Source organism: Marinoscillum pacificum, assembly GCF_024714495.1.
Lineage (GTDB): Bacteria > Bacteroidota > Bacteroidia > Cytophagales > Cyclobacteriaceae > Marinoscillum > Marinoscillum pacificum.
This window is the reverse complement of the sequence record NZ_JAMZMJ010000022.1, coordinates 1-57,671: the sequence shown is the minus strand read 5'-3', so window position 1 is coordinate 57,671 and position 57,671 is coordinate 1. Positions and strand designations below refer to the sequence as shown.

The following is a 57,671-nucleotide window of genomic DNA, read 5'->3' as shown; positions in this document are numbered from 1 at the left end:
GGTGCTACAGGCCCAACCTGGATGGCGGATGTGGCCATTGGCAATACCGGGTTTTGGGTGCACTATGAAGGATCATATGCCTTTTTATGGGGCGGTCAGCCAGAGCCAGATTCTCTGGATGTAAAACCTGATATTCTCAATCAAACCTTTGAGGTTCGTTGGAGGCAACTCTTTGTTACTGCGGAGATCGTCTATGGTATGAATGACTGGGGCAATCGTATCAAACGTCAGCAATTCGGATTTGGAATTTCTATTTAAAAATCGGTTTAAATGAAAAAGATCAAAATAGTGTTTGGAATAGCAGTGGTACTACTGCTAAACTCTTGTGTAGAAGAGAAGGATATGACTCCTGACTGTGGTAAATGGGAGGTGGAAATCAATAATCCAGAGGCTACAGTTGTGATAGAGGATGGAGTTTTGGTGATTGACGTTCCTAATCCTAAAACTGCCAAAGATGTCCGGATAATACAACGCCAAAGTTCCGAATACATTGGTTCTGAAGTTGGAGTTTATCTGTCAGGAGGAATAACTGAAGCAGTTCCAGTAGATGAATATTCACATGATTACCATGTCAAGTATTCATTTGCATACGTATCGGACCCAGAAAATCCATTCATTACCCGTATCAATGGTGGATATGGAAATCTAGGGTATTTCTATGGCGAAAAAGTCTATGAAAGTTTTCAGAGTGGCTCCAATTACATTTTCGGTGAGGCTGATGAAGTCGTTTTTGATACCAGAAGTCCCAATCCTATTAAGTCTGAAACGCCAATATCTGCATCTCCTAAGCTATTTTATATAGATGTGGGTGTGAACCCTGCAAGAAATAACGGACGACCTACAGCGAGTATTCATGTTGAAATTGATTGGATTAAGTTTTACGGTAGTATCCTCACTCAATTTGATGAAACACAATTCACCGAAAAGGATAAGCAGCGATTTGGCTTCAAATGGGATGATTTTGATTGCAACTCTTTAATTAATTGATCATGAGAAAATTAATAGTACTCATAGGACTAGCCGGGCTAATGGCTGGTGTCGCTTGTGAAGAAATACCAGAGCCTATTGATCCCTGTGATGATAACAGGTGGGCAACTTCAATAAGGAATGGTGAACCAATTTGCCTTGGGCAAGTAGAGGTTACCTATTTCCATGCTAATAGTTCGGCTGCCAAGATCATTATGTCAGCTAGAAATGAAGGGCCAACTATGGCACCAGAAATATATGTCGAGTTTTCTATTCCGGTAGAAGGGATTGCACTAAATACAGCATATCCGGTACTTGAAGGAAAGATATACGACGCTGATGATATCACTGAAGGGAGCTTAACACTACTCGTTTTTGACCCACCATCTCAAGGTAAAGAAGGGTGCATCGCTGGAACTTTTACACTTACTGCACAGACTGGTGGTATCACCCCTTTTAATTATACCGATGGCAAGTTTGTCTATTTCAAAGGGGCAGGTACCGAATCATCATCCTTATCTCCAGGTTGCAATCCATTTAACTAATCAAATCATGAAGAATTTACGATCAACACTCGCGCTTTTATTTCTGGTATGGTTTTCAGGCTGTGGGCTGCTAGATGATAGTGATGCGGACTGCCCGATAACAGCTGAACCTCTGGAGGACGAGGATTATACGCTCAACCAGAATGTAGCCTATCATAACAACTCAGGAGGTGATGTGTATTATACCGTCGGAGAGTGTTTTGGTGGTTCGGCAGAATATGTGTGGGATTATTCGGGTGAGATCTACGAAATGGTCGGAAACAAAAGCTTTGAATTACTAACCAGCGGTACCATGTGTGTAGAGCTGGAGTCTGGAGGAAGTAGAACAGAGCGGCTTTGCAAAGACATTACTGTACACCGTAAGCATGTTTGGGCCAGGCATTATGTAGATTTTCCTGGAGGCAAAACCAAACAAAGCGTGTCCATGACCATCAATGGAGATGTTTACAGTGGTTTTGGCAATTTCAACAACTGGTACCGATTAGATACAGTTTCCTTCCGCTGGCAGGAGATGGCTAACATCCCTAATCTGGTAGACTTTAATGCATTTGCCGGTTTTGCTATTGAAGGGAAAGGCTATTTGGTAGGCAATAACTCCATTCTTTATGAATATGATCCTGCGACCAATTCCTGGGCTAACAAAGGTCAGCTGCCGCAATTGGTATCTACCATACTCAACTTGGGAGGTGTTGGTCGAGAAAATTACAATTACCCTGTTCTTGGCGTTTCAGAAGGGGGTAAAGGCTATTTCGGGATAGGTAATATGTATCACCTCTACGAATACGCTCCCGAAACCAATGAATGGAAACAGTTGACAGATCGGCCAGAGCGAGGCGAGATAGGAGATCACTCGTTTGCCTACAAGGGTAAAATCTACGCAGGTAAATATGAGTATGATATCGCTACGGATACCTGGAAAAAAGGCGGTGATAACTTTTCTGTGGATGTGGGGTTTTCTCCTGGGTTCGTTCCTTTCAATGGAGTGATGTATGGAGGACTGGCAGGGAAAACGGTCCAGTTTGATGGGGAAAAGGTAACAGAAGTGGACATGGAAGGAGCTACTCAACTGATCATTGCACCAACGGGTCTCTATGGAAATGGCGCTGTTACTGGTGATATCATTGTGTTTCCACGATTGATGGGAGTGCTGGGATATGATGAGAATAGCTGGATGTACTATTTAGATAAATAAGGATAATGAAGAATTTGAGGCAATTATTAGCAATCGTGATTTTGGGTGCTGCTGCCTGGTCGTGTGAAAAAGAGCCCGAATGCGGAGAAGATTTTAATGGGAAACTGGGTGAAACCTGTGCAAGAGTTTCATCTCCACGCAGTGAGTCAGATGGTGAGACGTATGAAGAAATTTTTATAGACTTTCGTGTAGCAGGCGGAGTGGGGACTCTTTTAATACAGGACTTAGATGGTTTGATTGAGAAGGGAACGTATACTGAAGAAGATGGCGCTTACTATAAAGATGTATCTCCTTATGTTATAGAAGTTAACATTACCCGTCTGGATAGAAATGAAGATGGAGGTAAAATATGGGGTAACTTTCACGTGAGGGGGCAATATCAAGGAACAGCTTATGAGCTTACGGGAAGTTTTAATGATGTGATCTTTTATAATTAGTGAATGAAAAGGAGTAAACTGTGTGTCTTATATTAGATTTATTATTTCAGAATCACTTTGCTCATCATCAATAAGTTTCTTTCGAAATTTTTTGATAGTGTTCGCACCATCGACAATAAAATTATTTAAAGCCTTCTTCATTAATTCTATCTGCTCCATTCCTCGTTCGCCACTGTAGAAGTTCTTCTCATCTTCCTTTGATACTTTAAAAACATCATCACCTTCACCAAAAAATGCATAGGCAAGTTCTTCCTCAAAAATACTTAAATGAACTGCCGGATGATTTTTATACGTATCTAATAATATGTGAAATGACAACATCAACTTCCCATAATATTCATGAATGACTCCACTTGATGGATTGCTGATGCCTTGTAATTCTAATAGAAACCGTTCCACTGTGGGAATCGATACGTATTGGCAGATATTATTGTAATCCATCTCAACGAGTAATAAAAAAAAGTGTTCTCGTCTCAAAAGAGTTGTTGGATTCGATTGGATTTCCCTGTTAAGCTTATCGTAAAGTTTCTTTTTATTGTCTGGGCCTAACTTTGTTATATATAATGATGCGAAATATTCTTGCAATGATCGGTGAGGAAATGTGTAGTCTAAACCTTCTTTGTTTAGAATTCCTATGGCAACTTGCAAATCATCAATTAATCTTTCGTTGTTAAAGTCAATATTAGATTTTTTGGATTTAATAATTTCTAATTTATCCGTCAGATAATTACTAGAAAAAACAAACTTCTCTTCGAAGAAAGATAAAAATGAAAAGAGTTGAAGAATTTCTTCAAATTGATCTTTTGCCAGCCCAGAAAGCCGTTCTCTAACAAATGCCAATTTGGATATGCTATCGTGAATAGAGAATAATGTATCAAATACCTGATCATAGAACTCGCTTCTTTTTTGTGGGATATCAGAAAATGACTGAAAAGTCAGGATGAACATGGATAAAAGAAGAGGATTGCTTAGAAATGACCTATAAGATCTATTTTCAGATTTGTTTATCGACTTAATTATCTTTTCAGCCAATTCTATTTCTTCAATCGGTATTTGCTTCTTAACAAAAGCAGCTATTTCATTTTCATCTAGATCACAGACTTCAAAGTTTGAAAAAAGAGGTAATAGGTCAATGCTAGTATATGGTCGGGAAGTTATTACATATTTGTTGTTAGGAAATTTCTGAACAAAGGAATCAATATCCTTTGTTGTTTTGGCCTTGATGTTTGAGTTCAGTTCATCGTAACCATCAAGAAAGAATGCAAAGCTATCTGATGATAAAAGTCGATCAATTATCCTTTCACTAAAACCGATCTTATGAAAGTGGAATATTTGATCATAAATGTATTCAGATATTGAACCATCAAACTCGTTTAAATACCGGAGTTCAATTTTAATAGGTATTTTGAATTGTTCTTTGAAGCAATTAGTGTATAGGTACTTTATGATTGTACTTTTTCCACTTCCGGCATTTCCAATTAATGTTATGCAATTCCATTTATTTAAAAGTTTCTTAGTCGAACTGGTCGAAATGCGTTTTTCGGGATGCGTTTGTTCTGCGAACTTTTTGATAAACAGAGGCTGGTAAAACTCCGTCAGACATTTTGGCTCAGACCGATGAAGTAAGGTTTTTGAGAAATAGTTTCTTTTATATTCTTCAGTCTGATACTCCAATAACCTGTTGGAAAAAGTGTGTTGTAGTTCTTCACCAAGGATTGAAAAAATTTTTTCAAGTGGTTTCTTAAATGTGCTTGTAATTTCCTTTAATTCCATGAGGCAGTCATATAACACACAATATCGTAACAACATGACCGATCATGTTATTTTAAATATGAAATAACCTATGTTCTTTTTATAGAGGGTTGGCCTTTTCATTCCTCCAAAATAACGGAATTTCACATTTTATGCACCTTGAAGAGATAGGTTTTTGGACAGAAATGTATTTACTATTAACGTCTAGTAGCAGATGAAGTATTTATTGCCTACTTAAGGATTAACCAAAATCAGTGGATGAGTGATTGCCAGGCGCAGATAGATAATTTTCCCATGCGGATTAAGTTCTTGACACTCATTTTCAACACACGCTATTTATTGAAAATTTACAAATACTTCTTCAGCTTTTTCTTGAAGTAGATCGCACTTGTTTCCACACTTTTTAGTGCATTCTCAGCAAAATTACCGCCCTGCTCTATGTAGTAATATTCAAGTCCTGACTGCTCAGGATCCGGTAAGATTTTGGTGTAGTCAATACTTCCATTACCCAGTTCGGTGTAGTCTCTTGATGTTTTGTGCATGTCTTTGATGTGCCACATCACCACTCTGCCTGGTTGGGCTGCTACAAGTTCTTTAGGAGTGAAGTTGGCTGAGTGCATCACCCAATACATGTCCATTTGTAGTTTCACCAGATCAGCATCGGTATTTTGAAGAATGATGTCGTATCCGGTTTCTCCACCATAGTCTTCAAACTCATACCCATGATTGTGGTAGGCAAAACCAAGTCCAGCGGCGTTAACCTGTTCACCAATAAGGTTGAGGCGTGCAGCCATTTTTTTGAAGTTTTCGCGAGTTCTTTGCTCAGGGGCGATCCATGGCCAGGTGATATAGCTTAAGTCAAGGTCCTTTGCACCCACTATACACTGGTCTACAAAAGTTTTCAGTTCCTCTATGCTTTTATCTAAATAGGATGAAAACCCGAAATGTCCCGAGGAGGCGGTTAAATTCATGTCAGTCAATAGGCTTTTGAACTCTGTAGATGGAATGCCATAGAAGGTATTCTTTAATGGTTCAAAACCGAAGATTTCAAAGTCTTCATATCCAAGCGCTTTTACATGAGCCAATGTTTGTTGAGGGTTTTTGAGCATGTCCTCATTCACGGTAAACAGTTGCAGTCCCATTTTGTATTTTGAAGCTCTTGCAAAATGTGGCAAGGGTATGAGCAATGCTGAGCTTCCTAAGGCTGTCTTCTTAACAAAGTCACGTCTATTCATCATCAGGGTTTTAGGTGTCAGGCAAATTATAGGATTTAACCTGTTTTATTAGACATCCGACCATCATTTTTTGAAAAATGAAGAAATCAAAAGGTTATGCATTTGTCGATAGAATAGATCCAGTATTATGACAGACTGATTTTGGGAATCCTTGTTTGCAATTAAAATAAAGGCCTTTTAAATAACTTTTGAAAAGGCCTCTTGAAATGAGTTATAACCCAAATTGTCTCAAATGATGGTCGGTGTGTTTATAGACATATTGACCAATTTGTTCCTTGGACATAGGACCAAAGAAGGGGTGAATAAATCCGGAAAAAGAATTGTCAGGAGTTTTCAGATATCGTTTGAGCAATTCCTTCCAATCCTTTTGTAGCGGTGTAATATCTCCTTCACCGACTATCTTAAATTCTGGATGTGTTGGTTGATTTTTCTTTAGTGGACTGTCATCTTTTAAAATACTCTTCAACGCCATTTTGCCAAAAAGTTTACCAATGAATAGTCTGTTGTATGAGTGGTCTCCTAAATACATGTGTTCACTGAGAACACAATGTTTTAGCATTTGATATGCTGACATTTTCCCCCATATCGCAGAGTGATCATTGTTGAGTTTATCAATTCTTTCAGAAAAGACGGAAACCGAGGAAGGGTCAAAAATTGATTTCATAATTTAAATGGTAAGGTGAGTAAAACAACTGCAAGTAAGTTTTGATTAATTCCTTCTTGCTTTGATTACAAAGCTTTCACCTTTTCATTTTTGAATTCTTGCCCTATGACAAGAAAGCTAATTGGATAGCTCTTTTCTGATTCTACTAAGTGAAGTGTCCGTAATGCCGAGATATGTCGCTATGTCTTTGAGAGAAGCGTTTTGGAAAACTTCAGGGTGTAGTTTTAGCATGGTTAGGTATCTTTCTTTGGCAGGCTTTGCAATGAGATCCAGATGTCGTTTTTTCATCATAAAAAAGCTTTTGACTAGCCTGGCTCTTCCTGATTCTCTGAAGTCAGCTATTGAGTGAAACAGTTCTTGAAAGCTGTCGAAACCAATCTTCCAGGCTTTGATCTGTGTGCTGGCTTGATAATATTCAGTAGACGGATTTCTCATAAAAAATGCTGGCCAATCAATAATCAAGTTTCCTTGAGAAAAAAACTCTGTAGTGACTTCATTACCTTCCATATTGATCACAAACGACCTGGCAAAACCAGATTCAATGAAGTAGTAGTGATTGATCACCTGGTCTGGAGTGAATATATATTCTTTCTTGTCGAAGGATACGGATTCAAATGCCGAGAGAATTTTATCCATTTCCACCTGAGAGGTGATGTCAGGATCAAAAAAAGATTTTAAAGATGTCATTATGGCTTTTGGTTGAATAAAGAATGTTTAAAACTGATTATTCAATGAAAATAAGTGATCGGAGTAATCATGCCAAATGGTTCTATCAAATTAAATACTTTCATGAGCTTTATGCAGATAGAATGGAATAGATGAAGCCTGTAATTTCGATTTTACAGGCTTTATATATTCACTGAAAGAATAAAGGAAATCTCCTCTTAACTGCTAATTAGTGCAATCGGTACTATATCCAGCCTCATTGTCTTTGAGCCATCCAGATGATGGTGCTTCGAGATTGTCTACTTGGATACACGTTAAGTCAGGATTACCTTGAAATTCTACTCGCGTAAAATTTTCATTCTTGCCATTGGCCATGTTTACAGAGGTCAGTTGGTTGCTATGTGCCTTGAGGTCTGTAAGAAGCGGAAGCATGGATACGTCCAGTGTTTCTAATTCATTGGTTTCCAAAAGAACTTGTAAGAGCATTGTATTAGCCGACAGGTCTACGGATGTTAGATTATTTCTGAATGCCTGTAGGCTACGGATGTTGGGAAAATATTGGATACCTTCCAGGCTGGCAATCTCCATGTTGGAAATCAGCAAAGATCCTTCATACGCTTCTGCCTCTGAAACTTCTATTACATCATTTCCATTGGTATTGATGGCGGATTCACCGATCAGATAAGATTTGAAGTTTTCATCTGGAATGTTGATTCCTTCAGGGATGTTAGGAGATTCATCCTTGCATGAAAATAGGCTGCTCACTATTATTCCACATAGTCCAAATTCCCGAGCTAATCTGTTCATAGATATTCTTTTTTAGACAAGGATAGAGCTGATCTTCACTTAGAAAAGTTGGTTTTTAGGATTTGAAGGAATTGGTCTAGAATTCGAGTGGAAAAAATGATAATCAGGATTTTGTCAAAACGGGGAATTATTTAATTCATATTTTCATTTACATCAAATAGTCAATAAATATTCAACTTAGAGATATGTCTCAATCATCCAGCCCGATTGCTTATTCCATACTTGAGTTAGCCACTGTTTCACAGGGATCTACAATTAAGGATACATTTGATAATAGCTTAAAATTTGCTCAAAGAGCTGAGCAACTTGGATTTAAACGCTTTTGGTTAGCTGAACATCACAATATGAAAAGTATTGCGAGTTCTGCTACTCCAGTGCTTATCGGCCATATAGCGGGCGGTACAGAGACTATTAGAGTTGGATCTGGCGGTGTAATGCTGCCCAATCATTCACCATTAGTGGTGGCTGAGCAGTTTGGAACCTTAGGTTCACTGTATCCGAATAGAATCGATCTTGGATTAGGAAGAGCTCCTGGGACGGATCAAGTTACCGCTGCTGCCATTCGATCAGATAGAATGGAGTCCGTTTATAAGTTTCCTGATGAGGTGGCCGCTGTGATGAACTATTTCAACGACAATGAAGGTGCAAGAGTTAGAGCAACCGTTGCGGAAGGAGTAGATGTCCCTGTTTACATTTTAGGCTCCAGTACAGATAGTGCTCACGTCGCTGCTCAAATGGGATTGCCATATGCTTTTGCAAGTCATTTTGCGCCTACACATTTATTTGAGGCATTAGAAATTTACCACAGAGAGTTTCAACCCTCACAGTTTTTGGATAAGCCCTATACCATCGCAGGAATCAATGTGATTGCAGCTGAGACTGATGAGGCTGCCAAGCGATTGTCAACTTCTATGATACGCATGATGCTCGGAGTAATGACCAACAACATTGACTATTTGCAGGCTCCTGAAGAGTTTACCAGTGAGTTTGAGGATTTATTGGCCAATCCATCATTTCAGCGAATGACCAAATATGCGTTTATCGGTAGTCAAGAAACGGTTCAAAACCAGACGGCAGATTTCATAGAGCGTACTGCTGTCAATGAAGTAATTATAGGGTCAAATATTTATGATCCATACGCAAGAATTCGTTCAATTGAGATTTTTGCCGAAGCAATGAATTCTATCAACGAAGGCTGTACGGTTTGACGATTTATTACGCTTTGCGCACAAACTCTGATTTTAATGCCATAGATCCAAATCCATCAATTTTACAATCGATGTTGTGATCACCATCTACCAATCGGATACTTTTCACTTTAGTGCCAGCTTTGATTGGTTTCGGAGCTCCTTTTACAGGTAGGTCTTTAACCACAACTACAGCATCACCATCCTGAAGAATGTTTCCGTTGGCGTCTTTTACGACATTTTCTTCTGAAACAGTATCTTCTTCAGTGGTTGTTTCTTCAGGGTTCCATTCGTGGCCACATTCAGGACAAGCTAGTAATATGCCGGTAGGGTATGTATAGGGTGAGCTACATTTTGGGCACGGAGCAAATTCTTCTGACATCACTTTAGGATTAAATGTGCGCGAATATATAAAAATCAGTTGCTGACTTATGTAAATCGCATATGATCTAAATCATTGGAGAATAAAAAAGCATCCGCCAACTGACGGATGCTTTCAGTAATTAATTGAATTATTGTGGGTTATTCTTTAATAAGTTTTACCTGATAGCTGAAGTTTCGTTCCGTATCGTATAGGTTGACAAAGTAGATGCCCGGATCTAGATTTTCAGTGTTTAATTTCAAATCATAGGTTCCGGTCTTTGTTCCTAATGAGCCATTGGAGATTATTTTTCCATCGATAGAAAGCAACTTGAAGTTAAGGCTACTTATTTTTCTATTGACAGTATACCTCAGCTGTGCTGTCTCTTTGACTGGGTTCGGATAAACTTTTATTTCATTCAGGAAAGGAGACGGTGTGCCTAGTACAGGAGAACTTTCTACAAAAATCCCATCCTCTGTAACTGTTGCTAACACCGAGTATCCGGTCACATTGGATCCTTCTAATACAAACTCTACATCAGAATCTTCATCCATAGGAACACCAGGATATTCGATTCTCAATCGATAAGTACCGGCTTCTAGGTTTGTAAATTGGAATTCACCATTGTCATTAGACTCTACATAAGCATAAAGAACAAAGTCACCTTCTTGAGTAGTTCTTCCTTTTGGAACAAAACGTCTGACACTACATGCTGCACGTTTAACCTTTCGACGTGCATCAATACGATTGCCGTTATTGTCTGTTCCATCCTCTTGAAAATTGGTTTCAACTATTCCTGTGATAGATTTTGCTTGTGAAGGAGGTGGAGTAGTAGTAGGAGGTGTAAAGACAATCATTTCTATATTTACTCCAGTTGTCTCCTGTCTCAATTTTAACGTGTCAGCATCTTCGTAATCCTGTTCTTTGATGTAATAGGTTTGAATCGTGTTTTCAAAGACCTCTCTATTTGGCTTAACATTGATAAGGAAATCTCCGAGTATTACATCAGAAAATTCGTAAGTACCAGTGGTCGATAATTCAACGGTGTCTTCCGCTACAAAAGGCCCTGAAGGCGTTAATCTTAATATAATTACATCGCCATCGGTTAGTGGATTGCCTGCCGTAGTTATTGCACCAAACAAATTCGTTTTTGCCCATACATTGAGCGGCTCGCTAATAAGCGTAAGTTCTGGAACTGATGGGTGTGTTGCTGTTAGGATATAGGTTCCCTGGTTGTCAAAATTGATATTCTCAATGAGAAGGTTTCTGTTTACTTGACCCGCCAACTCAACAACATCAGTGTTGATGTTTTGTCCTGGTATTAATTTGCCAAATTTCCATTGATAAACAGTGCCAACTCCAAGATCAGGCACGGAAATTTCAATTGAGCTACCTGCTGCAAGTGTATCACTCTTTGCTTGTCCAATTATTGCTTGTTCGGTGTAAGTGTAATTGGCAATAGCAGCATTAGGCACGAGCTCTTCAAATGTGAGATTGTTATTGCTCACATCCAGATAGGTCATCAACTCAAAAAGACCGAAATTTGGAATTGTATCCAGATTGTTGGAAGAGGCATCAAGATAAATAAGGCTAAAGTTGAACCCTAATGAATCGATAGCATTTGTTCCAAGGTCATTATTGTTAATTATAAGCGTATCCAGTTGATCTAGTTCTTCTAATGCTGGGAATTTTCCAACGAGATTATTTTCAGCTAAATCTAACTTTGAAACTCTTTTGTCAGCATCGATGGTAACTCCAGCCCAGGAGTCAGCTGTTGTTGATAACCATCCATTGGTGTCTGCGTTTGCCCATTCAGGTCCTCCTAAGTTGTTGTAAAGTCTAACTAATGCTGTGGAATCTCCTTTTGTAATCGTATTGGACGGAGTAATAATTGTCGTAGTAATTTCTATACTTGTAAATGAAATTGTTGCATCAAGAACATATTCATCTAGCAGGTTAGCATCAGCTACTTCAAATACCAACTCAGGACTTATTAATCCAGGGTAAGCGAGCTCTGCGCTATAAAAACCGGTGCCAATAGCCCCAAAGTCAATATTGCCTGAAGCATCCGTTTCTTTATAATCATACGGGATATATGTCCCGTTTTCCGTGTCTGATCTTGAAATCACTAACGGAATTGCTTCATTTAAGTCCGCTGATATGGTATTGCTTACAGAGGCACTCAACAAGGCTCCATCTTCGACCGATGGGGGTACGAAAGTGCTAATGATTATAGTAGTTGGATCCAGACTTTCAGCGAAGAATATAGTGTCTGCTAGAGTCCAGCTTGGTTCTCCAGTGGATCCATAAGTAGGTAAGGCATCCGGGTATAATGTTGGGTCAGCTTTAGTCTCCAATATATAAGCTCCATCTGCTACATCTTCAAATGAGAAAGCTCCATCTACTATAGCTACAGTGTCAACAGGTACAAATGGACCAACAGACATTTGATACAATACCACTTGTCCATCAGTTACAGGAGCATCATTGTACAGGATTGATCCGGCAATAGTTGGGATTAAAACTGGTTCGTTTGTTGTGTTAAGTATTAAATGCGAGCCTGCATAGTATTGAAGCGCTATAATATCTAAATCTCCATCTCCATCAATATCTCCATAGTCTGCATCGTATGATGATGTTCCAAGAGTACCAGCTAACGTAAATGCTCCAGCACCATCATTTGCCCAAAATTCATCTTCATACTCTTCACCGCCTAAGATCAGTATATCAACATCACCATCTAGATCAAAGTCAGCTATTTTTCCTCCATAGTATGCAGTTGGGCTAAATGGAAGTACTTCAGATGAAAAAACACCTAAACCATCATTTGTAAGTAAATAGTGAGGTGCTCCACCAGATATGTAGCTATTTAAAGCTATAATATCCAGATCAGAGTCTGCATCAATATCACCAATAATCAATTTGTCAAATTCTCCACCAATTCCATCAAGATAGGTGGTTGGAGTTGAAGCTAAAGTGCCAGCATCATTGGTAATGATCACCACTCCATTAGAGCCTCCTGAAATAATGTCCATATCGCCATCTCCATCAATATCCACTAGCTGCAGTTCATTTTTTATTTCTTGATTGATGAATTGCGTTTGGTTTGTAGTAAATACACCGCCTTCATTGAAATGGGTCATTAAGTAATATGTTCCTTCTAAATATTCAGAAATGGTAACTATATCCAGATCTCCATCCCCATCCAGATCAGCCACTTCTGTTTGAAAGACTTCTCCAGTTAAGGAAATTGGTGTGCCTTCAGTAAATGTGCCGGTACCATCATTGGTCCAAAGAGTTAGATTGGACTGGAAGCCATCAATGTCTCCTAACATCATATCAATGTCACCATCAGAGTCAAAATCACCAACAACCAGGGCATATCCCAACGGGGCGTTGAAATCACGGAATAAGTCTTGTTTAATAGTCAAGTTACCTTTGCCATCGTTTTCGAAAACTGCCGGTGTGCCTGAGATAATAACATCTAGGTCGTCATCATTGTCAATGTCAACAAATTTGTTCCTTAGTCCATAAAAAACGGTTGTGAAGTCATCTCTGAATAATGTGAACGTTTGAGCCGTGTTCTTATACACAACAATGTCAAAATAATTTGAAGCAATAAGATCCAGGTCTGAATCGCCATCTACATCGAAGATGGATAATGCGTCTATTGAGCCTCCATTAGTCGTAATTGGTAGTTGGCTGGGGGTAAATGTGCCTATACCATCATTGTAAAGTGCTGTGAAGGAATCACTCTCTTCAAAGAGCAGGTAGTTCCGATACTCTTCCTTGTATACAATGTCTAAATCTCCATCTTTATCAATGTCAATAAGATGTTCAAGGTATGCTCTTCTTGCAAAATCTGTGGTAACATTGTTTTGTATTAATGTATCGGGAATGTCAAAGATTCCCGTACCTTCGGTATTGTATAGGACAACAACCCCTGAGTTATAATAGGATAAAACTATGTCGTCAGTGCCATTCCCATCTAAGTCTCCAGCATCGCCTTGTTCGAAATAGGCATTGGATATGGCGTCATTCAGGATATAGTTTGCCGGAGCAAATCCACCACTTCCATCATTAGTATAAACCCGGACGAAATAGTCGCTCACTACTATATCAAGGTCACTATCACCGTCAAAATCACCCAATATAAACTCGGTGCTGCTGCCAATAGAAGAGCCTAGCGAAAAGGATCCTGTTCCGTCATTTATCAGGGTGATGACCGAACTTCCATTTTGAGGAGAATATGAGCCGGTAATTATGTCTGAATTTCCGTCTCCATTAATATCTACAATTTCGAAATCGTTGTTAGCTCCAATATCTGCTATTGTCTGTGAAGTACTTGAGAGTAAGCCCGTACCATCATTTAAATAGGTATGAATTTCTAAGGTAGGGGTTCCATAGGAGTCATAAGAGCTGTTAAGAGCTAACAGGTCCAGGTCTCCATCAGCATCTATATCTGTAATTAAAGTGTTGTCAAGGTAATTGCTTGATACATTGCTTATTACAATTCTGTTGTCAAAATTCCCAGCTCCATCATTTTGTAACATGTCAAGAGTGCCTGAATAATTAAAAACTACAAGATCCTCATCTCCATCACCATCCATATCACCATGAAGATATACCCCGTCTTCCATGAGCGGATCCCCAAAGAAATCTTGAGATTCAAAAAGGGCGATTTCGGCCACATTGCTCACTTTAGGAACGTTGGATAAAGGTGTTGATTTTGCGCGAACCTCTCTTCTCCCGAGTATTCCTGTTTTTTTTGAGGTATCTGTATCCTGCCCATTGGCTATTACCGTTACAAACCCTAAAGCAACAGCCATTGCCCAATGCTTAAGCTTAGGAGTTGATTTGAACCCTAACTGTTCCTCGAGGTGTTTAAGTTTTTCAACTAATCGATGTTTTCGTTTGGAACTCTTCTCTTGAAAGGTTCCTGATTTCATTGATTTCAAGAAACGTCCACGAAGTTTTTGGTACGTGCTATGCTGGCGTTCTTTGATAATGTTTTGTAGCTCTGGTTTCATATGCGGCGATTTAGCTTGTTTGGGGTTGAGCTTCTTGCCAGAATACATTCTCTCTGGTAGAAACACTCGTTAGATGTAGTTCCTTATCAAGGTTTAAAAGATTAGGTCTGATGGTGTTAGGAAGAACTTTAACCTCAAATAGTTCATCCACTGTATTTTGGTATTGTATAAAGCCAACCTGTTTTCCAGTGGGAATATAAATAATAGAAATCCCACAGAAAGTTTTTGTTTTAGCAATAGGGGCATCTTTAAATAAGGAAGAGCCTTCTCTTAATTTAGAACTTGCTACAAACAAATAATCTCCAATTCTATCCATGCCTCGCAAGAAACCATTGATTTGGGAAACCTCGTCATATGTACCTGCTTCAGGATTGATTTTTACAACTTTTCCTTCTGCACTAAGAAGTGCATATGTTCCATCTTCGTAGCATCGTGGAGAATGAGGGACAGGTAATTCCGATAATATTATTTCATTGCTTTCAATGTCTATAAGTACACCACCGTTAAGCATGTTTTCTTTCCAGCTAAGTTTAGTGTTTCCAGATCCTAAGGCAGTTACGTATTTAGGAGTACCATTATCTACAGCGATACCATTCAGGTGACATCTATCTTCAGGATAGAGCTCTGTGATGAACTTAGGTTTCCATATCGGTTCAAAGCTAAACTGGTAACTCACTGAAGAAAGGCATGAAAAAGAGGTGTTAACTGTGATCAAACCTTTATTAGTCCAGGCCAGGTCATGGATGTCTAAAACTCCTGTATAAAAGCTGGCTCGCGGAATGAACAAAGAATCATATGTATTGGGGTTGGCTGGATAATTTGGCGCCATTCCAGGAGCATTGGCAGCAATGATCACTTGATCTTTTAATGCAATGGCTATGTTATTGTTTCTAACAGCCATTCCCATTGGTCTTTCGAAGTTCCTTGGTAACTGCACAAGTGAACTATCATCCTTTGGTGAAAAGATTACCACCTTACCAGTTTGGTAAGTGCTTATTGCTAATGAAATGTTCAGGGCTTTTAACAGCTCAGGTACGTTATGACTAAACGTATAGCTAAATGGCGGGGCGGGACTACTCATAGTCAATAAAGATATCAACTTATGAGTGTTTGTTGCAATTTAATTGAATGAAAATACCACTTTAAGGGTATTAAATTTTAATATTTCAAGATGTTGGGACGGTTATTTAACCCTTCCAGGGTTCTCACTTAAGAAGGCATTCCAACTTTTATAGCTAGCCTTAGCCTTACCACCTCCTTGATAATAATGACACATGGCAACACCTAATGCATCTGTAGCATCAAGCATTATATTTTGTTGGTCAGGCATTTTTAATAGGTTTTTCAGCATGGCTGCCACTTGTTCTTTTGATGCATTACCATTGCCGGTTACAGATTGCTTCACCTTTTTTGGAGCATATTCGGTAATTGGTATTTCTCTTGAAAGTGCGGCTGCCATAGCAACCCCTTGAGCACGCCCTAATTTGAGCATTGATTGTACGTTTTTACCAAAAAATGGAGCTTCCAGTGCTACTTCGTCAGGATGGTAATCATCAATCAAGCTAAGTATTCGCTCAAATATTTTCTTGAGCTTTAGTTCATGTCCTGAGTATTTACTTAAGTGGATGACTCCAAATTGAAGCAGACTAACGTTTTGCTTCTTAACTTTGATCAGTCCATATCCCATTACTGTTGTTCCGGGATCAATACCCAATATGATTTTCTCTGATGAAGCAACTGCAGACATTCATGCAAATTAGCGATAACCCTGTGAGATATAAAGAAAAGTTCTTCTGGCTTCTGAAAATAATGGTGACGGTCTCTTGTCTTTGGTTTGTTGGGAGCAAGCTTAGCTCAAGTGAATATCCTCCTTTAAAGTTATTGCTTGATTCTCATATTTTGATTGTTTTAGGAGTGATGCTGTTGCTCATGCCATTGAATTGGTTTTTGGAGATTCAAAAATGGAGATTTTCGGTCGCTAATGAGGAGTTGAGTTTCAAGCAAGGGATGTATGCGGTTTTATCAGGTTTAGCTTTGAATTGGGTCTTCCCATTTACGCTGGGAGATATAGGCGGTAGACTAGCGAATGTCAAAAACTATAAACAGTCAGGCATCGCACTTATGTTAACTCGAGTGATTTCTGTTGGAATCACTTCTGCATATGGAGGATTTGCGTTAATCCAATATTTTGGCTTGTCGGACGTGTATTATTTTTTGATTGCTCTTGGGTTACTTCTTTTGTTAATAGGTGTGCGAAGGATTTATAATAAAAGTCACCTGAAGAATTTTCGACGAGTTGTTGGCCTCACTTTTTTCAGGTATTTCGTTTTCACTATTCAATTCGCCTTAATAATATGGGCTGTAATTCCTGCCTTATCGGTAGAATCAATTTTTGGAGGTGTTGGCTGGGTGTTTTTTTTTAGGAGTATAGTGCCATCCATCTTTGGGAATTTTGGCGTTCGTGAAGCGAGTGCATTGATTTACTTCGAAAGATTTTTAGATGTCCCAACGCTAATACTGGTTCCATGTTTGTTGATTTGGTTGATTAATACCGTGATTCCATCAATTGTTGGAGCGTTTTTCATTTTCAAATTAAAACTTAACATTGCGCAATGATCGTATTTGTTGCGTTTTCTGCTGTATATATTCTTTTTCTGGCCTGGAGTAGATGGTACTGGACAGAGACTGAATTAGTCGAAATTGACTCGCAATTTGTTCGGTTTTCTATCCTTGTGCCAGTTAGAAACGAAGAGATAAAAATTCTTGAGTTATTGGAGTGCATTAAATCTCAGGACTATCCCAGCGATCATTATGAGGTTATAGTCATAGATGATCAGTCAGAGGATAACACATTTAATCTCGTAAAGTCATATATTCAGAACAACTCTCTTGATTGGAAATTGCTATCAGTTAATACAGGCGATAAAGGCGGAAAGAAGAACGCCATAACATTTGGTGTTTCAGAGTCTAAATACGATCATATCATTACAACTGATGGTGATTGTCGGTTTGGTGATAAATGGCTCAGGGCTTATGCTTCTAAATATTCAAATTCTGATGCGGTAATGGTTACTGGGCCTGTAAAAATGGAATCTAGAAACTTGTTCACTAGTTTGCAATCACTAGAATTTAGTTGCCTGATCGGAATAGGTGCCGCTACATTAAAATCAGGTAATCCTACTATGTGTAACGGAGCGAACTTATCCTATAAAAAGTTGATTTTTCAAGAGGTAAGTGGATACCTGGGTAACGAGAATATTCCTTCAGGTGATGATGAATTCTTACTTCAAAAGATCCATCGAAAGTATCCAGATAAAGTATCTTTTTTAAAATCTGCCGAAGCTGTAGCGTTTACAGATGCTAAACAAAGTATTGGAGAGTTGCTAAACCAACGAATTAGATGGAGTAGCAAATGGCGATTCCACAAAAGCATTTTTATCAAGCTGATGGCTTTGCTGGTTTTTCTAAATTATCTGGCCTTGTTCATGGCTGGTATTGAGTCTTTTGCAGGAGGTTATCCAATGGCCTTTCTTGGAGTTGTATTGATACGTTGGATCAGTTTATTGTATTTTTCTCACCCTTTAGCTCAATTTTTTAGAATATCCAACGTTGTCTGGATATCCCTGCTGTTGGAGATTATTTATCCGTTCTTCGTATTTTTCTTAGGAATAGCTTCTATTTTTGGGAAGTATTCATGGAAAGGGAGATACTACTCATGAGCGACGCGGAATTTGATGTGCTAGATCAGTTGTATTTTGTATCGAAATTGGATCAAATCCAGGAAGAAATCGATATACAAACAGACGAATTGATTCTGGTACTAAGTCAACTACATCAGAAGGGATGGATTAAAATTCTTGAAACGGTCGATGACGAAGTTTCAAGAGATAAACTTGACCTTAACAATCACGCAGGCCAGTATTTTTTCCTTGCTACCAAAGAAGGATTGCTTGCACATAATTCTTAAGCACCAATGCCTAATAGTCTCGACATACGTGATCTGGAGCTCAATGCGCTACTGGAAATAACTCAAGCCATTAATAATAATCTGGCAGAGGCTGATCTATATAAGATTTACAGGTTTACGGTATTGGCAGATCTGAAAGTTAAGCAGCTGGCTCTATACGTAAAAGACGATCATTGGGAATGTAAGGTACATTTTGGAACTCAGACTGATTGGTCAGATACTTTCTTGCCTCAGGAATATTGGGAGGCCAGAGATGGTCGATGCATGACGGAGGAGGATGGAGAGTTCTCTGTGTTTGATGAGTTGATTCCAGTACTTCACAAAGACAGATTGCTGGCAATCATATTTGTGGGTGGTCAAGAAAACAAAACCTCTGATTCTACATTCTTAAGAGCGCTTACCAATATTATTATAGTGGCTATTGAGAATAAGAAGCTAGCAAAGCGTCAATTACAGCAAGAAGCCTATCGTAAGGAGCTAGAAATTGCTAAAAGAGTTCAAAACTTCTTGTTCCCAAAGGAACTTCCACAAACACATCGACTTAAAATTGAAGCTGTATACCTGCCTCATCAGGATGTAGGTGGAGATTACTATGATTATTTGACTATAGATAATGATCGTTTCTTGGTTTGTGTTGCCGATGTAAGCGGCAAGGGTGTTCCTGCTGCATTATTGATGTCTAATTTCCAGGCATCGCTTCGTACCTTGGTTCGCAAAACTCAGGACCCTAAAGAGATAGTTAGTGAACTAAATCATGTCATTACAGATAGTGGCAACGCTGAAAACTTCATCACCTTCTTCCTCGGTATTTACGACTTCAATGATAAATCTTTCGAATATGTTAATTGTGGGCATAATCCACTTTATCTGGTGAAGAAAGATGAGATTATTGAATTGAACGATGGAACCACTATCCTCGGGATGTTCGACCCATTGCCATTCTTAAATACAGTAAAGTTGGAAGGTTTGGATGAGTTTATGTTCTTTGGTTACACCGATGGCTTGACTGAAACTTTCAATAAGAAGGATGAGCAATATGGTGAAGAGCGATTAGTTGAGTTTTTTGAAAAAGGTTTGCCTAAAGACATCAATCAGCTTCATACAGAGATTTTCAAGAGTCTTGATAAATTCAGAGAGGATACACCTTATAGAGATGATATTACTATGTTGTCCTGTTTAGTCAAGAACTAAAGCATGCGGACTTATTTCTTCAAGAATCCGTGGTGGCTTGCTAAATTTTATCTTAAGGCTACTTTTTCCATTCCAGGTTCTGAAGGCATTTATTTAACATTCGATGACGGACCTAATGAAATAGTCACTCCTTGGGTTTTAGATCAATTGAAAAAGTATAATGCAAAAGCGACATTCTTTTTAATCGGTAAAATGGCTGAGAAGAATCCTGAGTTGGTAAGCCAAATTATAAGTGAAGGACATTCAATAGGCGGGCACACTCATCATCATACGAGTGGTTGGCAATTGACTAATGAAGCCTATTACAAGGAAATAGAAGAAGGATTATCAGTGATTCCAAAGACAAAACTTTTTCGTCCACCTTATGGTCAAATTAGACTAAATCAGCTCACACAATTAACGAAAAAAGGAATCAAAACAGTAATGTGGTCTCATTTATCAGGTGATTTTGATGAAAAAGTAAACCGAGAGGCATCACTAGAAGTATTGAAGTCTGCTGAAACAGGCTCCATCCTGGTTTTTCATGATAGTCAGAAAGCTTTTGAAAATTTAACATACATATTGCCAAGAGTCTTAGATCATTTCTCAACTTTGCGGCTTCCATTTAAAGCATTACCCCAAGTATGATTTTAGTTGATTCACACGCTCATATATATACCAAAGAGTTCAAGGAAGATATAGATGATGTAATTGAGAGAGCAAAGGAAGTTGGCGTTGAGAAGATTTACATGCCAAATATTGATCATGAATCAATTGAGTCAATGCTGAATCTTGCTCAGAAATATCCAGGTTATTGTATTCCGATGATGGGCCTTCACCCTTGCTCTGTTGAGAAAGATTTTGAAAAGCAGCTTTATGAGGTTGAGGAATATCTCTCAAAAGAACCATTCGCTGCAGTAGGGGAAATGGGAACAGACCTTTATTGGGATAAAACTTTTTATGAGCAGCAAAAGGAGGCTTTTAAGATTCAATGTGAATTAGCGTTGAAACATAAACTACCAATTGTGATCCATTGTCGGGAATCAATAGATGAAACAATTGAATTGGTTAAACCTTTTTCGGAACGAGGACTTACAGGAGTTTTTCACTGCTTTACAGGTTCATTGGATCAGGCAAATCAAATAATTCAGCAAGGATTTAAGTTGGGATTTGGTGGAGTTGCTACATTTAAAAATGGCGGATTAGAGTCTGTAATTGAAAAAGTGTCACTTGAACACATTATGTTAGAGACGGATAGCCCATATTTGGCTCCAACTCCCAACCGTGGAAAACGAAATGAGCCCGCTTATGTAAAACTGGTCTCAGAAAAAATCGCGGCGGTTCTTGATAGAGATGTCGAAGAAATTGGGGAAATTACGAGCCGAAACAGCAAAAACCTGTTCATCAACCCATGAATTACAAAATAGTCAATATACGAACGACGGCAAGTGTAGATCCAGTAGATTCCATACTGATCATTTACACAGGAGGTACGTTTGGAATGGCTTATGACGACTCAGGATCTCTTGCTCCCTTCAACTTTGGACGTGTAATTGATCGCGTTCCGGAGCTTCGAGGACTAGAGTTGAAGCTAACTGTTATTTCTTTTCCTGAGCCTCGAGATTCTTCTAATATCAATTACCAGGACTGGCAGGATATGGCCTATATCATCTATGAGAATTACTCTCAATACGATGGTTTTGTGATACTGCATGGTACGGATACAATGTCATACAGTGCCTCAGCGTTATCATATATGCTGAAGGGATTGAATAAGCCTGTGATATTAACTGGAGCTCAAATTCCAATAGGATCCATCCGGTCAGATGCTCGAGAAAATTTGATCACTGCTTTGGAAATTGCTTCTGCTAAGAATGGAAATGTTCCAATGGTGAATGAAGTGTGTATCTACTTTAACTACTTCTTACTCAGAGGTAATAGATCACAGAAAATTCGAAGCAGTACTTTCGCCGCATTCCAAAGTCAGAACTATCCTTATCTAGCTGAGTCAGGTATTGAAATAGAGTATAGACAAAATTATATGGCCCCTCATGATCCTTCTGCCAAGTTGAAATTGGTGAAGAATTTTGATGACAATGTGGCCATATTGAAGATATTCCCTAGTATAAATAAAGCGACAGTTGAGAGCTTTTTTAAGATCAAGGGATTAAGAGGTGTTATTTTGGAAACATATGGTTCCGGTAACACGATGAACTTTGACTGGTTCCTGAAGATTTTAGAAGGAGCAGTTAAGAAAGGAATCATTATCTATAATGTTAGTCAATGTAGCGGAGGAGAGGTTATACAAGGCCGATACGAGACGAGCAAGAGATTAGATGATATAGGAATTATAAGTGGTGGCGACATCACTACAGAAGCAGCGGTTTCTAAGCTTATGTTTCTTTTGGGAAATGAGAAAAATGAAGCCTCAATCAAAAGAAAATTGGCTATTCCGCTAAATGGCGAAATGGATAACTGAAGTTTAGGCAAATGAAATTAAAATTTGCATAACCTTTTTTTTATTAATTTCTTTGTTGGCTTGTAAAATAGGTCAAGTACCGACACAGAGAGGTGGCCGAGTGGTCGAAGGCGCACGCCTGGAAAGTGTGTATACCCCAAAAGGGTATCGAGGGTTCGAATCCCTTCCTCTCTGCAGAGTTCTTGAATTATTGATATATTTACGAATCTTACATAAAATTTAAACTTAACCGAAGACTACGAGACAGATTATGAAACAGTTATTATCTCTTTTGATGTTGGCAGGTGTTTTCACCTTTTCTTCAGTGAACGCATTCGCACAAGACAGTTCTGATGTAGCATCAGATTCTACTGAAGTGGCTGACAGCACCACTGTGGTTGAAGAGGAACCAGTGGAAACTATAGCTGAAGAAATCTCTGCACCTGAGCCAGAACCAGAAACGGAAGCATCATTCCATCAAATAGTAAAAGAGCAATTCATCGACGGTGGACCAACGTTCATGGGTATTGTATTGCTTTGTTTGATTCTTGGTTTGGCAGTTGCTATCGAAAGAATTATTCACTTAAACTTAGCTACAACAAACGTTAAGAAGTTATTGAGCAATGTAGAGAGCGCTCTTTCTTCAGGTGGTGTTGAAGCTGCTAAAGAAGTTTGCAGAAATACAAGAGGCCCTGTAGCGTCAATCTTCGTACAAGGTATGATGAGAATGTCAGAAGGCATTGAAATGGTTGAGAAGTCAATCATCGCTTACGGATCTGTTGAGATGGGTAAACTAGAAAAAGGAATGGTATGGATTTCCCTTTTCATCTCACTTGCTCCTATGCTTGGTTTCATGGGTACAGTAATTGGTATGATCGACGCATTCGACGCGATCGCTGAAGCGGGTGACGTTTCTCCTTCACTAGTTGCTGGTGGTATTAAGGTTGCACTTTTGACTACTGTAGGTGGTTTGATCGTTGCGGTTATCCTTCAGTTGTTCTACAACTACTTGGTGTCAAAAATTGACTCTCTAGTAAACAGCATGGAAGATGCTTCTATCTCTCTTGTTGACATGCTAGTTAAGCACAACCTTTCTAAATAATTTACCTTTAAACTAACTGACATATGGATATTATAGACGTAGGATTATATGCTAGCTATTTGTTGATCGCTCTTTGTGCGGTTGCGGCTATCGTTATTCCGTTGGCACAATCATTTGGTGACCCTCAATCCTTGGTGAAGTCAGGTATTGGTTTAGGTGTGATTGTGGTTGTTTTCTTGATTAGTTATGCAATGGCTGATAGTGTTACTACAAATAAAGAAGTAACAGAAGGCGCGGCTAAACTATCAGGAGCAGGATTGATCGCGATGTATATATTTTTCTTCATCGCTTTGATAGGAATCGTATACACAGAAATATCTAAACTGCTTAAATAATGCCAAGAAATAAGAATAGACAGCCACCTGAGGTAAGCTCAGGATCAATGGCCGATATTGCGTTCCTTTTGCTTATTTTCTTCTTGGTAACTACCACTATAGCAAATGATAAAGGGATCGCAATGCGACTACCTCCTAAACCGGATCCGAATGAGCCGCCACCAGAAGTAAACAAGAATGATAAGAATATCTTCAAAATTCTTGCTAACTCTGGAGATCAGTTGCTTATTGAGGATGAGCCGTATAGAGCGGGTATGGAACAATTGAAGGAAGATGTTAAGGAATTCGTTTTGAACTTTGGTTCTCCAGGTGATGAAGGAATTCAGATTTACAACAGCTTACCTTCAACCATGAAAGCGAAAATCAATCAATTCGGTAAGAGAAAGGATTCTTCGGACGATCCTACTGAATGTGTGATTTCATTTAAAGCTGCTCGTGGTACTAGTTATGAGTTGTACATTGAAGTATTAGATGCAATCAATGGTGCTTATAACGAGATATACGCTGAAAGAGTAGGGATTAGTGTAGAGGAATGGTTGTCACTTGATAAAGAAGATGACATTCAGAATGACATGTACGAAAGAGCACGTCAGGGTATTCCTCGAGCGATTTCAATTGCAGAACCTGATAAATAATTTGAACAATGTCAAAATTTAAAAAGAGTTCTAATACACAGCAGGAGATACCTACTGCGGCTTTGCCAGATATTATTTTCATGTTGTTGTTCTTCTTCATGGTGACAACAGTAATGAGAGAAACAGATATCCTTGTAAAGCAGCAGCTTCCAAAAGCTACTCAGCTACAAAAGATTGAAAGAAAGTCTTTGGTTAGTTACATCTACATAGGGGAGCCTAAAAATGTTTCCTTATTTGGAGATGAACCAAAAGTTCAAACAAATGATGCATTCGTTGATATCGATGATGTTATTTTGTTTGTAAACCAGGAAAAAGACAAGCTTTCTGAAGCTGAGAGAGATAAGATCACAATGTCTATGAAAGTGGACGTAGGTGTGAAAATGGGTATCGTATCGGACGTTCAGCAAGAGCTTAGAGAAGCAAATGCTTTGAAAGTTTTGTATAGCTCCATTAAAAGAGGAGAAGATTGATATTAATAAATCGATATAAATTAAAAGGCTTGTCATTCGACAAGCCTTTTTTATTGCTTAATTTTTCAATGATTTGGAAGCTTGGTCTATCCATTTTTCTATTTGCTTACTAGAATCTTCAAAGCTTTCTTCAATTTCATTTTCAACCTTTTTTAGATCCTTAGAAGAAGAGCGTTTTACTTTCCGAATTAGACTTTTTAATTTATCTCTTTCGTTATCAATTTGAGCGATAGCCTTTTCTACTTGACGCTTAGCATCTCCAGTCAGGTTCTTAGAGTCTGACTTTAGTGACTCAATCTTCTTTTCTAGTATTTCCTGCTTTTCTTCAAGTTTGTCAGATAATGATCGTTTGCTTTCTTCTTGCTGACAAGCTCCAATAAATGTCAAAATGGCTATAATCAGTAATGATTTAACTGTCTTCATGACTTAACTCCTCTTTTATTAATTCATAGGATGATCCTACGATAAATGAATGTTCATCAGATAATATTATGGGTGTTTTCATTTTAGATGGATCATGTGAAAGTACCCTTATTAGGTCCTCATCAGTATATTGTTCATAAGCTGATACGGACTTTTCTTTATAAAGTTCCTTTATGGGAACATCTAGCTTATTAGCAATATCCACTATTTGCTTAGGCGTTAAGTGGTTTTTATGAATGTCTTTTTCATTGATTTTTACATGATTAACTGATAGAATATATCCTTTGGCAGTCTTATCCTGAATCATGTTGCTGTTGTATATAAATAGATATTCCCTGTTACTAGTATTCATAGTTTTATCATAATTGGTACATATACCTAACAGAGAGCAGAGTTGTATGTTTAGATTAGGCTAGATAGATGGTTTTACAGTTTATGAATTCACGGATTCCAAGGAGTGATAATTCGCGTCCATATCCGCTTTGCTTGATCCCTCCAAAAGGCAGTCTTGGATCAGATTTAACGAAATCGTTGATAAACACGCACCCAGCATCCAGGTATTTAGTAGCAAGCTCTAAACCACGGTCTTTGTTTGAGGTAAATATTGCCCCTCCTAAGCCGTAAGTAGTGCCATTGGCGATATCAAGAGCTTCTTCTTCGTTTTGTGCGGTAATTATTGTGGCTACCGGACCAAAAAGCTCTTCATCGTAAGCCGGCATGCCTGATGATACATTTGTAAGAAGTGTAGCAGGGTAAAAATATCCATCACAGTCAGGAATAATACCTCCGAGTAAGCAGCTGGCTCCTTTATCAATACTGGTTTGTACTTGTTTGTGGAGTTGATCTCTTAAGTCTTCTCTGGCCATAGACCCTAGGGCATAGTCGTCTGTTGCTGGATCCCCGAATTCCTTTTGAGAGAGTAGTGCTAGTATTTTCTCGGTAAATGTGTCACTGTTTTTCTGAGTAACAATAAATCGCTTTGCTGCTATACAGCTTTGTCCGGTGTTGATTAGCCTGCCAGTTACACATTTGTCTGCTGCAAGATCAAGGTCAGCATCATCTAGTATGACATATGGGTCACTTCCTCCAAGTTCTAATACAGTTTTTTTAAGGTATTTCCCAGCAAGACTGGCTACAGATTTTCCGGCATTGGTAGAGCCTGTCAAGGTAACGGCTGCAACATTCTCATGGGCAATTACTCCTTCTATTTCAGGAACATCTGCAATAATGGTAGAAAAAAGATGTTTTGGGAATCCTGCACTTTCAAATAGTTCTTCAATTTTTAATGCGCAAGCCGTACTGTTGGGCGAATGTTTGAGAAGAGCTGCATTGCCTGCCATAAGACCTGGGGCTGCAAAACGAAAAACTTGCCAAAAAGGAAAATTCCACGGCATAATAGCTAAGACGATACCTAAAGGTTGATAGCTAATAAATGACTTAGTTGCTTCAGTTAAAATAGGTTCATCTTTGAGGAATTTTTCGGCATTGTCTGCGTAATATGTACAAACCCAAGCACATTTTTCTATTTCAGCAATGGATTGAGAGAGCGGTTTTCCTACTTCCATTGTAATTAGTTTGCCTAGTTCTTCCTTTTGATTAGCGAGTAGTGAGGAAAGGTTATTCATCAGATGAGCTCTATCTGGAAAGGAAATCTTTTTCCATTCTTTCCAGCTTTGATGACATTGATCTATTGTTTGGTTGATCTCCTCACTGGATTGATAAGAGTATTCTGACAGTTTTTGTCCCGTGGCTGGGTTAATAGTATGGAAGTTGCCCATTATGCACTTGCTTTATGTTCTAAGAATGGGATCCAGTCATCGTTTAGATATTTTGATGAAGCCCTTAAGAACATAACATATGAAGGTCTGATTGGTTTGTTTTTGAGCTTAAGTCCAACCTCTTCAGGTGAATAGTCTCCTTTATGAGAGTTACAGCTTTTACAAGCTGTTACAAGGTTGGTCCAGGAGGATTTACCACCTTTTGATTTTGGGATCAAGTGGTCTAAAGTAAGCTCCTTGTTACTACCGCAATATTGACAGGCATGATTGTCACGCTTGAAGATGTTTTGTCTGGTCAATACAACACCCTTATAAGGTACATGGATGTATTGTTTGATCTTAATAACACTGGGGAAAGGATATGACTGGCTAACTGATCTTAAAGCTTTATTGGCTGTGGCTGAGATGATTTCAGCTTTTTTAAGGTACATAAGCAGAAATGCTCGTTCAGTGGTACAAACTGAAAGAGGTGTGTGATCTGCGTTTAGTACCAGTACGGACATATTAGATGGTCATTCGTTTCAATTCTCGGTCCTGATCTTTTTTCTTAATACTATCTCGCTTGTCAAACAATTTCTTACCGCGAGCAACTGCAATCTCAAGTTTAGCAAAGCCCCGTTTATTGATGTAAATCTTGGTAGGGACTATGGTCAAACCTTTCTCTTCTATTTTACTTTGGATCTTTTCCAGTTCTTTCTTTTTAACCAAAAGTTTTCGCTGACGATCAATTTGATGGCTTTCAAAAGAGCTATTCGTATAAGGAGAGATATTCATGCCTTTAATGAATAGTTCACCTTTTTCTATATAACAGTAAGCTTCAGAGACAGAAGCTTTTCCTTCACGTAAGGACTTGATTTCTGTTCCTTTCAATACAATACCAGCTTCATAAGTACCTATGAACTCATATTCATAGCTTGCTTTACGGTTTCTTATTGAAATGTTGTTAGAAAATCTAGGTTGCTCTTTAGCCATTGTACTTTTTGAATCAAATTAAAAATAATGAAGAAGAATGGAGTTTCGAAGTTTTAAGAGGAAAATGACATTCTTGGTAACGGACTGTCCCTTAGAGAACCCTTTTTTCCTTCTAAAAACTGGTAATATCCAGTAGTAGCAATCATCGCAGCATTATCTGTGCAGTACTCAAATTTTGGAATAAAAACTTCCCATCCATATTTCTTGGCTTCTTCTTGAAGGTGCTTTCTTAAACCACTGTTAGCTGAAACGCCTCCGGCAATAGCGATGTTTTTAATTTTCTCTTTTTTAGTTGCTTTTTTTAATTTTTTAAACAGCATGTCAATTAGTGTGAACTGAAGGCTTGCAGCTAGATCGTTAATGTTTTCTTCAATGAAGTTTTGGTTTTTCTTTTGTTGGTCACGTAAGAAATACATGAATGCCGTTTTTATACCGGAGAAGGAGTAATCCAGGTCTGGAATGTCACTCTGCGGGAATGGAAATTTATTAGGATCTCCTTGCTGTGCTAGTTTGTCTATTTTGGGCCCTCCGGGGTATCCAACACCTAGTAACTTAGCACACTTGTCAAAAGCTTCCCCAACAGCATCATCTTTTGTTTGACCAATGACTTCCATTTCCAGGTAGCTAGTAACTTTTACAATTTGTGTATGTCCACCACTTACTGTTAAACATAAGAAGGGAAATTCTGGCTTGGGATCTTCAATAAAGTGAGCCAAAACATGTGCTTGCATATGGTTTACAGGGATTAATGGGATATTTAAGGCCAGAGCAGCGGCCTTAGCAAATGAGCTGCCCACCAACAAGGCTCCCAGTAGGCCTGGGCCTTGTGTGTATGCGATAGCACTAATTTCTTGCATAGATATATCTGCAAGGTCTAATGCTTCGTTTATTACAGGGATGATGTTTTTCTGATGGGCACGAGAGGCAAGTTCTGGAACAACTCCACCATAACTTTCATGGATTGATTGAGTTGCAATAATGTTATTGATTATTTGTCCATCTTTGCAAACTGCAGCGGCAGTTTCATCACACGATGACTCAATACCTAAGATGATTGTGCTCATTGGATCTAAATATTTTGGGAATTGAAGGGACAGCAGAACGTAGTAAGGAAAATATTGAACTGGATAAAGCGAATCATTTTTTGGTTTGCCACAGCCCTTATTCTCTTTTTATTCGTGCTTATAATACTTCTTCAGACTCCTGTTTTTCAAAATTACCTCGGCGATAAAGTCCTTACTTTTATTAATTCCAATACTCGCCAAACCGCAAAGTTTACAAACATTCAGATCAAATGGTTCGATTTTGTGGAAATAAAAGACTTTGAGCTCTATGATTATCAGGGGAACTTGATGGTAGCGGCGGCCGACTTGAAAGTTAATTATCAGGTAAATAAGCTTTTATCAGGAGGTAATATCGCTTTTGATGAGATAGGGCTGTCAAACGCGAAACTCAATATGACCAAGTATAAAGATTCGCTTGGTATTAACCTTGTTGAGTTTATAAATGATTTGAATGGGATTAAGCCGAAAGATACAACCAAACAGGCTAAGCCGATAGAATTATCAATTGCGGATATTGAATTGAATGATTTTGAATTTGCCTATGATAATCAACTGAATGATAGTCTTCCTGAGGGGTACTTTGACTATGGTCATTTTAGGTTAAGTGTGCCAATAGGTGAGTTTGAGGGTTTCCGAGTAGTCTCAGATACGATAGAATCTACAATTAACCGTTTTGAAGCGAAGGACAATGCTTCAGGGTTAGAAGTCAATAAACTCATATCTTTCTTTAGAATTAGTAGTTCTGGATTGGAAATGACCGATTTGGATCTCATTACATCAAATTCAGAGATAAAGGATCAAATCATATTGAAATTTAATGGATATGATGATTTAGCTCATTTCACAGATAGCGTGAGTATGGACATCAGTCTTAAAGGCTCCAAAATTTCAACTAAGGACATCAATTATTTTGCTAAAATTCCAAGAGAAGAACTGAGAGGGGAAGTCAGTGGAGAAATCTATGGAAAGGTTCCTGGTTTATCGTTAAATAATCTCGATATCACTTTTGGTGAAAGAACTAAACTAAAAGGCTCTATTGATTTTATGGGTCTTCCTAAAATTGACGAAACCTTTATTGATGCCCGAATTACTTCGGCTGAGATATTTATCGCAGACTTTTCAGATTATTTTGATCAAACTACTAAACGTAAAATACGCGCATTAAACGATATAAAATTTGATGGTCATTTCTTAGGGTTCACTCATGATTTTGTAGCTAATGGTGAGTTTCAAACAAACTTAGGTTCCTTAGAGTCTGATGTGAATCTGAAGTTTTCTGAAGGGTGGGAGACAGCTGATTACTCTGGTGATTTGATGCTGAAGAACTTCAATCTTGGGCGTTTGATTGGGATGCCTGAATATGTAGGTAGGCTGAATATGAATGGTAAAGTGGATGGTACGGGAGTGAGACCAGAAACTGCAAGAATTTACCTTGACGCGACTTTTGTTGAGTCAGAAATCTACGGATATAAATATGATTCCATTAGAGCAAGAGGTGAATTAGCATCGGAGTTTTTCGAAGGGATGTTGGTGGTTGCTGATCCTAATTGCCGGATCAATACAGTGGGGCAAGTAGACTTGAGTGTTAAGCCTGAACAGATAAATGTGAATTCAACCATTGATTTCGTCAATTTGCAAAAGTTAGGGTTCATGGAGGACTTACTGACATTCTCAGGAAAACTAAACGCGGATGTGACGGGATTGCATATGGATAGCTTGCAAGGCGGAGTGAAAATTACGGAATTGGAAACTCACTGGAAACAAGATTCTATTCAGTTGGACTCTATTTACGTCTCTTCGACTTCAGGACAGTCTTTTAGGCAGATAAAGGTAAAGTTGCCAGACCTGGAGGTGGATGTTAATGGTAATTTCTATTTCTCGGAGTTGATAGAGGATTTGAAAGTGTTAAGTCAGGAAGTACAAAGCTATTTTGATCCAAATTATTCGGGGGATCAAGTTGAATATCGATCTAATGATGAAGTGAATAGATACTCCATTGATTTTACTGTAGCTTATAAAGATATCACGAAGTATATCAAGCTTTTCAATACAGATATTTATGTATCACCAAAAGGTATAGTAGAAGGGACCTACTACCAACGGAAAAATGCTACCCTTTCCTTATTCACAGAAGTAGATTCCATTAATTATGACGGAGTTGGATACAATCAAAACACTTTTGATTTCAACTTTTCAAAGGATTTGGATTCGGCAGGTATAATTGCTTCGGCATTCATAAACTCTGGGAAGCAAGTTTGGCGTAAGATACCTGAAACACGTAATTTTTCTTTAGAAGCAGTTTGGTTTAACAATAAGGTCAATATCAATACTTCTATTGCTCAACCTCAGAATAATAGCTCAGCGAGCGTAGGAGGTGAACTTAAAATTCAGAATGATCGATTGGTTTTTAATTTTATGCCTTCCAAAATGATCATTTTCGGTGATCAATGGTTTTTCAATCCATATAACAAAATCGTTATAACAGAGAATAATATTCAGGTAGATCGGCTTGAGCTTTACCAAAATGCAGAATCTATTTTGTTGTCAGGGGATTATTCTGACAGTAGTCAAACTGATCTTACTTTGAAGATCAAAGATTTTGATTTGGTGAATATTGGGCCTTTGATTGCCTTTGATTTGGATGGAGTGTTGAATAGTACAATAGAACTAAAACGGTCACAGAAAGGTGATCCTTTTGTTTTGGATAGTGATTTGCGTTTGGATCAACTTGAAATGAATAATTTCTTGATTGGAAACGTGAAAGGAAAGTCTCAATGGGATCCTGATAGGAAACGACTAGCTATTGACTACAATGTAAGAAGAGAAGGAATCAATACAATTGATATAGATGGGTATTACAGTCCAGAAGAAGAGAATAATGAATTGGATATCAATGCTAAGTTTAATCAAGCGAATTTACAGATAGCGAATCCTTTTTTGGCGAGTTTATTTTCTAATATAGGGGGCAATGCAAGTGGTGAGGTTGATATTTCTGGTTCCTTATTGCAACCTATTGTTATTGGGAGTACAGATGTTGAGTCTGGTACATTTAAATTTGATTATCTCGGTACCACTTATGGTTTTAATGGAAATATTGCTTTTGATAATGAGTCAATTAAATTCAATGGTTTAAGATTACTAGACAAGGATCAAAATCGTGCGTCATTTTCAGGTGTCATAAAGCATGAGTTCTTTACGAACTTCAATACGGACCTTAGTTTAGCAGTTAGCAATTTTCAATTACTCAATACCACAGCTCAGGATAATTCATCGTACTATGGCTCTGCAGTTGCCACCGGAGATATTGATATTGTTGGCCCAGTGACAGACCTGCTCATAAGAGCCAAAGCAACAACTAACAAAGGAACAAAACTGTATATTCCACTTTCTGGATCTTCTGAAGAGGTCACACAAAAGGAGTATATCTCTTTTGTAGACTTGAGAGATACTACACAGTCGGTAGATTTAGAGCAGATCGTAAAAAATAGCATCTCCGGGGTTAGATTGGATTTTGAGGTAGATGTGACTCCTGATGCTTATGTGGAGCTTATTTTCGATATACGAACTGGCGATATCATAAGAGGAAGAGGTAATGGTAACCTGAACTTGTCATTGGATACCAGTGGGGAGTTTGAGTTGTTTGGTGATCTATCTATAACCGAAGGAGCTTATAATTTTACCATTCCGAATTTTATTAACAAGGAGTTTTCTATTGTTCCAGGGAGCACCCTGAGTTGGTATGGAGATCCTTATGCTGGAATTTTAAATCTTAGAGCGTCATATCGTCAGCTCGCGGCACCATTGGATTTTTATGGAACAAGTTCTGATGATCAAACAGTCCATCAGAAATACCCTGTTTTGGTGGTGGTGATTTTGACAGGAGAAATGCTATCTCCAAATATTGAATTTGAAATTCAAATAGAAGATTCTCAAGCTAGTCCTACGACCGACGTTGAACAGGTAATAACTACCATCAACAATGATGAGCAAATCTTAAAGAAGCAAGTTTTTAGCTTGTTGATTCTGAGAAAGATATCTCCTGATGGTGGGTTCAGCAATCTGGGCAATACAGGTGCAGTGCAAGGAAGTTTGAGTGAGTTCTTTTCTAATCAGTTTTCTTACTTTATTAGCCAGGTGGATGAAAATTTAGAAGTAGACGTTGATTTGTCCTCTTTGGATCAAAATGCATTTAACACCTTCCAACTTCGCTTGTCGTATACATTCTTGGATGGTCGACTAAGAGTTTCTGGTGGAGGTGGATTGCCACAGGATAATGAAACCAATACGGCAAGTTTTATCGGTGACTGGTCAGTCAGATATCTCCTAACATCTGATGGCCATCTAAGGGTTAAAGCGTTCTCTCAGACCGAGCAATTAGCTAGTCAACTAATTAGGGAAACAGGAGTTAGTTTTCAGTATTTGAAATCTTTCAATGACTTCAAAGAATTAATTACAAGAAGCAGGGAAGAAGCGATTACGACCACTCCCAAAGATGTCTCTAAAGAGATCGAAGCAAATAAAAATCAAAAACCTTCTTCAAAGTAAAAACAACTCGCATCTTTTCAGGTTCCAATCCTTATGGAGAAGATCAATATCTTTTGGCATCGTAGAGATCTAAGGTATACAGATAACGTTGGCTTATACTATGCATTGGACTCTGATGAGCCAGTTTTGCCTATTTTCATTTTTGATACAAACATTTTGGATGAATTGGAGGATAAGTCCGATGCCCGCGTGGCGTTCATTCATGAGCAACTATTGGAGTTAGATAAGAGCTACCGTAATTGCGAAAGTGGGTTAAAAGTGTTTTATGGTGAGCCTTTGGAGATTTATAAGCAGATTATTGATGAATATCAGGTAAATGCTGTTTATACCAACAGGGATTATGAACCTTATGCAAAGGAAAGAGATAAGAAGGTTGAGGAGTATCTCAAGACTAAGAACATAAAATTCTACTCATTTAAGGATCAGGTAATCTTTGAAGAGGGAGAGATTTTGACAGATCAAGGTCAGCCATACAAAGTCTACACCCCATATAAGAACAAGTGGTTGGAGAAGTTTCATAAAATGAAATTGGATCATTACAACTCTGAGAACAAACTGCAAGCGCTGTGGAAAACCACTGTAGAGCCAGTGATGACTCTAAGTGATATTGGGATTGAACCTGCTTCGATAGAAATTCCTTCTGAAACCGTTCCTGATAAGATACTTGAGAATTATGCCGAAAAGAGGGATTTTCCGGCAGTTAATGGTACTTCTAGATTGGGCATTCATTTACGTTTTGGAACAATAAGCGTGAGAGAGCAAGTGCAGCGTGGAGACCAGAAAAGTGAGGTTTGGCTGAGCGAGCTTATTTGGAGAGAATTTTATATGATGATTTTAGCTCATTATCCTGAAGTTGTTGATAGGGCATTTAAGTCTCAATATGATGCCATACCCTGGTCTAATAATGAAGATCATTTTCAGAAATGGTGTGAGGGAAAAACAGGTTACCCAATTGTGGATGCGGGAATGCGTGAGCTGAATGCGACTGGATATATGCACAATAGAGTTCGTATGGTTGTGGCAAGTTTTTTAACCAAACATCTTCTGATTGACTGGAGATGGGGTGAGCGCTATTTTGCGCAGAAGCTATTGGATTTTGAGTTGGCAAGTAACAATGGAGGATGGCAGTGGGCAGCAGGAACAGGTACTGATGCACAGCCTTATTTTAGGGTGTTTAATCCAACTAGCCAGCAGGATAAATTTGACAAAGATCTGAAGTATATCAAAAAGTGGGTTCCTGAATATGGAACGAGTGAATATCCTCAACCTATAGTTCCGCATAAAGAAGCTAGGCAAAGAGCAATTGATACCTATAAAGAAGCCTTGTCCTAATCATATTTTTAGTAACTTTCTACTAAACTGTTAAGTCATGGATTTCAAATCATTTAGTCAAAATTTTGCCGATAAAATCGATTGTAAATACAACGATTACGACGATAGCCACTCCATTTTTGTGATTCCAATTAAGAATGATCGTTTTCAAACGGTTATCGCTCGAGTTGTTAAGCTTGAGAAGTACAATTATGATGTAGTTCAGATTACATCTAAAGTGTGCGAAACTACGGAGAGCATTGATTACCCATCTATTTTGGAAGCCAGTGCTGAGTTTGCATTGGCGAACTTTATTGTAGAAGGTGGCTTCTTGAAAGTAGATGCTTCAATACTGTTAAACGAAGCAAATGTTGAGTTGCTCGGTGATAGCATAGTGGAGCTGGCCAATCTTGCCGATGAGTGGGAGTTTAAAATTACCGGTAAGGACATTTACTGATATCTATCTTATTATTTTTGCAATGCAAGTCGGTTCATCGCTCAGGCGTTTACGTTCTGAGAGGAAAGTCCGGGCAGCATAGAGCACCGCACTTCCTAATGGGAAGGACGGCATCTTATTGGATGCTGGACAGATAGTGCAACAGAAAACAAACTACCTGGCACGGTTTTCGTGTTGGGAAAAGGTGAAAAGGTGGAGTAAGAGCCCACCGGTCTATGGCGCGAGTCATGACGCATGGTAAACCTTGCGGGCTGAAAAGCCAAATAGGTCCCGGTTTAGAGTTGCTCGCTCGTATACGGGATGGGTAGGCTGATTGATCCAGATGGTGACATCTGGACTAGATAAATGATGAACATGCTCATGCTTGCATGAGTATACAGAACCCGGCTTATAGACTTGCATTTTTTTATTTAAACGTACACTATGTCACATATACTAGTAGTGGATGATGAGAAAACCATCCGGCAGGCACTAACAGAAATATTGGAAGACGAATCGTATGAAGTATCTCAGGCAGCTGATGGTGAAGAAGCTTGGGGTCTGCTAGAGTCCAATCAATATGATGCGGTGCTTTGCGATATCAAAATGCCAAAACTTGATGGTATTGAATTGCTGGATAAAGTGGTAGAAGCAGGAATTGATGTTCCTTTCATTATGATTTCGGCACATGGCACTATCGAAACGGCAGTTGACGCAACTAAGAAAGGTGCCTATGACTTCATTCAGAAGCCGCCTGATTTGAATAGACTGCTACTTACAGTTAGAAATGCTCTTGATAAATCTACTCTTCAGACGGAGACTAAAAGGTTGAAGAAAAAGATTAACAAGGCTTTCGATATTGTTGGTGAGTCTGCAGCGATAACAGACATTAAGCAAACTATTGAGAAAGTAGCACCGACAGATGCGCGTGTTTTGATAACTGGGGAAAATGGTACAGGTAAAGAGCTTGTGGCTAAATGGTTGCATGATAAAAGTGCTAGAGCTGGTTCTCCGCTAGTGGAGGTAAATTGTGCCGCAATACCTTCAGAGCTTATCGAGAGTGAGTTGTTTGGTCATGAGAAAGGTTCATTTACTTCTGCGCATAAGCAGCGTTCTGGTAAATTTGAACAAGCTAATGGCGGGACACTGTTCTTAGATGAAATCGGAGATATGAGTTTGTCTGCTCAGGCAAAAGTATTGAGAGCGTTACAGGAGAGTCAAGTAACCAGAGTAGGTGGTGATAAAAAGATCAAAGTAGATGTAAGAGTACTTGCAGCTACCAATAAAGATCTTAAAAAAGAGATTGAAGAGGGTAACTTCAGAGAAGACTTATATCATCGACTAAGTGTTATGATCATTCAGGTTCCAGCATTGAGAGATCGAAAAGATGATATACCTCTTCTGGTTGATCACTTTTTGAATCAAATATCAAATGAGTATGGGACTGCTCCAAAAGCTATCTCTGATGGCGCAATCAAACAATTGAAAGAATATGCTTGGACAGGAAATATCCGCGAGCTCAGAAATATTGTAGAGCGTTTGATCATCATGTCGAATGATGAGATTACTGAAGCGGACGTAAAAAAATACGTTGAGATTTAATCTTAAACGTTAGCTTTTTCCTCAGTTGGAGTCTTGCCTGCATCGCCTTTAGCGTATGTAGGGCAAGTCTTCTGAGTGCATGCTGAAAGACCTAAGATTACTAATGCGATGGCAAATATTTTTACTTTCATGAGCGGCTTGTTTGCAATATTATATTCATGACTACCTTCCATCAAAAATATCATTTACTTTCTACCAAAGCAAAAATATTTCTAATTATTGTTAACTGATAAGAAGGTTGCAACCCCTTACATCTGAATTATCAAACCGTCCTAAAACGCTAAAAGTTCCATCTGAGTGCAGTTTTCCAAGATCTTTTGTTTCAAGAAAAGCACAGGAATGAATGTTTGCCAGGTCAATAATATTTATCCCGCCTGTTTTATTCGAGTTCAAATAAGTGAATGGGTCATTAGTATCCCTTATGAGGATTTTGGACCAACTTGGAAGTTTGAAAAAGCCATTTACACTATATCCCTGAGACGAGAGTTCGGACATTCCATATTCTGAGTGAATTTCATTAACCCCGAACCTTTGTTTGAAAATTTCATGCAGTTCTTCACGGATCATTTCTTTTCTTCGGCCTTTCATGCCGCCGGTTTCCATGATTACAATATCAGAAAGTGAAAATGCATGTTTTTCAGCCAAATCAAGAAGTGCATAGCTTACGCCAATGAGAAGTCTCTTCGGATTAGTAGTATGATTAAGTCGCTCTATTAACTCTTCATGGTTGTGTAGATAATAGCTACTTTCACTAGATGCAAACTGCATAAAGTAATCAATCATGCTGATCAAAGATGAATCTCCTTGTTCTTGATAAGAAGGGAGAAGAGCTAGAATTTCATAGTCATCAAGAGGGCCGTAAAACTCCTCGAAAGTATGTTTGGTGATGCGGTGATAGAATGATACATCTTTTACATGATGCTTACTTCTTGATTGAAATGTGGTTCCACTGCTTTTAAATATTTTTTCAGCTGCCCATTCTTCTGTTACAACCTTTTTGCTTTTAAAGAACTCTATAGGAAGAAAGGGTACTGATTCAATTTGAAAAACATTTTGCGGTGCTTTCTCTAATCGATCACAGTATGCGCGATATACCTTATTATAAGTATATTGATATTCAAATACTTTCAGGGCATAATCGTTGAATTGATTAGATTGTAAAGAAAATATCTGCTTTTTGAAATTTTCAGGATTAATCATTGGTTATTACCACTGTAAGGGTAAGAAAAGATAGATTTGTCTAACTATAAAGTATGAAACTAAGAATAGGCCAAATATCCATAATTTTATTCATTCTAGCGCTTTCTGGATGCTTTGAACCTCCTGAATTATCAGATATTCCGGAAGTGAGTTTTAAGAAATTGAGTTATTATGAAGTGCCTGACGGATATATTCCTGAGGTGGGTGAGCGTGCTGTGGATTCTTTGGTACTTACTTTTGAAATACAAGATGGCAACGGTGATGTAGGCTTGTCTGCTGATGAAAGTTTTCCTCCCTATCATTCGTATAACAGGATTATTGATTCAAATGGTTTGTTGGTTCGTTTGGGTGGTGAGTATGAGCTTCCTTATTATTCAATAGATGATTTTAATAACTTCTCATTGTACAGTGAGGTTGATAATAGGCCCCCTTACAGCTGTAAGTCATATGTGATAGAAAATGGTGAGGTAGGTGAAAATTATGATAGCGCTATATTTATTGAGCAAAATCCGTATCACTATAATTTGAATGTGGAAATTCTAAAAAAGCTGAATGGAGAATATAGTGTTGTTAACTATGCAGAATACACTGGAAATGTGGATTGCACATTGTCTAGTTTTAGCAGTAGGATTCCAATCTTCGATACTGATAATTTAGGCAGAACATTGAAAGGTGAAATCTCATATTCAATGCCTACTAATGGACATAAATATGTTTTGAGTAGAGATACTTTTAAATTAAGGTTCTATATATATGATAGAGCGCTAAACCAAAGTAATATCGTTGATACACCTGATTTAACGCTCCCTCAAATTCAAGTTGATTAATACAGTTTTTTGAATCGATCAGGATTTGCTTCGTGCATCACCTGATATACCTTCTCATAAACATCCTCTACACTAGGTTTGGAGAAATAATCTCCATCAGTTCCATAGGCAGGTCTGTGTTCTTGTGCAGTAACTGTTACTGGTTTGGAGTCAAGATAGAAGTATCCATTGTCTCTTTCCAGTACATTTTGCATCATAAATGCAGAAGCTCCTCCAGGTACATCTTCGTCTAAGAACGCTACCCTGTTTGTTTTCTTAAGGGATTCAGCGATTATTTGATGCCTATCGAACGGAAGTAAGGTCTGAGCGTCAATCACTTCACAGCTAATGCCTATTTCGCTCAATTGCTGGGCTGCTTCCATTACGATCCTGCACATAGATCCATAAGTGACAAGGGTAATGTCGGTTCCTTCTCGTAGCACTTCTGGCACACCAAGAGGTACTTTAAACTCTCCGATGTTCTCTGGAAGCTTTTCTTTCAGTCTATATCCATTGAGGGACTCAATAACAATGGCTGGGTCGTCAGACGCCATCAATGTGTTATAGAAGCCTGCAGCCTGTGTCATGTTTCTAGGAACTAATACATGCATTCCTCTGATAGAGTTGATGATCATTCCCATTGGTGATCCACTGTGCCATACGCCTTCTAGTCTATGACCTCTGGATCTTACGATCAATGGTGCTTTTTGACCACCTTTCATTCGGTATTGCAATGATGCAAGGTCGTCTGAAAGAGTTTGAATAGCATATAATAGGTAATCCAGGTATTGAATTTCAGCTATTGGTCTCAATCCTCTCAAAGCTGCTCCAATACCTTGGCCAATGATAGTGGTTTCACGAATTCCCGTATCGGTAATTCGAATTTCACCGTACTTATCTTGTAGCCCAGCAAACCCCTGGTTTACATCACCAATTTTACCAACGTCTTCTCCAAAAGCAATAACTCTCGGGTCTCTTTCAAATAAAGCGTCAAAACAAGCTTGAACGATTTCTCGCCCGTCAACAAGTTTAGATTCTGTGTTATATTCTGCTTTTACCTCTTCTACTTTTAGTGCAGATTCATCTGATTCACTGTAAAGGTGAGAAGAGTACTCATCCCTATATTTGCCAAGCTTCTCTTGGTACCACTCAATGAGTCTGGCTTTTTCAGCCGAATCTGTTGTAGTTAGGTGTCTGAAGCTTTTTCTAACGGCCTTAATAATGTCCGCTTTGAACGGGTTTAGCGTACTTTTTAAATCATTCTTGATTTGCTGTACTGCTTTATTGTTGTCAGAAGTAAGAGCGGCTTTGCCAATCAATTCAAGGGCTTGTTCAAGATCCTCTTTGATTTCATTGTTGTAAGCCTTCCAGGCGTTATCTCTTGCTTTTTTAGCTTTGTTTTTAGCTTCTTTTTCTAACTTTTCAAGATCCTCCTCAGTGGCAATGCCTTCAGAGGTGATCCATTGACGCATTTTTAATATGCAATCATGTGCCTTTTCCCAGTCAAGTCTTTCTTTGGACTTGTATCTTTCATGCGAACCAGAAGTAGAGTGTCCTTGTGGTTGTGTCACTTCCTCCACGTGTACCAGACATGGTACGTGTTCTTCTCTAGCTAATTTTACAGCCTTTTCATATGTATTAATAAGTGCCGCATAATCCCATCCATTGACTTTGAAAATCTCGAATCCCTTTTTGTTAGCTGTGCGCTGCATTCCGGATAAGGCTTCCGAAATCGATTCTTTGGTTGTGTGGTACTGCTGAGGTACTGAGATGCCATAGAAGTCGTCCCAGATGGACATTACCATCGGGATTTGCAATACGCCTGCGGCGTTCATTGCTTCCCAGAAATGTCCTTCAGAGGTAGATGCATTTCCGATTGTTCCGAATGCTACTTCATTCCCATTGATTGAAAAGTCTTTAAACTCTTGAAGAGCGGGGTTTTCTCTGTAAAGTTTAGAAGCCCATCCAAGCCCGATTAATCGTGGCATTTGACCAGCAGTACATGAAATATCTGAAGAACTATTTTTCATGTCTGTCAGAGTTCTCCATTCTCCTTTATTATTCAATGAACGAGTTCCAAAGTGACCGTTCATCATTCGACCTGCAGATGCAGGTTCGGCATCCACATCTGTGTGTGCATAGAGCTGTGCAAAGAACTGCTGAGAAGTTAGCTGGCCTAGGGCCATCATGAATGTTTGGTCTCTGTAGTATCCTGATCTCCAATCTCCGTTTTGGAAAAACTTGGCTTTGGCAATTTGCGCTACCTCTTTACCGTCACCGAATATTCCAAACTTTGCTTTTCCCATAAAGACTTCTTTTCGTCCTATGAGACTGTTTTCGCGGCTCTCTACTGCCAGAGCGTAATCATGCAAGATTTCACTGGTGTTCAGGGAGGTTTTTTTCTTGGTTTTTGTAGCGCTCATAAATAATTGTTTTGGGGGTTAATGCTGAATGTTGTCACCTTCAAATCTAATAAAATCCATCGACTTTTGTTTTAAAAATCCCATAGAAAATAGTTGTTTGCTCTATATCAAACGTTTTCAGTAAGAATAATATTTTGTATTTATTGATTAATCAAAATAAAATATCTTAAAATGCAAACAAGGGGTGTCGCTTATATCGAATTTTCAGACCCTTAAATAATTGTGAAACTCGCCCTATATCTTTGTACGAGAATTGATCCAAAATAGATTATACAACTATGATTATTGGGGTTCCAAAGGAAATTAAAAACAACGAAAACAGGGTGGCCGTCACCCCCGCTGGTGTACAAGAGTTCACCAAGAATGGACATCAGGTTTATGTGCAGTCTACTGCTGGAATTGGTAGTGGATTTAGCGACGAGCAGTATGCTGAAGCAGGTGCTAAAATTCTTCCAACAATTGAAGAAACCTATGAGATCGCTGAGATGATCATCAAGGTGAAAGAGCCAATTGAGCCAGAATATAAACTGGTAAAGAAAGGTCAATTGTTGTTCACTTATTTTCACTTTGCTTCTTATGAGCCCCTGACAAAGGCGATGATGGAAAGCGGAGCTACCTGTTTGGCATATGAGACTGTTGAAAAAGCTGACAGATCATTACCATTGTTGGTTCCAATGTCTGAAGTAGCTGGTAGAATGTCTATTCAGGAAGGCGCGAAATATCTTGAGAAGCCAATGGGAGGTAGAGGAATTCTACTTGGTGGTGTTCCCGGTGTTAGACCAGCAAAGGTTTTGATTCTTGGTGGTGGTGTTGTTGGTACCAACGCAGCTAAAATGGCTGCAGGTATGGGTGCTGACGTAACCATTATGGATGTGAATCTTCCAAGATTGAGATATCTGGACGATGTAATGCCTGCCAATGTCAATACATTCATGTCTAATGAGTATAACATTAGGGAGTTACTTCCAACCCATGATCTAATCATTGGTGGAGTATTGATCCCAGGAGCTAAAGCACCACATTTGATTACAAAAGACATGTTGAAAGACATGCAACCAGGTACTGTAGTAGTAGACGTTGCTGTAGATCAAGGTGGATGTATCGAGACCTGTAAGCCAACTACGCACCAGGATCCTACTTACGTAGTGGATGGAGTACTTCACTACTGTGTAGCAAACATGCCGGGTGCTGTGCCTTACACTTCTACTTTGGCTTTGACTAATGCTACTTTGCCTTATGCATTGCAGCTAGCAAACAAAGGATGGAAGAAGGCTTGTAATGAAAACAGAGAGTTGTTGCTAGGCTTGAATGTGATCGATGGAGAGATAGTTTACGAAGGGGTGGCTACTGCGTTCGGTCTTCCGTTTTCACCAGCTGAGAAGTTTTTAGCTTAAGAGATTAATTAATAGATATTTAGAAAGCATCTGCCGGTTGGCGGATGCTTTTTTTTATCCTGACAGAGCAAGGCTTTCGTCCACCCGAAAGCGCAAATTATGTGAAGCATACATTTGGATTATTTGAAGGCAGGGAATTTTGGGAGTTGTTGATACTGCTCCTTCTTTTTATCATAAAGCCAAATGAAGTGCTGCAATCCATTGGTCAATGCGACGTATTGTGCCTGAAGTTCCTTGTTGTATACGCTGATTTGGTTCAGCGCTTTTTGATTGATTTTTACATCAGGTGCTTTGCATTCCAATACCAGAAATAACGAACCATCTGAATTCATCAAATTGATGTCGCTTCGTTTAGAAGATTTGAAATAGGAGAGCCCTGACTCGATCTTCAGCAGTGATTTCGGATACTTGAGATGGTTAACCATCAAGTGAATGAAATGCTGACGCACCCATTCTTCTGCCGTCAACACCACATATTTCTTCCGTATGATGTCTAAGACAAACTGGTTGCCTTCTTCATTTTTAATTTTTAGATCACATGTCGGAAGATTGAGTTGCTGCATGATGAATGCAAATATGGGTAAACAGTTGATGAATCACTTAGACTTTATAAATCATTAATATGTCAAATAACTATTTCGTTTAATTAAATTAGTGTTTGATTTATTGGCCAAATGATGATGAAATGAATTCTAAAACCTTCTTATCTATACAGTTTTTTTTGTTGCTTTTTGTGCAGGTTAATGCGCAAATGGAAAGTTCAATATCATATACATCTCGAGATAAGTTTATACTGAAATCTACTGGAGAGGTCATTACTCATCGTCAACTTCAGAGCTTAAAAAAGGAGAATGAACTTACCTTAGTTCTCCCAATTATTAATGCGGATGGATTGGCTGAATATTTTCAGGTGGACTCTTCAAATCACTCAACGTCAATTAAAATGAGAGATAAGGAGATGCAGCCGGTAATTGGTGAGGTGTTTCCTCCGTTTAACATGAAAAGTGAAAAAGGAACAGTCCGCTTGTCCGATTTTTCGGAAAATGGAGTTGTTGTGATTTTTCAAGAGTTATTTGATTCACGGTTGACTGAGGTGACAAAATTTGATGAACTCTTGAATCTTGTTATGAGTGAATCACCCTTAGGTATAGTTATTGTATCTCGAAATACCATACAAGAAATAAGACCTCATTTGCAACAGTTTGACTCGGATAGGCTTATCGTAGTTCCGGATGCATATAATTTTTTTCTTCGATACCAAATATTTACCATGCCAACTACGGCGATCATTGGCCCAGACTCCAAACTTATATTGTTTGAACAGGATCGGGAATTTGATCGAATTAAAGCCGCTTTCGCTTCTATGAAGGATTAAGCCTTTAATACTTTTGCAGGTTTAACTCTTTTTTACTTTTGGCATCTTCACGAAAACTAGTAATAACAAGCCAATCACAAAATAGGATGCCAGTGCAAGCGTACTATTTCTCATGCTGCCAGTTAGCTGCTCGATGAAGCCGTAGCTAAATGTTCCTATTACTACAGATAGATGGAATAGGACGTCAAAGAATGAAAAATAGGATGCATGATCGATGGAGTCTTGTGGAATGAGTTTAGAGAATGTAGCTCTGGATAATGCTTGAATTCCTCCCATTACTAATCCTACAAGTACGGCAACAATGTAGAATTCATTGACTGTCGTCACTGTGTAAGCAAAAAAGCAGATTCCAATCCATATGCTGATCATTACGCCAAGAGAGAATACATTTCCCTTTCTTTCAGAGATTCGTGCAAACAGGATTGCTCCACCAATAGCCACAAACTGGATGATAAGAATGACTGGAATTAATTGGGCAGAGCCAAGGTTTAATTCTTTGGTGCCGAATAAAGTTGCTAAGAGCATGATCGTTTGGACGCCCATGTTGAAGAAGAAGAACGAGATCAGGTATTTCTTAATGTTTGGCTGTCCCTTCAACTCAAAGAATACTTTTTTGAGTTCTAAGTAGCCGTTGACTAATACTCTTCCCGTTGGTTTTCTGTTGAAAACATTGGATGGAAGGTTTTTAAATGGAATCTGGGCAAACCCGATCCACCATACACCAACTAATAGGAAAACGGTGCGAGTGGCCGTTCCACTATCAGGGAAACCGAACCATTCAAATTTCATGATGAGCACCAAACTAATGATTAGCAGAATGGCACTTCCTGCATATCCGAATGAATATCCACGTCCACTTATTCGGTCTGTCATGTGCGCAGGAGCAATTTCTGGAAGGTACGCATCGTAAAAAACAAGTCCAGAGCTATATCCTAGGCTTGCCAATACTACACAGATGATTCCCCACTCCAAATTGTCAGAAGTGAAGAAGAACATGCTCATGCACGCAATGGAACCGAGCGTGGTAAATATTTTCAGGTACTTCTTTTTCTTTCCTGTGTAATCAGCAATTCCAGATAGTAATGGAAGCATCATGGCAGAAAGTAAATAAGATATGGAAATCGCGTAACTGTAAAGAACGGAGTTAACCATCTCATACCCAAAGAATACCACTTTGTCATCGTTGGCTTCATTGGCGGTAACAGCCGTATAATAAATCGGGAAAATGGAAGTGTTGATCACCAGGTTGTACACTGAGTTGGCCCAGTCATACATGCACCATGAATTGATTACTTTTTTGTTGGCTTCCATTGTTTGAAAAATAATTTGAAAAAACCTCGATCCTCACGATCCATTTCAAGCTCAAAATCGTTTTACCTAAGAGCTTAGAACGACAAGATTAACAAGTTTTAAGTTTATCTGTTGATTATATAAAAAGGAAATCGTGGAAACTTTAGAAGAACTACCAGTAGCAACAGCACCCAAAAAGAAAGGTGACAAAATCACCGAACGTATTCCGGAGACGGATATGCCCCGCATTGTGATTATTGGTGGAGGGTTTGCAGGGATCGAATTGGTGAAGCAACTCAGCAAGGAAGATGTGCAGATCGTAATGATTGACAGGCGCAATCACCACACGTTTATTCCGTTATTGTATCAGGTGGCTACGGCTGGTTTGAGTCCTGGGGATATTTCCAGTCCGCTACGTGAATTTTTGCAGGACAATAAAAACTTCCATTTCCGCATGGCTCGGGTCATCCAGATACATGCAGATGAGAAGGAAGTGGAAACGAACCTTGGATTTTTGAAATATGACATGCTGGTAATTGCTACAGGTGCATCAACGAATTTCTTTGGGAACAAAGAACTTGAAAAGAAAGCAATGAAACTCCGCGTGATGAGTGATGCAATCGAACTCAGAACCCGACTCATAGAGAATTTTGAAGAAGCTCTCCAATACTATGATGAGGAACAAGATGAGATCGAAAAGCACATGAACGTTGTAATCGTGGGAGCTGGTCCAACAGGGGTAGAATTGGCAGGAGCTATTGGAGAGCTAAGAAGTCATGTGCTACCCAAGGATTACCCTGAGTTGGACTTTTCTAAAATGAACATACACCTAATAGAAGGAGCGGATAGGGTATTGCCACCCATGTCTGATAAATCCGGACGTAAGGCTGCTAAGTACCTGGAGCACTTTGGAGTAGAAGTTTCTTTAGGGAAATTGGTGGAGAGATACGAAGACGATATTGCTTACCTCAATGACGGTACGCAAATTAAAACCAAGTGTTTGATATGGGCAGCTGGAGTAAAGGGCAACGTGATCAAAGGGTTGAGAGAGGGTGCTGAAGATAAGGGCCGTATCTTGGTTGATGAATTCAACCGTGTGAAAAATCACGAGTACGTTTATGCTATTGGTGATGTATCGCTTCAAATAAGTGAGGAACATCCAAAAGGCCTACCTCAATTGGCTCCGGTAGCTATTCAGCAAGCTGAAAATTTGGGTGAAAATATCATTCGCTTGCAAAAGGACAAAGAGTTAAAGCCTTTCAAGTATGTAGATAAAGGTAGTATGGCTACGGTAGGAAGAAACCGGGCAGTGGTAGATGCTCCTATGAAAATCACATTTGGAGGTTTTTTTGGCTGGTTTGTCTGGATGTTTGTTCACCTTTTCTCAATTATCGGGATACGCAGAAAGGTGTTGGTATTCTCAAACTGGGTTTGGAACTACTTCACTTATAACCGTGGAAATCGACTGATTATCAATAAAGATCTGGACGATTTGTAAAACTTGAAAAATTAGGAATGACTTTGGAGCCTTCGGAATGCATTTTCTGGAGGCTTTTTTATGATAGTTAGGGATTATTTATATCGTTTAACCGTAGGAATAAGATTTCAGCTAACTAAATTTAATCTTGTTAAAGTGGATTAGAATCACTTAAGTCACCATCAACCAGCTAATATGAAAACCATCTCTCGGCATTCTAGATTCTCTGCTTCTGCCAATATATTGTTTGTGTTTCTGCTTTTGAGTTCACTGACCACTATGTCTTCGGTACAGCAGTCGAAAGTAGTAGACCTTGAAAAATTAGAGCAGGCATCTAAATCGGGCAGTGATTCTGTAAAGTCTAGTGCGCTCGAACAATTAGTAAGCCATTACCATAGTGCAAATAAGGATAGCTCGAAAATGTATTTGGATCAATATGAGCAGATGGCTTTACAATCAGGCAGTGATCTATACAAGGCATCCTTTTATAGACTAAAAGGACTGTTGTTTGCTAAACAAAGGCAGTCTGATTCTGCAATCTATTTTTATGACAAGGCGGTAACTCATTCTCTGAAAGTAGATGATCTAAATGGTCTTCTCAAAAGTTACAATAATCTTGTCATAATACTCAATCAGCAAAATAAAGCTGATTCGGCCTTATGGTACAACGAGCAGGCTATAAAGGTATTTGAGGAGTTTAATTATTCTGAGGGACTTGCGGAAATGTACTCCAAAATGGGGTCTCTATACAGTAATATTGACCTGGAGAAAAGTGTGGAGTATAAGTTTAAGGCACTGGATTTGTCTACCGAGTTAGGGGATTTGACGAATCAAGGTGAATTGCATATCAACATAGGCAATTCGTTAGTCAAGCTTAATAGAGCTGAGGAGGCTATCGAAGAAATCAACCTTGGTATTGAAATATTTAAGGAATTGGAGAATGATAAGTGGTTGTCTAACGGGTATAGAGTCCTTTCCAATTTGTATGAAGGAGACGAACGTATCAAATACACAGAGTTGTCTCTGGAATATGCTCAGAATTCTGGAGACGATTACACGGTTTTCGGATGTCGGGATAAACTGATAAATACCTATCAGATGTATGATAGATGGAAAGATGCTCTAGACCTGCTGCATGATCATCGTTCAGATCTCACCAGGTTGCGGTTTTCCCCATTAGAGGAAGAATTCGAAAGATTAAATGTATATCTGGAAATGACCCTGAGTTATAAGAAGTTGGGTAATCCTATTTTCAAAACATATCTCGACTCGGCTGAGGCGATCTCACTTCCCATGGATCAATTAGGAATAGTACGTTATCGGAATTTGCTCGTCATGAGCCAGGATGTTTACAAGCATTTAGGCATGTTTGAAAAGGCATATTATTACCTCGATAAACGTGATTCTTTAGAGAAGTCGTTTCTTACCGAGCAAAGTGACCTGGCGCTATCCAAGCTCAAAGTACAGTATGAAACAGAACAAAAAGAACAAGAGATTGCAAGTCTAGAGCAGCAAGCAGAGATTCAGGACTTACGTTCGAAAGTTTACCTCTTTGGAGGAGTGATGATATTGCTATTGTTAAGTGGAGGAGGGTATTTCTACTACAGACAGTATAAAGCCAAACGAGATCAGGCATCTTTGGAATTGGAACAACGTTTCTTGCGTTCTCAGCTTAATCCACATTTTATCTTCAATTCCATTGGAGCCATTCAGCAATATTTGTTAACTGAGAGTCCTGAAAAAGCAAGTGATTACATGAGTCTGTTTAGCAAACTTATGCGTCAGATATTGGAGAATTCCAGACAGGAATTCATTACGTTGGAGGAAGAAGTAAACATGTTGACCAACTATCTAGAAGTCCAGAAACTTCGTTTTCAAAATGCGTTTGATTATTCGATAGAGCTAGATGAGGATTTGGATCCAGAATATGATGGTATCCCTCCAATGTTTGCTCAACCATTTATTGAAAATGCGCTGGAACATGGCTTATTCAAGAAAGATAACAATGAAATCAGAATCAAATTCACTAAGGTTTCAGATGATTTGATCAGTTTGGAGATAACTGATAATGGTACTGGAATGATTGAGAAGTTGATCAAAACCAGTGATCATCAATCTTTGGCAACAACCATAACCAACGAACGTCTGGATAAAATGCGTGTGACTTACAAAACGGATTTTTCTATGCGTTCAGAGAATATCACAAATCAATCAGGAGAGGTAGAAGGTTACAAAGTGACTTTAAGTTTGCCAAGCAAGTTTGTGGCATAAATGCTGTTTTGCACCTTGTTTGATTGTAGATTAGTGGAAAAGTAAAAGCCCTATGAACATCCTGATATTGGATGATGAGTCCCATGCGCGTGTTTCTGTTAAGTCTTATCTTAATCGATTTATGGGAGTGGACTATTCTTTTTGGGAAGCTGACACTATTGAGGATGCCGTAAAGATCACAGACGATCATTCTATCGATTTAGCATTTTTAGATATACATCTTGGTCAAGGCACCAGTTTTGATTTTCTGGCACGGTTTGATCAGATACCGTTCAAGATTATCTTCATTTCCGGGCATAATGAGTACGCTGTTAAAGCTTTTAGATTTAATGCAGTTGACTACATACTCAAACCGATAGAACCTCGCGAATTTGAGGAGGCATTAGAGAAAGCAAAAGATGCCTTGCCGTTAAGCAATCAGCTGCTTGATAAGTTGACTGCAGATATGACCTCCGATGATATACCTAAGATTGTACTGAGAGATATTCAGTCGGTGTATTTTGTGGAGGTAAAAGAGATTGTCTACTGTCAGTCAGAGAATAACTACACTACTTTCTTTTTGCGAGATGGTAGTCAAATTACCATTTCTAAAACCCTGAAGGGGTATGAAACTTTGCTGAGACCTTCCGGCTTTTTCAGAACGCACCGATCCTACCTGATCAACTTAAAAATGATCCGTTCATTTGATAAGAAAGAAGGTGGAAGTATCAAAATGGTGGACGGGAGCACCATTCCTTTGGCCAGGAATAAGCGAGAGACTTTTGCGAAACTAATGCAAGTCAGCTAAACACTTCTCTAAAGTATTGCTGCCAAACTCTCACGTAATCCTGCTAAACCAATAATTCCTTCATTTATAATTATCAAATCATAGAGTTTCGAGGCTTAAAATAACCTCTGCTTTAGGGTTGATTTGAAATTGACGTTTCCTAACCAGCTACATCATTTTTCAAATCAATCTTTCGCGGAGGAAATCAGAAATGAGTAAGCCGGGCATTTTAATATCTGAAATAAGGGAAATCAGAGAATGCATTTTGGCTAGCCATTTCTATTTCACGCTAAGCCAGTATTACTATGAAAAAACTCTTATTAACAGCCATAGGTCTATTTGGACTATATGGGTTGTTTGCCCAGTCAAATCCGTTTATTACCCAATGGAATGTTGCAAATGATCTGGATACTATTCAGATAGGTTTAAATTCAGGTCAGTCTTATGATTTTTCCTATGTATGGAAAAATAATGCCGATAGTACGGTCAGTTCTGGAACCCATGCTTCTGCAGATGGGGATTTCAAGACAGGGTTCGCAAAAGCTGGAACCTATACCTTAGAAATCACAGGTTCTTTCCCACATTTCACTAATTACCCTAAAGGGAGACTATTGGATGTGCAGCAGTGGGGAGATATAGTTTGGAAAAGTTTCAATCAAACCTTCGCAAACTGGTCAGGAACCACTTTTTCAGCTACTGATGCTCCCATTTTGAGTGAAGAAGGAGTTAGTTTCTTCAGGATATTTCGTCAATCTGGCAGTTTTGCAGGTGATCTCAGTCATTGGGATGTGAGTCATGTCACTCAATTCAATGAGTCCTTTCAGAGTGCTCGTTCCTTCAATTCTGATTTAAGTACCTGGGATCTTACCGGGGTTGATAATTTTGGAAATTCCTTTAATGGAGCTATTAAATTTGAGGGTCACGGCCTGAGCGAATGGGACATTACTAATGCAACAAGGTTTGCTGGTACTTTTAACAATACAGCCATTGCCACTGCTACATATGATAGCATCCTTATCAGTTGGTCAAATCAGAATGCAAACAGAGGAGTAAGTTTTAATATTGGTAATACTCAAGCCTGTAGTACGGAAGGAGAGGTTGCCAGGGAAAAGCTAATCCGAGACTTTAACTGGTCGATTTCAGATGGAGGTACCTGTGATGAAGCAAGCAATATTCTTTCTTTTCAATTTCCTGAAATTCAAATAGGTGATGAATTCATTGATTATACGAATCATATCGTAGAATTGGAAGTGTTCCCAGGTATCGATATTTCATCTGTCGTTCCAGTATTTAAATTATCAGAAGGAGCAACAAGTACTCCAGATGGTGAAGTATCTCAAGATTTTACCAACTCTGTGACTTATACAGTTACAGCTGAAGATGGAATAACAACTCAGGATTGGACGGTTAACGTAAGTTTTACAGATCAGCTTCCATTTATTTCCTCATGGTCTGCCACAGCAGGTGAAAGCATAACCATTGGACTCAATAATCAACTGTCCTATGATTTTAACTATCTCTGGAAGGATGAAAATGGCAATTTGATAGTTTTTGGTAATCACTCCATATCAGACGGAAATTTCACTTCCACTCTACCAGAAACAGGCATATATACCCTTGAGATTTTTGATGATTTTCCTCATTTGACTGAAAACTATCCCAAAGATCAACTTTTGGATGTGTTGCAATGGGGGGATATCGAATGGAAGAGCTTTGTCAAAAGCTTTAAGAATTGGCCAGGTTCTGATTTTAGTGCAACGGATGTGCCCGATCTAAGTCAAGTGACTGAAATGTTTGAGTTGTTTTATCAAGCTGAAAATTTCAATGGTAACATAGGTAGCTGGGATGTTAGTAATGTGACTAACATGAACTCTGTTTTTAGAGAAGCAATAGTTTTCAATGGAGATGTCAGTGAATGGGATGTAGTAAAAGTTGAGGACATGTCAAGAATGTTTGAAAATGCTAATTCTTTTAATGGAGATCTTAGTGATTGGCAGGTAAGTGAGTTGACGAATATGTCCAAAATGTTCAAGGATGCCTCTAATTTCAATAGTGATATAAGCGGGTGGAATGTTAGTAATGTTACGAATATGTTGGAGCTTTTCAGTGGAGCTTCTTCATTTAATCAGGATTTGAATAACTGGAATGTAAGTCAGGTAACCAATTTTGAAAGCACTTTTAGAAACGCCACTGCTTTTAATGGAGACATCAGCAATTGGCAGGTAAATGAAGGAACGAATATGTCCTTTATGTTTTCTGGTGCAGAAAATTTCGACCAGGATGTTAGTGGTTGGCAGACAGGTAAGGCTCAGGATATGAGAGATATGTTCGCCAGTGCTAAGGCATTTAATCAGGATGTCTCTCAATGGAGTGTTGGTGCAGTAACCAATATGACCAATATGCTTTCAGGTTCAGGGCTTTCTCCTCAAAATTATGACAAGCTTCTAATAGCCTGGTCTGCACAAGAGGTTCTTGATAACGTTAGTCTAGGAGTGAATGATATTACGTTTTGCAAAGGAGAAGTAGCCAGACAGTCTCTAATAGATGATCATGGTTGGATCATTGAAGATGATGGGCAGTTTTGCTTAGACGAAACGGATATTCTTGATTTTAAAATTCTTGGTTTTAATAAAACTGCAGTAATTGATGCAGCTAATCATACTTTGGAGATCGTATTGCCACAAAATACAGACGTGAGCATTTTACAACCAGTAATGACACTTTCTCCAGGTGCGACTTCATCTCCTGCAAATGAAGAAGTGGTGGATTTTACCAATCCAGTAAGCATCACAATCACAGCTGAAGATGGAACTACCACGCAGGAGTGGGTTGTCACTGTTCATGTAGTTCCAAGTAATGACTTTTGCTCCGGTGCGATCACGATAACCATAGGAGAGACTGTAACTGGTAATACGACTTTCGCTACCAACGATTCAAATGTAGCTTCAAGCTGTGGTAGTAACGAAGTGAGAAATGATGAAGATGGTGAAAATGGAGGAATATCTGTTGGTGTATGGTATCGTTTGATTGGCAATGGAGAAACGGTTATTCTTAGTACTTGTGATTTTGCAGACTTTGATACGGGCATTAGCGTTTATACAGGGTCTTGCTCAGCAGGACTCAATTGCTTATCTGGGAATGATGATGGTGAGGAATGTGAAGATTTCAGATCCAAATTGAAATTTAATTCAGTCGTAGATGAAGAGTATCTCATATTGGTAGATGGTTATGGTTCTGCAAGCGGCGAATTTGATTTGACAATCACCAGTCAACCTACAATCCCCCCTCCAGATAATGACAACTGCTCAGACGCTGAAGAACTCACGGTATTTGCAGAAGGAGCTGGAACTCCTACAAATGGTACTAATTCGCATGCAACAACTTTTACTAAGCCACAACTTTGTGATCAGTACGGTACTATCAATGATGTGTGGTATCGATTCAATTCTGGTGCCAATGTAGAGGTGTCCGTTACAGTTGCATTAACAGATACCGATTCAGACGGTCCATTAGAGGTTGCAGAATTTATACGAATCGATGGTTATGAAACCTGTGGTGGTGAATCTCTGGATCTATGTGAGAACCAGGGTACTTTCTCAATGGAAGTACAACCAAATACCGATTATCTCCTTCAGCTCTGGAATGATGAAGTTAGTGAGGGTACCTTCACTATTCTGGTCAATGATGGACCAAATACTGCTGCGATTGTAGAGGACGCGGAAGTTGCTATCAGTCGTTTCAGTACTAGTGGTAGTCTGGTAGTCACGGTCGAATCAAATGACGAGGAAGGACATGAGCAGAGATACAGTATTGAAGCAGGTAATGAGGAGTCAATCTTTGCGATTAATGAAGTGACTGGGGAGATCTCTGTAATCAATGAAGCCGCTTTGCTAGCTTCAGCTACTACCAGTTTTGAACTGACCATTCAGGCTGCAGACCAGGGACCTGGTACCCTTACCTCTACAGGAACGGTTACCATCAATATCATAGATAATGATTTTCCTGAGATTGCTAATCAAAGTGCATCGGTAGACGAAAACGCTAGCAATGGTACTGTGGTGATGCAGGTTATAGCCAGCGACGATGATGGAATAGAATTTTCAATTGCTGAAGGACAGGGGGAAGTTCCTTTTGTCATCAGCTCATCTGGAGAAATTACAGTCAGTGATGAAACTGCTTTAAATTTTGAAGAGCAATCAGTTTTCGAATTCGTTGTGAAGGTGCAGGATGATGATGCATTGCTTCCGTTGGCCAGCACTGCTACTATTACCATCACCCTCAATGATGTAAATGAAGCTCCAGTGTTAACTAGTTTACCAGACTTTGGTATCAGTGGATTTCTTCCCAATGGATCTCTTATAAGAACTATTTCTTTTCAAGATCAGGATGCAGGTCAGACGCATTCTTTTGCGATCACTGCTGGAAATGATGATGGTATTTTTGGGATAAATGTAGGAACTGGCAGTATTACTGTAGTTAACAGTGATGCGTTAGAAGCGCTGGAAAATGGTTCGGCGATCACTTTGACAGTGACAGTAACAGACGATGGAGTACCACCGCTGACTGGGCAAACCGAAGTTTTAATGTCGGTGTTTAAAAATGCCGCTCCAGCGATTGTTACCACATCATTTACAATCGATGAAAACCTTGCCGATGGTACAGAGGTGGGGACAGTGCTGGCTACAGATGCCGAAGGTGATGCCATAAGCTTTTCGTTAATTGGTGGTAATTCACTTGGTGCTTTTTTAATCGATGAAGATGGCGTGATTACAGTTGCAGATGAAGAGATGCTGAACTTTGAAGTTAATCCCTCTTTTGAATTGATCATAGAAGCAAGCGATGATAGCGAAGGATCACTTGCGACCACCGAAGCTATAACGATCACTCTTCAGGATGTCAATGAAGCACCTACAGCCGATGATCTTTCTTTGAACATGAGTGCCTTCGTTCAGAATGGACATGTTTGGGGAACTGTAGTTGCTTCTGATCCAGAAAATGATGTTTTATCATATTCCATTGTATCAGGAAATGAAGATGGAGTATTTGCTATTGATGCTAATACTGGAGTTGGTACTGTCTTAGATGCAAGTCAAATTAATGTTGAAAATACGCCTAGTTACGATTTGGAAATTGCAGTAAGCGATGGAGAGTTGTCGGCCATTATTTCCGCAGAGATTTCTGTATTCGTGAATCGTTTCCCTGCCTTGATCGCCTCTGATTTTGATATTGATGAAAACTCTTCAATAGGGACAGTTATTGCAACATTAAGCTCAGATGATGCGGATGGAATAGAGTCATATGAGATCATATCTGCAAGCGAAGAAGGAATTCTTTCGTTGAACAGTAAAACAGGAGTGATCACTTTGGTTGGCTCGGGATCAGCATTTGAGCTTGATTATGAAACGCTCCAGGAAATAGTACTTGAAGTCAAACTCACTGATCTGGGAATTGGTCAGCTGGAAGCCACAGAAACGGTAACTATTTCGGTCAATGATATCAATGAATATACACCGGTTATTGATGAAGTTCAAGTCAATGCATTAAATGAAAATGTAGCTAGCGGAACCGTAGTGGCTTCTGTGATTGCATCAGATGAAGATATTTTTCAGTCTTTATCCTACACAATTACTGGAGGTAATACCGGAGATGCATTCACGATTAGCAATTCTGGGATTATTACTGTCAATTCATCCGCTACTCTCGATTTTGAAGTCAACCCGTCTTTCGTTTTGACAGTGGAAGTCAGCGATGATGTAGAAACCATAAGAACAGTAACCCAGCAGGTAAATATTGCGCTGACTGATGTGAACGAGGCTCCTGTATTGACAGCTTTTGAGGCACAGATAGGTAAAGTTGGTGAAGAACTGTCGATAACTGCGGTTGCTTCAGATGTAGACCTTCCGGCTAATACTTTGGTTTACTCTATTGACACAGATTCCCAAAATAAGGGAATAACTATAGATCCCGCTTCTGGAGTTTTAGTTTGGACTCCTACAGTTGATCAAGTTGGAGATCATACAGTTGTTGTTTCTGTAAGTGATGGGGAATTCTCTGATGAAGAAAGTGTTAGCATTACTATTCACAGCATTGCTACTGAGATACTCACATTTGTGTTAGATGCACAAACAGGAGATGCTACTATTGATTCTGTAAGCCATGAGATTCTACTGGAAGTGGCTCGTGGGACAGATTTAACAGCATTATCACCTGAGTTTACTTTATCAGCAGGGGCAACCAGTGATCCTGTATCGGGATCCACTATAGATTTTTCTGAGTCAGCTATCATCACAGTGACAGCCCAGGATGCAGAAACCACTCAAGCATGGACTGTTTCTGTGACGGAAGCGTTAAACTCAGCTAATGATATCCTGACATTTGAGTTGGCTGAGCAAGTGGAGCCGGCAACCATCGATATAGAAAATCATACCATAAGTCTGGTGGTCAATGATTCTGCGGATATTACAGCATTAGCACCAGTGCTTACTTTATCGGAAGATGCGACAAGTGATCCTGCCAGTGGCACGGTTCAAGATTTTAGTGGTAACGTAACCTATACCGTCACAGCTGAGAATGGTGACGCACAGGAATGGACTGTATCAGTAGATCAGGAGGTTGCTCTCAGTTCAGAGAAAGATATTTTGACTTTTGAAGTAGCAGAGCAAGTGTCTACTCCAAATATTGATGCAACCAATCACACTGTTGAAGTAATTGTTGCGGAAGGAACGGATTTAACAAGTCTTGTACCAGTATTTACGATTTCTGAGGGAGCAACCAGTGACCCTGGCAGTGGTGAGGTTGTAGACTTTACAATATCAGAAGATAGTTCGGTGGTTTATACACTGACAGCTGAGGATGGCACTACGCGGGCGTGGCGAGTGTTGGTTGAAGTAGAGGTTTTGACGGTGCCCAAAACTTCAACTACTATCCTCAGCTTTACTTTACCAGAGCAAGTGTCAGATGCTGAAATTGACACAGAGAATCATACAGTGGCAGTAGTTGTGGCGTTTGGAACGAATGTAACTGCGCTCACACCATCCTTCACTTTGTCAGACGGAGCAACCAGTGATCCTGCTAGTGGAGAGGGGATAGACTTTACATCACCAGTTGTGATTACCGTAACCGCTGAGGATGAAGTGACAGTTCAGGAGTGGACGGTAACTGTGGAAGTGGAAGAAGAAGACTCAGAACCTGACCCTGGTTTGCTAAGTGCAGATAAGGGGATGAACTTAAAGATTTACCCAAATCCAGTAGCTAGTCAGCTGTACATCAATGCTAAGACTACTGTGTCAGCGAGATTGCTTGATGTAGAGGGTAAGACAATAAGAGAGTCTAAAACTGGAACAGATATTTCGTTTGATGTAGCTGACTTGTCGGCAGGGATTTACTTGCTGATCATTGAGTCAGGAAATGAGGTCAAAACACATAGAATATTGAAGGTCAGGTCCTGAAATAGGTTGACACAAACAGTGTCAAAAATGGATAAACAAGAAAAGTCAAATGACTTGGTAAAATACAAATCAGGCTCAGGTTATCGAGCGTCTTTCAAACATCATGTGGTT

General features: G+C 39.0%; 47 protein-coding genes, 1 tRNA gene and 1 other RNA gene (1 of these 49 running past the window's edge). 30 read left to right on the top strand and 19 right to left on the bottom strand.

Annotated features, from left to right (window positions below; genetic code table 11):
- The 5 genes in view from NXS00_RS26230 to NXS00_RS26210 are tightly spaced (at most 12 nt apart) and all read left to right on the top strand, a layout consistent with a single transcriptional unit that may run on beyond the window.
- On the top strand, positions 1–258 hold the 3' portion of the coding sequence (locus NXS00_RS26230) for a hypothetical protein (protein ID WP_258102272.1). Its footprint begins 480 nt before the window's first position; 258 of the gene's 738 nt are visible here — the last part of the coding sequence; its start codon lies beyond the left edge, outside the window; it ends in the stop codon at positions 256–258.
- Positions 259–270: 12 nt separating this feature from the next.
- A complete protein-coding gene (locus NXS00_RS26225; protein ID WP_258102271.1) occupies positions 271–987 on the top strand; it encodes a hypothetical protein in 717 nt (238 codons plus the stop codon).
- 2 nt (positions 988–989) lie between these two features.
- Positions 990–1,511 (top strand): hypothetical protein, encoded by a 522-nt coding sequence (locus NXS00_RS26220; protein ID WP_258102270.1) that lies wholly within the window; start codon positions 990–992, stop codon positions 1,509–1,511.
- 7 nt (positions 1,512–1,518) lie between these two features.
- On the top strand, positions 1,519–2,703 hold the full coding sequence (locus NXS00_RS26215; protein ID WP_258102269.1) for a Kelch repeat-containing protein: 1,185 nt from the start codon (positions 1,519–1,521) through the stop codon (positions 2,701–2,703).
- A gap of 5 nt (positions 2,704–2,708) precedes the next feature.
- Positions 2,709–3,140 carry a hypothetical protein gene (locus NXS00_RS26210; RefSeq protein WP_258102268.1) on the top strand — a complete coding sequence of 144 codons (432 nt, stop codon included), beginning with the start codon at positions 2,709–2,711 and terminating at the stop codon, positions 3,138–3,140.
- Between the two features lie 27 nt (positions 3,141–3,167).
- Here NXS00_RS26210 and NXS00_RS26205 read toward each other — a convergent pair whose 3' ends face one another.
- The 5 genes from NXS00_RS26205 to NXS00_RS26185 form a co-directional block, all read right to left on the bottom strand.
- Complete coding sequence (locus NXS00_RS26205) at positions 3,168–4,913, bottom strand: NACHT domain-containing protein (protein ID WP_258102267.1); 1,746 nt, start codon at positions 4,911–4,913, stop codon at positions 3,168–3,170.
- Between the two features lie 326 nt (positions 4,914–5,239).
- Positions 5,240–6,130 (bottom strand): sugar phosphate isomerase/epimerase family protein, encoded by an 891-nt coding sequence (locus tag NXS00_RS26200; RefSeq protein WP_258102266.1) that lies wholly within the window; start codon positions 6,128–6,130, stop codon positions 5,240–5,242.
- Between the two features lie 208 nt (positions 6,131–6,338).
- Complete coding sequence (locus NXS00_RS26195; RefSeq protein ID WP_258102265.1) at positions 6,339–6,791, bottom strand: DUF1569 domain-containing protein; 453 nt, start codon at positions 6,789–6,791, stop codon at positions 6,339–6,341.
- Between the two features lie 117 nt (positions 6,792–6,908).
- The gene (locus NXS00_RS26190) at positions 6,909–7,478 is read right to left on the bottom strand and encodes a Crp/Fnr family transcriptional regulator (protein WP_258102264.1); all 570 of its coding nucleotides are present in this window, start codon (positions 7,476–7,478) and stop codon (positions 6,909–6,911) included.
- 204 nt (positions 7,479–7,682) lie between these two features.
- Positions 7,683–8,264, bottom strand: coding sequence for a hypothetical protein (locus NXS00_RS26185; protein ID WP_258102262.1), 582 nt, complete (start codon positions 8,262–8,264; stop codon positions 7,683–7,685).
- Between the two features lie 185 nt (positions 8,265–8,449).
- Here NXS00_RS26185 and NXS00_RS26180 point away from each other — a divergent pair, with 185 nt between their 5' ends.
- Complete coding sequence (locus NXS00_RS26180; RefSeq protein WP_258102260.1) at positions 8,450–9,472, top strand: LLM class flavin-dependent oxidoreductase; 1,023 nt, start codon at positions 8,450–8,452, stop codon at positions 9,470–9,472.
- A 7-nt stretch (positions 9,473–9,479) separates the two neighbouring features.
- On the opposite strand, the gene NXS00_RS26175 is transcribed toward NXS00_RS26180, so the two are convergent.
- The 4 genes from NXS00_RS26175 to ruvC form a co-directional block, all read right to left on the bottom strand.
- Entirely contained in the window at positions 9,480–9,833 is a 354-nt protein-coding gene (locus tag NXS00_RS26175) for a zinc ribbon domain-containing protein YjdM (protein WP_258102258.1), read from the bottom strand.
- 140 nt (positions 9,834–9,973) lie between these two features.
- On the bottom strand, positions 9,974–14,842 hold the full coding sequence (locus NXS00_RS26170) for an FG-GAP-like repeat-containing protein (RefSeq protein WP_258102256.1): 4,869 nt from the start codon (positions 14,840–14,842) through the stop codon (positions 9,974–9,976).
- Positions 14,843–14,852: 10 nt separating this feature from the next.
- Positions 14,853–15,923, bottom strand: a complete 1,071-nt coding sequence (locus NXS00_RS26165) for a TIGR03032 family protein (RefSeq protein WP_258102255.1) — start codon at positions 15,921–15,923, stop codon at positions 14,853–14,855.
- A gap of 102 nt (positions 15,924–16,025) precedes the next feature.
- Positions 16,026–16,589 carry a crossover junction endodeoxyribonuclease RuvC gene (gene ruvC / locus NXS00_RS26160; protein ID WP_258102254.1) on the bottom strand — a complete coding sequence of 188 codons (564 nt, stop codon included), beginning with the start codon at positions 16,587–16,589 and terminating at the stop codon, positions 16,026–16,028.
- Here ruvC and NXS00_RS26155 point away from each other — a divergent pair.
- From NXS00_RS26155 to NXS00_RS26100, 12 genes are all read left to right on the top strand, one after another.
- On the top strand, positions 16,571–17,458 hold the full coding sequence (locus NXS00_RS26155) for a hypothetical protein (protein WP_258102253.1): 888 nt from the start codon (positions 16,571–16,573) through the stop codon (positions 17,456–17,458). The genes ruvC and NXS00_RS26155 overlap by 19 nt on opposite strands.
- Positions 17,455–18,561, top strand: coding sequence for a glycosyltransferase (locus NXS00_RS26150; protein ID WP_258102252.1), 1,107 nt, complete (start codon positions 17,455–17,457; stop codon positions 18,559–18,561). Before NXS00_RS26155 ends, NXS00_RS26150 begins: the two co-directional genes overlap by 4 nt.
- Positions 18,558–18,809 carry a hypothetical protein gene (locus tag NXS00_RS26145; RefSeq protein WP_258102250.1) on the top strand — a complete coding sequence of 84 codons (252 nt, stop codon included), beginning with the start codon at positions 18,558–18,560 and terminating at the stop codon, positions 18,807–18,809. Before NXS00_RS26150 ends, NXS00_RS26145 begins: the two co-directional genes overlap by 4 nt.
- 6 nt (positions 18,810–18,815) lie before the next feature.
- On the top strand, positions 18,816–20,000 hold the full coding sequence (locus NXS00_RS26140; protein ID WP_258102249.1) for a PP2C family protein-serine/threonine phosphatase: 1,185 nt from the start codon (positions 18,816–18,818) through the stop codon (positions 19,998–20,000).
- A 3-nt stretch (positions 20,001–20,003) separates the two neighbouring features.
- Positions 20,004–20,627, top strand: coding sequence for a polysaccharide deacetylase family protein (locus tag NXS00_RS26135; RefSeq protein WP_258102248.1), 624 nt, complete (start codon positions 20,004–20,006; stop codon positions 20,625–20,627).
- The gene (locus NXS00_RS26130; protein WP_258102247.1) at positions 20,624–21,394 is read left to right on the top strand and encodes a TatD family hydrolase; all 771 of its coding nucleotides are present in this window, start codon (positions 20,624–20,626) and stop codon (positions 21,392–21,394) included. Before NXS00_RS26135 ends, NXS00_RS26130 begins: the two co-directional genes overlap by 4 nt.
- On the top strand, positions 21,391–22,458 hold the full coding sequence (locus NXS00_RS26125) for an asparaginase (protein WP_258102246.1): 1,068 nt from the start codon (positions 21,391–21,393) through the stop codon (positions 22,456–22,458). The genes NXS00_RS26130 and NXS00_RS26125 overlap by 4 nt, the downstream gene beginning before the upstream one ends.
- An 86-nt stretch (positions 22,459–22,544) precedes the next feature.
- Positions 22,545–22,632 (top strand) — tRNA-Ser (locus NXS00_RS26120).
- Positions 22,633–22,708: 76 nt separating this feature from the next.
- On the top strand, positions 22,709–23,539 hold the full coding sequence (locus NXS00_RS26115) for a MotA/TolQ/ExbB proton channel family protein (protein ID WP_258102245.1): 831 nt from the start codon (positions 22,709–22,711) through the stop codon (positions 23,537–23,539).
- Positions 23,540–23,562: 23 nt separating this feature from the next.
- Positions 23,563–23,874, top strand: a complete 312-nt coding sequence (locus NXS00_RS26110; protein WP_258102244.1) for a hypothetical protein — start codon at positions 23,563–23,565, stop codon at positions 23,872–23,874.
- The gene (locus NXS00_RS26105; RefSeq protein WP_258102243.1) at positions 23,874–24,509 is read left to right on the top strand and encodes an ExbD/TolR family protein; all 636 of its coding nucleotides are present in this window, start codon (positions 23,874–23,876) and stop codon (positions 24,507–24,509) included. The genes NXS00_RS26110 and NXS00_RS26105 overlap by 1 nt, the downstream gene beginning before the upstream one ends.
- A gap of 8 nt (positions 24,510–24,517) precedes the next feature.
- Positions 24,518–24,979, top strand: a complete 462-nt coding sequence (locus NXS00_RS26100; RefSeq protein WP_258102242.1) for an ExbD/TolR family protein — start codon at positions 24,518–24,520, stop codon at positions 24,977–24,979.
- A 57-nt stretch (positions 24,980–25,036) separates the two neighbouring features.
- On the opposite strand, the gene NXS00_RS26095 is transcribed toward NXS00_RS26100, so the two are convergent.
- From NXS00_RS26095 to tsaD, 6 genes are read right to left on the bottom strand one after another with little or no spacing between them, the layout of a single operon-like run.
- The gene (locus NXS00_RS26095; RefSeq protein ID WP_258102241.1) at positions 25,037–25,402 is read right to left on the bottom strand and encodes a hypothetical protein; all 366 of its coding nucleotides are present in this window, start codon (positions 25,400–25,402) and stop codon (positions 25,037–25,039) included.
- A complete protein-coding gene (locus NXS00_RS26090) occupies positions 25,389–25,754 on the bottom strand; it encodes an arsenate reductase family protein (RefSeq protein ID WP_258102240.1) in 366 nt (121 codons plus the stop codon). The genes NXS00_RS26095 and NXS00_RS26090 overlap by 14 nt, the downstream gene beginning before the upstream one ends.
- Before the next feature lie 55 nt (positions 25,755–25,809).
- The gene (locus NXS00_RS26085; RefSeq protein ID WP_258102239.1) at positions 25,810–27,180 is read right to left on the bottom strand and encodes an NAD-dependent succinate-semialdehyde dehydrogenase; all 1,371 of its coding nucleotides are present in this window, start codon (positions 27,178–27,180) and stop codon (positions 25,810–25,812) included.
- Positions 27,180–27,683, bottom strand: coding sequence for an HNH endonuclease (locus NXS00_RS26080; RefSeq protein ID WP_258102238.1), 504 nt, complete (start codon positions 27,681–27,683; stop codon positions 27,180–27,182). The genes NXS00_RS26085 and NXS00_RS26080 overlap by 1 nt, the downstream gene beginning before the upstream one ends.
- 1 nt (position 27,684) lies before the next feature.
- Positions 27,685–28,152, bottom strand: a complete 468-nt coding sequence (gene smpB, locus NXS00_RS26075; protein WP_258102237.1) for an SsrA-binding protein SmpB — start codon at positions 28,150–28,152, stop codon at positions 27,685–27,687.
- A gap of 53 nt (positions 28,153–28,205) precedes the next feature.
- Complete coding sequence (tsaD, locus tag NXS00_RS26070; protein WP_258102236.1) at positions 28,206–29,216, bottom strand: tRNA (adenosine(37)-N6)-threonylcarbamoyltransferase complex transferase subunit TsaD; 1,011 nt, start codon at positions 29,214–29,216, stop codon at positions 28,206–28,208.
- A gap of 243 nt (positions 29,217–29,459) precedes the next feature.
- On the opposite strand from tsaD, the gene NXS00_RS26065 reads away from it, so the two are divergent.
- The 5 genes from NXS00_RS26065 to NXS00_RS26045 all read left to right on the top strand — a co-directional run bounded on the left by NXS00_RS26065 (position 29,460) and on the right by NXS00_RS26045 (position 37,110).
- A complete protein-coding gene (locus tag NXS00_RS26065) occupies positions 29,460–33,761 on the top strand; it encodes a translocation/assembly module TamB domain-containing protein (protein WP_258102235.1) in 4,302 nt (1,433 codons plus the stop codon).
- Between the two features lie 33 nt (positions 33,762–33,794).
- Positions 33,795–35,093: a cryptochrome/photolyase family protein gene (locus tag NXS00_RS26060; protein ID WP_258102234.1), complete on the top strand. Its 1,299-nt coding sequence runs from the start codon at positions 33,795–33,797 to the stop codon at positions 35,091–35,093.
- A 37-nt stretch (positions 35,094–35,130) separates the two neighbouring features.
- Positions 35,131–35,529 carry a hypothetical protein gene (locus NXS00_RS26055; RefSeq protein WP_258102233.1) on the top strand — a complete coding sequence of 133 codons (399 nt, stop codon included), beginning with the start codon at positions 35,131–35,133 and terminating at the stop codon, positions 35,527–35,529.
- A gap of 21 nt (positions 35,530–35,550) precedes the next feature.
- Positions 35,551–35,936, top strand: an RNA gene (gene rnpB, locus NXS00_RS26050) — RNase P RNA component class A.
- 16 nt (positions 35,937–35,952) lie between these two features.
- On the top strand, positions 35,953–37,110 hold the full coding sequence (locus tag NXS00_RS26045; protein ID WP_258102232.1) for a sigma-54-dependent transcriptional regulator: 1,158 nt from the start codon (positions 35,953–35,955) through the stop codon (positions 37,108–37,110).
- Between the two features lie 222 nt (positions 37,111–37,332).
- On the opposite strand, the gene NXS00_RS26040 is transcribed toward NXS00_RS26045, so the two are convergent.
- Complete coding sequence (locus NXS00_RS26040; protein ID WP_258102231.1) at positions 37,333–38,310, bottom strand: LuxE/PaaK family acyltransferase; 978 nt, start codon at positions 38,308–38,310, stop codon at positions 37,333–37,335.
- 53 nt (positions 38,311–38,363) lie between these two features.
- Here NXS00_RS26040 and NXS00_RS26035 point away from each other — a divergent pair, with 53 nt between their 5' ends.
- Positions 38,364–39,137, top strand: coding sequence for a hypothetical protein (locus tag NXS00_RS26035; RefSeq protein ID WP_258102230.1), 774 nt, complete (start codon positions 38,364–38,366; stop codon positions 39,135–39,137).
- On the opposite strand, the gene NXS00_RS26030 is transcribed toward NXS00_RS26035, so the two are convergent.
- Positions 39,134–41,539 carry an alpha-ketoacid dehydrogenase subunit alpha/beta gene (locus NXS00_RS26030; RefSeq protein ID WP_258102229.1) on the bottom strand — a complete coding sequence of 802 codons (2,406 nt, stop codon included), beginning with the start codon at positions 41,537–41,539 and terminating at the stop codon, positions 39,134–39,136. The genes NXS00_RS26035 and NXS00_RS26030 overlap by 4 nt on opposite strands.
- Before the next feature lie 278 nt (positions 41,540–41,817).
- Between NXS00_RS26030 and ald the strand changes: the two genes are divergently transcribed.
- Positions 41,818–42,933 carry an alanine dehydrogenase gene (gene ald, locus NXS00_RS26025; protein WP_258102228.1) on the top strand — a complete coding sequence of 372 codons (1,116 nt, stop codon included), beginning with the start codon at positions 41,818–41,820 and terminating at the stop codon, positions 42,931–42,933.
- 119 nt (positions 42,934–43,052) lie between these two features.
- Here the strand turns inward: ald and NXS00_RS26020 are convergent, their stop codons facing one another.
- Positions 43,053–43,496, bottom strand: coding sequence for a type I restriction enzyme HsdR N-terminal domain-containing protein (locus NXS00_RS26020; RefSeq protein WP_258102227.1), 444 nt, complete (start codon positions 43,494–43,496; stop codon positions 43,053–43,055).
- Between the two features lie 122 nt (positions 43,497–43,618).
- On the opposite strand from NXS00_RS26020, the gene NXS00_RS26015 reads away from it, so the two are divergent.
- Positions 43,619–44,308 (top strand): hypothetical protein, encoded by a 690-nt coding sequence (locus NXS00_RS26015; RefSeq protein WP_258102226.1) that lies wholly within the window; start codon positions 43,619–43,621, stop codon positions 44,306–44,308.
- 21 nt (positions 44,309–44,329) lie between these two features.
- Here the strand turns inward: NXS00_RS26015 and NXS00_RS26010 are convergent, their stop codons facing one another.
- Positions 44,330–45,619, bottom strand: coding sequence for an MFS transporter (locus NXS00_RS26010; RefSeq protein WP_258102225.1), 1,290 nt, complete (start codon positions 45,617–45,619; stop codon positions 44,330–44,332).
- 133 nt (positions 45,620–45,752) lie between these two features.
- Between NXS00_RS26010 and NXS00_RS26005 the strand changes: the two genes are divergently transcribed.
- The 4 genes from NXS00_RS26005 to NXS00_RS25990 all read left to right on the top strand — a co-directional run bounded on the left by NXS00_RS26005 (position 45,753) and on the right by NXS00_RS25990 (position 57,560).
- The gene (locus NXS00_RS26005) at positions 45,753–47,096 is read left to right on the top strand and encodes an NAD(P)/FAD-dependent oxidoreductase (RefSeq protein WP_258102224.1); all 1,344 of its coding nucleotides are present in this window, start codon (positions 45,753–45,755) and stop codon (positions 47,094–47,096) included.
- Between the two features lie 174 nt (positions 47,097–47,270).
- Positions 47,271–49,346, top strand: a complete 2,076-nt coding sequence (locus NXS00_RS26000; protein WP_258102223.1) for a tetratricopeptide repeat-containing sensor histidine kinase — start codon at positions 47,271–47,273, stop codon at positions 49,344–49,346.
- 52 nt (positions 49,347–49,398) lie between these two features.
- Positions 49,399–50,133, top strand: coding sequence for a LytR/AlgR family response regulator transcription factor (locus NXS00_RS25995; RefSeq protein WP_258102222.1), 735 nt, complete (start codon positions 49,399–49,401; stop codon positions 50,131–50,133).
- 284 nt (positions 50,134–50,417) lie between these two features.
- On the top strand, positions 50,418–57,560 hold the full coding sequence (locus NXS00_RS25990) for an SGBP N-terminal domain-containing protein (protein WP_258102221.1): 7,143 nt from the start codon (positions 50,418–50,420) through the stop codon (positions 57,558–57,560).
- Positions 57,561–57,671: the final 111 nt, after the last annotated feature.

What these genes read in the sequence shown, in the direction of transcription:
- NXS00_RS26205 (WP_258102267.1), bottom strand. Translation starts at nt 4,913, where the DNA reads ATGGAATTAAAGGAAATTACAAGCACATTTAAGAAACCACTTGAAAAA.
- NXS00_RS26215 (WP_258102269.1), top strand. Translation starts at nt 1,519, where the DNA reads ATGAAGAATTTACGATCAACACTCGCGCTTTTATTTCTGGTATGGTTT.
- NXS00_RS26055 (WP_258102233.1), top strand. Translation starts at nt 35,131, where the DNA reads ATGGATTTCAAATCATTTAGTCAAAATTTTGCCGATAAAATCGATTGT.
- tsaD (WP_258102236.1), bottom strand. Translation starts at nt 29,216, where the DNA reads ATGAGCACAATCATCTTAGGTATTGAGTCATCGTGTGATGAAACTGCC.
- NXS00_RS26220 (WP_258102270.1), top strand. Translation starts at nt 990, where the DNA reads ATGAGAAAATTAATAGTACTCATAGGACTAGCCGGGCTAATGGCTGGT.
- NXS00_RS26165 (WP_258102255.1), bottom strand. Translation starts at nt 15,923, where the DNA reads ATGAGTAGTCCCGCCCCGCCATTTAGCTATACGTTTAGTCATAACGTA.
- NXS00_RS26080 (WP_258102238.1), bottom strand. Translation starts at nt 27,683, where the DNA reads ATGTCCGTACTGGTACTAAACGCAGATCACACACCTCTTTCAGTTTGT.
- ald (WP_258102228.1), top strand. Translation starts at nt 41,818, where the DNA reads ATGATTATTGGGGTTCCAAAGGAAATTAAAAACAACGAAAACAGGGTG.
- NXS00_RS25990 (WP_258102221.1), top strand. Translation starts at nt 50,418, where the DNA reads ATGAAAAAACTCTTATTAACAGCCATAGGTCTATTTGGACTATATGGG.
- NXS00_RS26020 (WP_258102227.1), bottom strand. Translation starts at nt 43,496, where the DNA reads ATGCAGCAACTCAATCTTCCGACATGTGATCTAAAAATTAAAAATGAA.
- NXS00_RS26045 (WP_258102232.1), top strand. Translation starts at nt 35,953, where the DNA reads ATGTCACATATACTAGTAGTGGATGATGAGAAAACCATCCGGCAGGCA.
- NXS00_RS26190 (WP_258102264.1), bottom strand. Translation starts at nt 7,478, where the DNA reads ATGACATCTTTAAAATCTTTTTTTGATCCTGACATCACCTCTCAGGTG.
- NXS00_RS26170 (WP_258102256.1), bottom strand. Translation starts at nt 14,842, where the DNA reads ATGAAACCAGAGCTACAAAACATTATCAAAGAACGCCAGCATAGCACG.
- NXS00_RS26035 (WP_258102230.1), top strand. Translation starts at nt 38,364, where the DNA reads ATGAAACTAAGAATAGGCCAAATATCCATAATTTTATTCATTCTAGCG.
- NXS00_RS26030 (WP_258102229.1), bottom strand. Translation starts at nt 41,539, where the DNA reads ATGAGCGCTACAAAAACCAAGAAAAAAACCTCCCTGAACACCAGTGAA.
- NXS00_RS26195 (WP_258102265.1), bottom strand. Translation starts at nt 6,791, where the DNA reads ATGAAATCAATTTTTGACCCTTCCTCGGTTTCCGTCTTTTCTGAAAGA.
- NXS00_RS26175 (WP_258102258.1), bottom strand. Translation starts at nt 9,833, where the DNA reads ATGTCAGAAGAATTTGCTCCGTGCCCAAAATGTAGCTCACCCTATACA.
- NXS00_RS26140 (WP_258102249.1), top strand. Translation starts at nt 18,816, where the DNA reads ATGCCTAATAGTCTCGACATACGTGATCTGGAGCTCAATGCGCTACTG.
- NXS00_RS26090 (WP_258102240.1), bottom strand. Translation starts at nt 25,754, where the DNA reads ATGAATACTAGTAACAGGGAATATCTATTTATATACAACAGCAACATG.
- NXS00_RS26125 (WP_258102246.1), top strand. Translation starts at nt 21,391, where the DNA reads ATGAATTACAAAATAGTCAATATACGAACGACGGCAAGTGTAGATCCA.
- NXS00_RS26130 (WP_258102247.1), top strand. Translation starts at nt 20,624, where the DNA reads ATGATTTTAGTTGATTCACACGCTCATATATATACCAAAGAGTTCAAG.
- NXS00_RS26115 (WP_258102245.1), top strand. Translation starts at nt 22,709, where the DNA reads ATGAAACAGTTATTATCTCTTTTGATGTTGGCAGGTGTTTTCACCTTT.
- NXS00_RS26100 (WP_258102242.1), top strand. Translation starts at nt 24,518, where the DNA reads ATGTCAAAATTTAAAAAGAGTTCTAATACACAGCAGGAGATACCTACT.
- NXS00_RS26155 (WP_258102253.1), top strand. Translation starts at nt 16,571, where the DNA reads ATGAAGCAACTGCAGACATTCATGCAAATTAGCGATAACCCTGTGAGA.
- NXS00_RS26225 (WP_258102271.1), top strand. Translation starts at nt 271, where the DNA reads ATGAAAAAGATCAAAATAGTGTTTGGAATAGCAGTGGTACTACTGCTA.
- NXS00_RS26085 (WP_258102239.1), bottom strand. Translation starts at nt 27,180, where the DNA reads ATGGGCAACTTCCATACTATTAACCCAGCCACGGGACAAAAACTGTCA.
- NXS00_RS26150 (WP_258102252.1), top strand. Translation starts at nt 17,455, where the DNA reads ATGATCGTATTTGTTGCGTTTTCTGCTGTATATATTCTTTTTCTGGCC.
- ruvC (WP_258102254.1), bottom strand. Translation starts at nt 16,589, where the DNA reads ATGTCTGCAGTTGCTTCATCAGAGAAAATCATATTGGGTATTGATCCC.
- NXS00_RS26000 (WP_258102223.1), top strand. Translation starts at nt 47,271, where the DNA reads ATGAAAACCATCTCTCGGCATTCTAGATTCTCTGCTTCTGCCAATATA.
- NXS00_RS26095 (WP_258102241.1), bottom strand. Translation starts at nt 25,402, where the DNA reads ATGAAGACAGTTAAATCATTACTGATTATAGCCATTTTGACATTTATT.
- NXS00_RS25995 (WP_258102222.1), top strand. Translation starts at nt 49,399, where the DNA reads ATGAACATCCTGATATTGGATGATGAGTCCCATGCGCGTGTTTCTGTT.
- NXS00_RS26135 (WP_258102248.1), top strand. Translation starts at nt 20,004, where the DNA reads ATGCGGACTTATTTCTTCAAGAATCCGTGGTGGCTTGCTAAATTTTAT.
- NXS00_RS26010 (WP_258102225.1), bottom strand. Translation starts at nt 45,619, where the DNA reads ATGGAAGCCAACAAAAAAGTAATCAATTCATGGTGCATGTATGACTGG.
- NXS00_RS26185 (WP_258102262.1), bottom strand. Translation starts at nt 8,264, where the DNA reads ATGAACAGATTAGCTCGGGAATTTGGACTATGTGGAATAATAGTGAGC.
- smpB (WP_258102237.1), bottom strand. Translation starts at nt 28,152, where the DNA reads ATGGCTAAAGAGCAACCTAGATTTTCTAACAACATTTCAATAAGAAAC.
- NXS00_RS26040 (WP_258102231.1), bottom strand. Translation starts at nt 38,310, where the DNA reads ATGATTAATCCTGAAAATTTCAAAAAGCAGATATTTTCTTTACAATCT.
- NXS00_RS26015 (WP_258102226.1), top strand. Translation starts at nt 43,619, where the DNA reads ATGAATTCTAAAACCTTCTTATCTATACAGTTTTTTTTGTTGCTTTTT.
- NXS00_RS26200 (WP_258102266.1), bottom strand. Translation starts at nt 6,130, where the DNA reads ATGATGAATAGACGTGACTTTGTTAAGAAGACAGCCTTAGGAAGCTCA.
- NXS00_RS26105 (WP_258102243.1), top strand. Translation starts at nt 23,874, where the DNA reads ATGCCAAGAAATAAGAATAGACAGCCACCTGAGGTAAGCTCAGGATCA.
- NXS00_RS26060 (WP_258102234.1), top strand. Translation starts at nt 33,795, where the DNA reads ATGGAGAAGATCAATATCTTTTGGCATCGTAGAGATCTAAGGTATACA.
- NXS00_RS26110 (WP_258102244.1), top strand. Translation starts at nt 23,563, where the DNA reads ATGGATATTATAGACGTAGGATTATATGCTAGCTATTTGTTGATCGCT.
- NXS00_RS26180 (WP_258102260.1), top strand. Translation starts at nt 8,450, where the DNA reads ATGTCTCAATCATCCAGCCCGATTGCTTATTCCATACTTGAGTTAGCC.
- NXS00_RS26145 (WP_258102250.1), top strand. Translation starts at nt 18,558, where the DNA reads ATGAGCGACGCGGAATTTGATGTGCTAGATCAGTTGTATTTTGTATCG.
- NXS00_RS26210 (WP_258102268.1), top strand. Translation starts at nt 2,709, where the DNA reads ATGAAGAATTTGAGGCAATTATTAGCAATCGTGATTTTGGGTGCTGCT.